This window comes from Pseudomonas sp. FW305-7 (assembly GCF_058786735.1).
In genome coordinates this window covers 115343-173013 of sequence record NZ_JBYSZA010000001.1, presented here as the reverse complement: position 1 = coordinate 173013, position 57671 = coordinate 115343, and the positions used below count along the sequence as shown (strand labels likewise).

Annotated in this window: 49 protein-coding genes and 1 pseudogene (2 of these 50 running past the window's edge); 14 read left to right on the top strand and 36 right to left on the bottom strand. The window is 60.3% G+C overall.

Annotated elements, in window-relative coordinates:
* The 4 genes in view from efeO (AC3WMT_RS00785) to efeU are tightly spaced (at most 27 nt apart) and all read right to left on the bottom strand, a layout consistent with a single transcriptional unit that may run on beyond the window.
* On the bottom strand, positions 1-406 hold the start of the coding sequence (gene efeO / locus AC3WMT_RS00785; RefSeq protein ID WP_103302043.1) for an iron uptake system protein EfeO. The gene continues 419 nt to the left of window position 1, outside the view; the window shows 406 of its 825 coding nt (coding positions 1-406); it begins with the start codon at positions 404-406; its stop codon lies beyond the left edge, outside the window.
* 27 nt (positions 407-433) lie between these two features.
* Positions 434-1732 (bottom strand): iron uptake transporter deferrochelatase/peroxidase subunit, encoded by a 1299-nt coding sequence (efeB, locus tag AC3WMT_RS00780; protein WP_103302042.1) that lies wholly within the window; start codon positions 1730-1732, stop codon positions 434-436.
* 17 nt (positions 1733-1749) lie between these two features.
* Entirely contained in the window at positions 1750-2949 is a 1200-nt protein-coding gene (gene efeO, locus AC3WMT_RS00775; protein WP_103302041.1) for an iron uptake system protein EfeO, read from the bottom strand.
* A gap of 8 nt (positions 2950-2957) precedes the next feature.
* Complete coding sequence (efeU, locus tag AC3WMT_RS00770; protein WP_103302040.1) at positions 2958-3797, bottom strand: iron uptake transporter permease EfeU; 840 nt, start codon at positions 3795-3797, stop codon at positions 2958-2960.
* 292 nt (positions 3798-4089) lie between these two features.
* On the opposite strand from efeU, the gene AC3WMT_RS00765 reads away from it, so the two are divergent.
* From AC3WMT_RS00765 to AC3WMT_RS00740, 6 genes are all read left to right on the top strand, one after another.
* A complete protein-coding gene (locus AC3WMT_RS00765; protein WP_103302039.1) occupies positions 4090-5106 on the top strand; it encodes an AraC family transcriptional regulator in 1017 nt (338 codons plus the stop codon).
* A 246-nt stretch (positions 5107-5352) separates the two neighbouring features.
* Positions 5353-7017 (top strand): AMP-binding protein, encoded by a 1665-nt coding sequence (locus AC3WMT_RS00760; protein WP_103302038.1) that lies wholly within the window; start codon positions 5353-5355, stop codon positions 7015-7017.
* A 16-nt stretch (positions 7018-7033) separates the two neighbouring features.
* Positions 7034-7795, top strand: coding sequence for an SDR family NAD(P)-dependent oxidoreductase (locus AC3WMT_RS00755; protein WP_103302037.1), 762 nt, complete (start codon positions 7034-7036; stop codon positions 7793-7795).
* Between the two features lie 12 nt (positions 7796-7807).
* Positions 7808-9001, top strand: a complete 1194-nt coding sequence (locus AC3WMT_RS00750; protein ID WP_103302036.1) for an acetyl-CoA C-acyltransferase — start codon at positions 7808-7810, stop codon at positions 8999-9001.
* Between the two features lie 140 nt (positions 9002-9141).
* Positions 9142-10269 carry an acyl-CoA dehydrogenase gene (locus tag AC3WMT_RS00745; RefSeq protein WP_103302035.1) on the top strand — a complete coding sequence of 376 codons (1128 nt, stop codon included), beginning with the start codon at positions 9142-9144 and terminating at the stop codon, positions 10267-10269.
* A gap of 16 nt (positions 10270-10285) precedes the next feature.
* Positions 10286-11059 carry an enoyl-CoA hydratase gene (locus AC3WMT_RS00740; protein ID WP_103302034.1) on the top strand — a complete coding sequence of 258 codons (774 nt, stop codon included), beginning with the start codon at positions 10286-10288 and terminating at the stop codon, positions 11057-11059.
* Positions 11060-11180: 121 nt separating this feature from the next.
* Here the strand turns inward: AC3WMT_RS00740 and AC3WMT_RS00735 are convergent, their stop codons facing one another.
* From AC3WMT_RS00735 to arnB, 14 genes are all read right to left on the bottom strand, one after another.
* A complete protein-coding gene (locus AC3WMT_RS00735) occupies positions 11181-12332 on the bottom strand; it encodes an acyl-CoA dehydrogenase family protein (protein ID WP_103302033.1) in 1152 nt (383 codons plus the stop codon).
* Between the two features lie 3 nt (positions 12333-12335).
* Positions 12336-13442 carry an enoyl-CoA hydratase/isomerase family protein gene (locus AC3WMT_RS00730; RefSeq protein ID WP_103302032.1) on the bottom strand — a complete coding sequence of 369 codons (1107 nt, stop codon included), beginning with the start codon at positions 13440-13442 and terminating at the stop codon, positions 12336-12338.
* Between the two features lie 163 nt (positions 13443-13605).
* Positions 13606-14295: an HPP family protein gene (locus tag AC3WMT_RS00725; RefSeq protein WP_103302031.1), complete on the bottom strand. Its 690-nt coding sequence runs from the start codon at positions 14293-14295 to the stop codon at positions 13606-13608.
* A 153-nt stretch (positions 14296-14448) separates the two neighbouring features.
* Entirely contained in the window at positions 14449-15627 is a 1179-nt protein-coding gene (locus AC3WMT_RS00720; protein WP_103302030.1) for an MFS transporter, read from the bottom strand.
* Positions 15628-15745: 118 nt separating this feature from the next.
* Complete coding sequence (locus tag AC3WMT_RS00715) at positions 15746-16264, bottom strand: GNAT family N-acetyltransferase (RefSeq protein ID WP_103302029.1); 519 nt, start codon at positions 16262-16264, stop codon at positions 15746-15748.
* A 35-nt stretch (positions 16265-16299) separates the two neighbouring features.
* Positions 16300-17919, bottom strand: coding sequence for an ArnT family glycosyltransferase (locus AC3WMT_RS00710; protein ID WP_256583438.1), 1620 nt, complete (start codon positions 17917-17919; stop codon positions 16300-16302).
* Complete coding sequence (locus AC3WMT_RS00705; RefSeq protein WP_103302028.1) at positions 17892-19271, bottom strand: UDP-glucose dehydrogenase family protein; 1380 nt, start codon at positions 19269-19271, stop codon at positions 17892-17894. The genes AC3WMT_RS00710 and AC3WMT_RS00705 overlap by 28 nt, the downstream gene beginning before the upstream one ends.
* A complete protein-coding gene (gene arnF / locus AC3WMT_RS00700; protein ID WP_103302027.1) occupies positions 19268-19672 on the bottom strand; it encodes a 4-amino-4-deoxy-L-arabinose-phosphoundecaprenol flippase subunit ArnF in 405 nt (134 codons plus the stop codon). Before arnF ends, AC3WMT_RS00705 begins: the two co-directional genes overlap by 4 nt.
* Complete coding sequence (arnE, locus tag AC3WMT_RS00695; protein WP_103302026.1) at positions 19669-20013, bottom strand: 4-amino-4-deoxy-L-arabinose-phosphoundecaprenol flippase subunit ArnE; 345 nt, start codon at positions 20011-20013, stop codon at positions 19669-19671. The genes arnF and arnE overlap by 4 nt, the downstream gene beginning before the upstream one ends.
* Positions 20010-21662 (bottom strand): lipid IV(A) 4-amino-4-deoxy-L-arabinosyltransferase, encoded by a 1653-nt coding sequence (arnT, locus tag AC3WMT_RS00690; RefSeq protein WP_103302025.1) that lies wholly within the window; start codon positions 21660-21662, stop codon positions 20010-20012. The genes arnE and arnT (AC3WMT_RS00690) overlap by 4 nt, the downstream gene beginning before the upstream one ends.
* On the bottom strand, positions 21659-22543 hold the full coding sequence (gene arnD, locus AC3WMT_RS00685) for a 4-deoxy-4-formamido-L-arabinose-phosphoundecaprenol deformylase (protein WP_103302024.1): 885 nt from the start codon (positions 22541-22543) through the stop codon (positions 21659-21661). The genes arnT (AC3WMT_RS00690) and arnD overlap by 4 nt, the downstream gene beginning before the upstream one ends.
* On the bottom strand, positions 22543-24534 hold the full coding sequence (gene arnA / locus AC3WMT_RS00680) for a bifunctional UDP-4-amino-4-deoxy-L-arabinose formyltransferase/UDP-glucuronic acid oxidase ArnA (RefSeq protein ID WP_103302023.1): 1992 nt from the start codon (positions 24532-24534) through the stop codon (positions 22543-22545). Before arnA ends, arnD begins: the two co-directional genes overlap by 1 nt.
* On the bottom strand, positions 24531-25565 hold the full coding sequence (gene arnC, locus AC3WMT_RS00675) for an undecaprenyl-phosphate 4-deoxy-4-formamido-L-arabinose transferase (RefSeq protein ID WP_103302022.1): 1035 nt from the start codon (positions 25563-25565) through the stop codon (positions 24531-24533). Before arnC ends, arnA begins: the two co-directional genes overlap by 4 nt.
* A complete protein-coding gene (gene arnB / locus AC3WMT_RS00670; protein ID WP_103302021.1) occupies positions 25562-26710 on the bottom strand; it encodes a UDP-4-amino-4-deoxy-L-arabinose aminotransferase in 1149 nt (382 codons plus the stop codon). Before arnB ends, arnC begins: the two co-directional genes overlap by 4 nt.
* Positions 26711-27143: 433 nt before the next feature.
* On the opposite strand from arnB, the gene AC3WMT_RS00665 reads away from it, so the two are divergent.
* Entirely contained in the window at positions 27144-28034 is an 891-nt protein-coding gene (locus tag AC3WMT_RS00665) for a site-specific integrase (RefSeq protein WP_103302450.1), read from the top strand.
* Here the strand turns inward: AC3WMT_RS00665 and AC3WMT_RS00660 are convergent, their stop codons facing one another.
* The 10 genes from AC3WMT_RS00660 to AC3WMT_RS00615 all read right to left on the bottom strand — a co-directional run bounded on the left by AC3WMT_RS00660 (position 28035) and on the right by AC3WMT_RS00615 (position 40983).
* Positions 28035-29093, bottom strand: coding sequence for an ABC transporter ATP-binding protein (locus AC3WMT_RS00660; protein WP_103302020.1), 1059 nt, complete (start codon positions 29091-29093; stop codon positions 28035-28037).
* Positions 29090-30685, bottom strand: a complete 1596-nt coding sequence (locus tag AC3WMT_RS00655) for an ABC transporter permease (RefSeq protein WP_103302449.1) — start codon at positions 30683-30685, stop codon at positions 29090-29092. Before AC3WMT_RS00655 ends, AC3WMT_RS00660 begins: the two co-directional genes overlap by 4 nt.
* A gap of 3 nt (positions 30686-30688) precedes the next feature.
* The gene (locus tag AC3WMT_RS00650; RefSeq protein ID WP_103302019.1) at positions 30689-31702 is read right to left on the bottom strand and encodes an iron ABC transporter substrate-binding protein; all 1014 of its coding nucleotides are present in this window, start codon (positions 31700-31702) and stop codon (positions 30689-30691) included.
* A gap of 260 nt (positions 31703-31962) precedes the next feature.
* Entirely contained in the window at positions 31963-33684 is a 1722-nt protein-coding gene (gene arnT, locus AC3WMT_RS00645; RefSeq protein WP_103302018.1) for a lipid IV(A) 4-amino-4-deoxy-L-arabinosyltransferase, read from the bottom strand.
* A 57-nt stretch (positions 33685-33741) separates the two neighbouring features.
* Positions 33742-34419, bottom strand: a complete 678-nt coding sequence (pmrG, locus tag AC3WMT_RS00640) for a lipopolysaccharide core heptose(II)-phosphate phosphatase PmrG (RefSeq protein WP_371919299.1) — start codon at positions 34417-34419, stop codon at positions 33742-33744.
* A 260-nt stretch (positions 34420-34679) separates the two neighbouring features.
* The gene (locus tag AC3WMT_RS00635) at positions 34680-35231 is read right to left on the bottom strand and encodes a PqiC family protein (RefSeq protein WP_103302017.1); all 552 of its coding nucleotides are present in this window, start codon (positions 35229-35231) and stop codon (positions 34680-34682) included.
* Between the two features lie 17 nt (positions 35232-35248).
* Positions 35249-36904, bottom strand: coding sequence for a PqiB family protein (locus AC3WMT_RS00630; RefSeq protein ID WP_103302016.1), 1656 nt, complete (start codon positions 36902-36904; stop codon positions 35249-35251).
* Between the two features lie 176 nt (positions 36905-37080).
* Positions 37081-38382, bottom strand: a complete 1302-nt coding sequence (locus AC3WMT_RS00625) for an NAD(P)/FAD-dependent oxidoreductase (RefSeq protein ID WP_103302015.1) — start codon at positions 38380-38382, stop codon at positions 37081-37083.
* A complete protein-coding gene (locus AC3WMT_RS00620) occupies positions 38379-39467 on the bottom strand; it encodes a polyamine ABC transporter substrate-binding protein (protein WP_103302014.1) in 1089 nt (362 codons plus the stop codon). The genes AC3WMT_RS00625 and AC3WMT_RS00620 overlap by 4 nt, the downstream gene beginning before the upstream one ends.
* 157 nt (positions 39468-39624) lie before the next feature.
* A complete protein-coding gene (locus AC3WMT_RS00615) occupies positions 39625-40983 on the bottom strand; it encodes a glutamine synthetase family protein (protein ID WP_103302013.1) in 1359 nt (452 codons plus the stop codon).
* Between the two features lie 162 nt (positions 40984-41145).
* Here AC3WMT_RS00615 and AC3WMT_RS00610 point away from each other — a divergent pair, with 162 nt between their 5' ends.
* The 4 genes from AC3WMT_RS00610 (at position 41146) to AC3WMT_RS00595 (ending at position 46138) form a co-directional block, all read left to right on the top strand.
* Positions 41146-42051 (top strand): helix-turn-helix domain-containing protein, encoded by a 906-nt coding sequence (locus AC3WMT_RS00610; RefSeq protein WP_103302012.1) that lies wholly within the window; start codon positions 41146-41148, stop codon positions 42049-42051.
* A 145-nt stretch (positions 42052-42196) separates the two neighbouring features.
* The gene (locus AC3WMT_RS00605) at positions 42197-42706 is read left to right on the top strand and encodes a sigma-70 family RNA polymerase sigma factor (RefSeq protein WP_103302011.1); all 510 of its coding nucleotides are present in this window, start codon (positions 42197-42199) and stop codon (positions 42704-42706) included.
* Complete coding sequence (locus AC3WMT_RS00600; protein WP_103302010.1) at positions 42706-43668, top strand: FecR domain-containing protein; 963 nt, start codon at positions 42706-42708, stop codon at positions 43666-43668. The genes AC3WMT_RS00605 and AC3WMT_RS00600 overlap by 1 nt, the downstream gene beginning before the upstream one ends.
* Positions 43669-43735: 67 nt before the next feature.
* Positions 43736-46138 (top strand): TonB-dependent receptor, encoded by a 2403-nt coding sequence (locus AC3WMT_RS00595; RefSeq protein ID WP_103302009.1) that lies wholly within the window; start codon positions 43736-43738, stop codon positions 46136-46138.
* Between the two features lie 73 nt (positions 46139-46211).
* On the opposite strand, the gene AC3WMT_RS00590 is transcribed toward AC3WMT_RS00595, so the two are convergent.
* The 6 genes from AC3WMT_RS00590 to AC3WMT_RS00565 all read right to left on the bottom strand — a co-directional run bounded on the left by AC3WMT_RS00590 (position 46212) and on the right by AC3WMT_RS00565 (position 53049).
* Positions 46212-47204, bottom strand: coding sequence for a LacI family DNA-binding transcriptional regulator (locus AC3WMT_RS00590; RefSeq protein WP_103302008.1), 993 nt, complete (start codon positions 47202-47204; stop codon positions 46212-46214).
* Between the two features lie 75 nt (positions 47205-47279).
* Complete coding sequence (locus AC3WMT_RS00585) at positions 47280-48782, bottom strand: glycoside hydrolase family 32 protein (protein ID WP_103302007.1); 1503 nt, start codon at positions 48780-48782, stop codon at positions 47280-47282.
* Positions 48779-49924 carry an ABC transporter ATP-binding protein gene (locus tag AC3WMT_RS00580; protein WP_103302006.1) on the bottom strand — a complete coding sequence of 382 codons (1146 nt, stop codon included), beginning with the start codon at positions 49922-49924 and terminating at the stop codon, positions 48779-48781. The genes AC3WMT_RS00585 and AC3WMT_RS00580 overlap by 4 nt, the downstream gene beginning before the upstream one ends.
* Positions 49925-49951: 27 nt before the next feature.
* Complete coding sequence (locus tag AC3WMT_RS00575; protein ID WP_103302005.1) at positions 49952-50794, bottom strand: carbohydrate ABC transporter permease; 843 nt, start codon at positions 50792-50794, stop codon at positions 49952-49954.
* Positions 50791-51753, bottom strand: coding sequence for a carbohydrate ABC transporter permease (locus AC3WMT_RS00570; protein ID WP_103302004.1), 963 nt, complete (start codon positions 51751-51753; stop codon positions 50791-50793). The genes AC3WMT_RS00575 and AC3WMT_RS00570 overlap by 4 nt, the downstream gene beginning before the upstream one ends.
* Before the next feature lie 21 nt (positions 51754-51774).
* A complete protein-coding gene (locus AC3WMT_RS00565; RefSeq protein ID WP_103302003.1) occupies positions 51775-53049 on the bottom strand; it encodes an ABC transporter substrate-binding protein in 1275 nt (424 codons plus the stop codon).
* A gap of 168 nt (positions 53050-53217) precedes the next feature.
* On the opposite strand from AC3WMT_RS00565, the gene AC3WMT_RS00560 reads away from it, so the two are divergent.
* From AC3WMT_RS00560 to AC3WMT_RS00550, 3 genes and pseudogenes are all read left to right on the top strand, one after another.
* Positions 53218-54783: a carbohydrate porin gene (locus AC3WMT_RS00560; protein ID WP_103302002.1), complete on the top strand. Its 1566-nt coding sequence runs from the start codon at positions 53218-53220 to the stop codon at positions 54781-54783.
* A gap of 93 nt (positions 54784-54876) precedes the next feature.
* Positions 54877-55626: a hydroxypyruvate isomerase family protein gene (locus AC3WMT_RS00555; protein ID WP_103302447.1), complete on the top strand. Its 750-nt coding sequence runs from the start codon at positions 54877-54879 to the stop codon at positions 55624-55626.
* Between the two features lie 11 nt (positions 55627-55637).
* Positions 55638-55772 (top strand): annotated as a pseudogene (locus AC3WMT_RS00550) (TetR/AcrR family transcriptional regulator); the annotation flags it as partial.
* Between the two features lie 41 nt (positions 55773-55813).
* On the opposite strand, the gene AC3WMT_RS00545 reads toward AC3WMT_RS00550, so the two are convergent.
* A complete protein-coding gene (locus tag AC3WMT_RS00545) occupies positions 55814-56752 on the bottom strand; it encodes a fumarylacetoacetate hydrolase (RefSeq protein WP_256583437.1) in 939 nt (312 codons plus the stop codon).
* Between the two features lie 5 nt (positions 56753-56757).
* Positions 56758-57671, bottom strand: partial view of an MFS transporter gene (locus AC3WMT_RS00540; protein WP_256583436.1) — the 3' portion only. It continues 307 nt past the right edge of the window; the window shows 914 of its 1221 coding nt (coding positions 308-1221); its start codon lies off the right edge, out of view — the gene reads right to left on this strand; its stop codon occupies positions 56758-56760.

The window sequence follows — 57671 nt, the reverse complement described above, 5'->3', positions numbered from 1 at the left end:
CGTCCGCCAGTGTGTCCAGACCCTGGGTGCTTTTCTCCGAGAACAGCGAATATTCGATGCGGTGGAAGCCAGTGAAGTCGTCTGCTTTCACGCCTTTCTCGTGGTCGTCGACACGGGAGTCGATGGACGCATCGAGGTCACTGAACAGTTCGGCAATCGGCTCGATCGACTCGTAATACACGCGGGTCGGTGCGTAGAGTTTTTGTGCGGTGGCCAGATCACCTTTCTTCACCGCGTCGGTGAATTGCTGGGTGTGGCTGGCCAGTTCATCGAGCTGTTCGGTGACGTAAATCTTGTAGTCCGAAACCGGCCCGACCAGATCCAGCGGTGCTGTCGCGGCGAACGCTGACAGCGGGGTGTTGAGCAAACCAAGGGTCAGCAATAACGCGAGTGGCGTTTTTTTCATGGGGGTGGCTCCAGTGTCGGGATTGTTTTATGCAGCTGTTTTCGGTTGTGTGGCATTGAGCAGCGAGCGACCGATGAAGTCCTTGTCGCCCGTGACACCCGGAAGGGTGAAGAAGTAACCGCCACCGACCGGTTTGAGGTATTCCTCAAGCGGTTCGCCGTTGAGGCGGGTCTGCACGGTGATAAAGCCTTTTTCCAGGTCAGCCTGGTAGCAGATGAACAGCAGGCCCATGTCGAGCTGGCCGTTCTTGTTGACGCCGTTGGAGTAGTTGAACGGCCGACGCAGGATCAGATTGGCCTGAGTCGCGGCGGTGCGCGGGTTGGCCAAGCGGATGTGCGCGTCGAGCTTGGTCAGCTTGCCGGCCGGGTCTTTGCTGTAGTCCGGGACTTCACTTTCATGGCTTCCACCGATTGGCGCTCCAGTGGTCTTGACCCGGCCGAGGATGCTTTCCTGTTCCTGCAACGGCGTGCGGTCCCAGCGTTCGACGAAATTGCGGATGATCCGCACCGCTTGATAACTGCCGTGCGCCGCCCAGGCCGGTTCGTCGCTGCCGGGTTGTACCCAGACGAGGCGATCCATGGCTTTGGCGTCGTTGGAGTCGGGGTTGGCCGAGCCATCACGGAAACCGAGAAAATTGCGCGCAGACTGCGCCGGCACGCCGGGTTTGGCCGGGGCTTGCGGCGGCACGCTGCCTTCCTGTTTCCAGCGCACCAGCAGCAGGTCCGGCAGGTTCTTGACGATGTCGCGCAGGGCATGAATGTTGGTGTCGGCGGTGTTGGAGCAGAACTGCAAACTCAGGTCGCCATGGCAGCAATCGGCTTCCAGCGCATCGTTGGGAAAACCGACCATTCGTTGCAGGCGTTTCGGTTTGGCCTCGGCCAGACCGAAGCGCTCGTCGAACAGCGATTCGCCCACCGACACGGTGATCGTCAGGTTGTCCGGGGTGACCACCGGGCCGAGGATGCCGGAATCCGGCGGTGGCAGTTTCGGATCGATCTGCGCCACCGGGCCGCCCTTCATCAGGAAGGCGATGCGTTCGTTCAGCGTGCGGAACAGCCGCTCAAGGTCTTCGCGATCACTGGCCAGCACGTCGAACGACACCAACATCCCGGAGGCCGGGCGCGGGGTGACGATGCCGGTTTGATGCAAACCGTGGTAATCGTGGCGGTCTTCGGTCTTGTCACTGCTCGGCGCTTCAGTGACTTGCGCAGGTGCAGCCGCCATGGCCGGGCAGCTCAGGGCGGAACCGGCGAGGGCGACCCCGGCAGCGCCCATGCCCAGCAGGACGCGGCGACGTTGCAGGTTGAGTTGTTCGGAATCTTTCATCGGTACTCGTCTTCTGCTTAAAGGCCGGAGAGGCCGAGGGCTGGGTCGATGCCATCAAGTGCGTCGGCCAGGGCCTGAGCCTTGTCGGCGATCTGCTTGCGTTGTTCGCCGCTCACAGTGTCGTAAGTGGCGTAGCCGTCCTTGACCTTGAAGCTGTTCAGTTGGGTGTCGAAGTCGGCCAATGCCTGATCGATTTTCGGCAACAGGTCGGCGGCGGATTTGCTCAGCATCGGCCGCAGCAAATCGACGACTTTGTGTGCGGTTTCCAGGTTGGCGGCGAAACCATTGAGGTCGCCGTGGCTGTAGCGTTCTTCTTCACCGCTGGCGGCACGGACGTCGGCCAGGGTGTTGAGGTTGCGCACGATAATGTTGACCAGTTGCTCCGGTGGCAGCGTCTGCGCGAGCAGTTGCTGTTTGAGCGTGGTGACGTCGCTCAGCAAGCGCTGGGAAACGGGGGCGAGTTCGTCGAGTTTGCGTTGCTGGAACAGCGCGTACTCGATGCGGTGGAAGCCGACAAAGGCTGGATCCTGCTCGCGCTTCTCGAAGTAATCGGCACGGGCGTTGATGCTGTTGTCCAGTTCCGCCAGACGTTGCGCGGCCGGGGCCAGACGTTGATAGGCAGCACGCGCAGGCAGGTACAACGCCTGCGCCTGACTGAGGTCGCCGCTGGCAATTGCCTGATCCAGTGCGGTCACGGCTTTGATCAGCGCGCTGCCTTGGCTGGCCAGATACACGCGGAATTCCGACAACGGCCCAACGAAGGCGACCATCGACGGCTTGGCCTTGGCGGCCGCATCGGACGCAGCGGTCGGCGTCACGTGCAAGGTGCCACGCGGGTTGCTCAGCAGGCCGCAGGTGATCGCGTAGTCGCCGGGTTGCAGGTTGGCGTTGATCACCTGGCTGAGGCCCGGCGCAATGTTTTCGCGTTCTTCGACCACCAGCACGCCGTCGAGGATTTCCCATTCCACGGCGCGGTCGGAGCGGTTGACGATGCGGAAACTGGCGCGGCCGGCCGGCACCGTCAGCGCGTTTGGCTCGCAACTGCCCGGATGAATGTTGACCACTACTTCGTCATGGTTGAGCTGACGCTTGGCCGCGGCCATTTTCGAGGCGTAGTAGAACAGGCCACCGGCGGCGATCATCACGACCACCGAACCGGCCACCGCCCAGCGCAAGGCACGGGGAGGGGAGGCCTGAGGGGGATTAGGCTTTGACATGGAGGCCCTTATTGGCTGGAAACGGAAGACGATTGCGTGGCTGGTTTGGGCGCCGGGTAGAAAAACATCCCCAGCGCCACCAGCAGATAAATCAGATACGCCCCGAGGGTGCTGACGGTCGGCGCGTCCTGATAACCGAACATGCCGGCCAGCACCGAACCGAGCGGGCCATCCATCGGCAGCGTTGCGCTGAAGTCGAACAGCACGGTTTGCAGGTGATTCCACAGGCCGGCTTCATGCAGGGCCTGCACCGAGTTGGCGAGAATCCCGGCAGCAACGACGAGAATGAACAGCCCGGTCCATTTGAAAAACGCCGAAAGATTGAGGCGCATGCTGCCGGTGTAGATCAGGAAACCCACGATGATCGCCAGAATCAGGCCGAGCAGGGCACCGATCGGCGCCCCCGGGCCTTCGCTTTGCTGGAACACCGCGAGCAGGAAGAACACCGTTTCCAGTCCTTCGCGAGCGACGGCGAAGAAGACCATGGCGATCAAGGCAATCACTTGGTGTTTCGAAGAGGTCAGCGCCTGATCCAGCGAAGCTTGCAGCGAATGCTTGATCGAGCGCGCCACCTTGCGCATCCAGAACACCATCGAGCTGAGAATGCCCACGGCCACCAGCCCGACAATGCCTTCAAACAGCTCTTGCTGTTTTTGCGGGAATTCGGCGCTGACCAGTTCCAGGCCACCGCCGACCAGCAGGGCCAGCGCAGCGGCGAGAAACACGCCGATCCACACGGCGGGCATCCATTGGCCACGGCCGGTCTGTTGCAGGTAGCTGGCGATGATGCCAACGATCAGCGCGGCTTCAATGCCTTCGCGCAGCATGATCAGAAAGGGGACGAGCATTCGGCATCCAATAAGTCATTCGAAGAGGTTACAAGTTGTAACATAATGACACTCATTCTCACATGACAATCATTGACATAAACCTGAACGCAAGCTGAACAACCTCAATTTTTGCCTCACATTGATCCCTGTAGGAGTGAGCCTGCTCGCGATGGCGTCGTGTGAGTCAGCGCATATTTTTTATGCCCCATCGCCATCGCGAGCAGGCTCACTCCTACAGGGGGTTCGTGTTGAATTCGTGTCCTGCGGTAAGATGCCTGCCACTCAAAAACAACAGGAATCACCGAGTTCCATGTCGGAAAAAGACACCATCGCCGTGCAACTGGTGCGTGAAGCGCTGCTGCAAAGTTGTGCCCCGGGCGTGGCCACGGAAGAAGCCTTGAACAAGGTCGGCATCGATCCGGCGCTGTTGCAACGTGAGGATGGCCGGGTGCCGGCCTCACAGTACGCGAAACTCTGGCGTTTGCTCGCCCGGCGTGGCGATGACGAGTTCTTCGGCATGGACCCGCGCAGGCTCAAGTCGGGGAGTCTGGCGTTCCTCTGTCGTAGCGCGATGGCGCAATCGACGCTGGCCGACGGCCTGAACACGGGGCTGACGTTCCTCTCGCTGATGCTGGAAAAAATGCCCGCACAACTGGTGCATCAGCAGAGCCTGGCGGAAATCGTCCTGCTTGAAGACGATCCGCAGCCACGTCGCGCTTTCACCTATTTCACCTACTGGATGATTGTCCACGGCGTGGCCTGCTGGCTGGCGGGGCGGCGGATTCCGATTCTCGCCATCGAGCTGCGTTGCCCGGCGCCGGACTTCACCGATGACTATCGGGTGATGTTCTCGGAAAACCTGCGCTTTGATCGCCCGCGTACGCGGATGATTTTCTCCGCCGATTGTCTCGATCTGCCGATCAAGCGCAGCGCCGAAGAGCTCAAGCGCTTTCTGGCCCACGCGCCGGCGAACATTCTGGTGAAGTACCGCGATCCGGAGAGCCTCGCCAGCCGGATCAAACAGGACTTGCGCCAATTGCCCGCCGAGCGGTGGCCGGAAACCGAAACCCTGGCGCAGCAACTGTGCATGTCCGCCTCGACGCTGCGCCGACGTCTGGCGGAGGAAGGGCAGACGTATCAAGGCCTCAAGGACAGTGTGCGCAAGGAGTTGGCGATTGTCTGGCTGGCGGAGCCTTCGATCAGTTTTGTCGAGATTGCGGCGCGGCTGGGGTTTGCCGATGCCAGTTCGTTCTACAAGGCGTTTCGCAAATGGTCGGGATCGAATCCGGGGCATTACCGCACATTGATCCTGAATGAAGCGGTCTGATCGAGAAATGTATTGGCTGTTCCGGCCTAATCGCTGGCAAGCCAGCTCCCACAGGGTCAGCGCAAATCCTGTGGGAGCTGGCTTGCCAGCGATGGCGGCCTGACAGGCGCTACATAACCTGAACCCTGGCCAAACCAGTCAGCCACTTTGATGGCTTTGACCATTGCCCCAAGTCCGCCGCAGCGCGACTATCCCTCTGTTGTTTACGGTTCCCCAACCTAATAAAAACACAGAGGGATTCTGGCAATGCGCGATTACTTGTCTGCCACCGCACAGTTCAACTATCAGCACACCGTTGATGCCGCACTCAGCGGTTCGCTTGAGGCGCTCAACGCCTGCGTCGAATGCTGCGACCGCCATGCCTTGCCGGGGCGTATTGCGCTGTTCTGGGAGGGGCGCGACGGCGCCAGTGCGACGTACACCTTCAGCGACTTGCAGGACAAAGCCGCGCGTTTTGCCAATTTCCTCCTCGCCCAAGGCGTGCAGAAGGGTGACAAGGTCGCCGGCCTGCTGCCGCGCAATATCGAATTGCTGATCACCGTGTTCGCCACCTGGCGCATTGGCGCGGTGTATCAACCGCTGTTCACCGCGTTCGGCCCCAAAGCCCTTGAACATCGCCTCAACAGTTCCGGCGCCAAAGTGGTGGTGACCGATGCGGTCAACCGGCCGAAACTCTCGGAAGTTGCCGACTGCCCGACCCTGGTCACCGTCGGCGGCGCCAAGGGCCAGGGCATTGTCCGTGGCGATTTCAGTTTCTGGGCCGAGCTGCCCAACCATTCCAATGTCTGCGAACCGGCGATGCTCACGGGCGAAGACCCGTTCCTGCTGATGTTCACCTCGGGCACCACCGGTCCGTCGAAAGCACTGTCGGTCCCGCTCAAAGCCATCGTCGCGTTCCAGAGCTACACCCGCGACGCGGTTGATCTGCGGCCGGAAGATGCGTTCTGGAACGTCGCCGACCCGGGTTGGGCTTACGGCATTTATTTCGGCGTGACCGGGCCGTTGTCGATGGGCCATCCGATTACCTTTTACGATGGTCCGTTCACCCTCGAAAGCACCTGTCGGGTGATCAACAAGTACGGCATCACCAACCTCACCGGTTCGCCGACGGCCTATCGCCTGTTGATTGCCGGCGGCGACGAGTTCGCCAAGTCGATCAAGGGCAAGCTGCGCATTGTCAGCAGCGCCGGCGAGCCGCTGAACCCGGAAGTGATCCGCTGGTTCGCCGACAACCTCGACGTGGTCATTCACGACCATTACGGCCAGACCGAACTGGGCATGGTCCTGTGCAACCACCACGGCCTCGACCATCCGGTGCATGTCGGCGCCGCCGGTTTCGCCTCGCCGGGCCATCGCATCGTGGTGCTCGACGATCAGTACAACGAACTGGGCGTCGGCCAGCCCGGCATTCTCGCCATCGACCGTCCGCAGTCGCCGATGTGCTGGTTCGGCGGCTACCAGGGCGCACCGACCAAGGCTTTCGTCGGTAACTACTACCTGAGTGGTGACACTGTGGAGTGGAACCCGGACGGCAGCATCAGCTTCGTCGGCCGCAGCGATGACGTGATCACCACCTCCGGCTACCGCGTCGGCCCGTTCGACGTCGAGAGCGCGCTGATCGAACACCCGGCGGTGGTCGAAGCGGCCGTGGTCGGCAAACCCGATCCGGAGCGCACCGAACTGGTCAAAGCCTTTGTCGTGCTCAGCGCGCAATACCGCGCGGCGCCGGAGTTGGCCGAGGAATTGCGCCAACACGTGCGCAAGCGCCTGGCCGCGCATTCTTACCCGCGTGAAATCGAATTTGTCAGCGAATTGCCCAAGACCCCGAGTGGCAAATTGCAGCGCTTTATCTTGCGCAACCAGGAAATCGCCAAGGCTCAAGAGGCCGCGGCGAAGAACGTTTCAGCTTGAATCAGGAAGTACAGTCATGCAGATCGAGAACAAGGTTTTTATCGTCACCGGCGGCGCATCGGGCCTCGGTGCCGCCACCGCTGAACTGCTGGTCAGTGCCGGCGCCAAAGTGATGCTGGTGGACATGAATGCCGAAGCCGTGGCGGCTCAGGCCCAGCGTCTGGGCGCGCAAAGCGTGGTTGCCGACATCAGCAACGAAGCCGCGGCCGAAGCCGCGGTGCAGGCGACCGTCAATGCCTTTGGCAGCCTCAATGGCCTGGTCAACTGCGCCGGCATCGTGCGTGGCGAGAAAATCCTCGGCAAGAACGGCCCGCATGCGCTGAGCAGTTTTGCGCAAGTGATCAACGTCAATCTGATCGGCAGCTTCAATATGCTGCGTCTGGCCGCTGCCGCCATCGCCGAAAGCGAGGCCAATGCCGACGGCGAACGCGGTGTGATCATCAACACCGCTTCGGTGGCGGCGTTCGACGGCCAGATCGGTCAGGCGGCGTACTCGGCATCCAAAGGCGCCATCGCCAGCCTGACCCTGCCGGCCGCCCGTGAACTGGCGCGTTTCGGCATCCGCGTGATGACCATTGCCCCGGGCATTTTCGAAACACCGATGATGGCCGGCATGACCCCGGAAGTACGCGACTCGCTGGCCGCCGGCGTGCCGTTCCCGCCGCGTTTGGGCAAGCCTGCCGAGTACGCCGCACTGGTTCGGCATATCATCGAAAACAGCATGCTCAACGGCGAGGTGATCCGTCTCGACGGTGCCTTGCGCATGGCCGCCAAGTAAGGAGGATTTGTCATGACCCTTTCCAACGATCCGATTGTCATCGTCAGCGCCGTCCGCACCCCGATGGGCGGCTTTCAAGGCGAACTGAAAAGCCTCACCGCGCCACAACTCGGCGCCGCTGCGATCAAGGCTGCGGTTGAACGTGCCGGAGTCGCCAGCGATGCGGTCGACGAAGTGTTGTTCGGTTGCGTACTGCCCGCCGGCCTCGGCCAGGCACCTGCGCGGCAAGCGGCATTGGGCGCCGGGCTGGATAAATCGACCCGTTGCACCACCGTCAACAAGATGTGCGGCTCGGGCATGGAAACCACCATTCTGGCCCACGACATGCTGGTCGCCGGCAGTGCCGACGTGGTGATTGCCGGCGGCATGGAAAGCATGTCCAACTCGCCGTATCTGCTGGATCGTGCCCGCGCCGGTTATCGCATGGGCCATGGCCGCGTGCTCGACTCGATGTTCCTCGACGGCCTCGAAGACGCCTACGACAAGGGCCGTCTGATGGGCACCTTCGCTGAAGACTGCGCTGAAACCAATGACTTCAGCCGCGAAGCGCAGGACGCTTTTGCCATCGCCTCGACCACCCGTGCGCAGCAGGCGATCAAGGACGGTAGCTTCAAGGACGAAATCGTCCCGCTGACCGTGACCGTCGGCAAAGAACAGGTGCTGATCAGCAACGATGAGCAGCCACCGAAAGCCAAACTGGACAAGATCGCTTCGCTGAAACCGGCCTTCCGCGAAGGCGGCACGGTGACAGCGGCCAATTCCAGCTCAATTTCCGATGGCGCGGCGGCGTTGGTGTTGATGCGGCAGTCGCAGGCGCAGAAACTCGGTCTGAAACCGCTGGCCGTCATCCATGGCCATGCCGCGTTTGCCGATACTCCAGGGCTGTTCCCGGTGGCGCCGATCGGCGCGATCAAGAAACTGATCAAGAAAACCGGTTGGTCGCTGGGCGACGTAGATCTGTTCGAGGTCAACGAAGCGTTTGCGGTGGTGGGGATGGCGGCGATGACTCACCTGGAAATTCCCCACGACAAGCTCAACGTGCATGGCGGCGCTTGTGCGTTGGGCCATCCGATCGGCGCGTCCGGCGCGCGGATTCTGGTGACCTTGCTCTCGGCGCTGCGCCAGCGAAACCTCAAGCGCGGGATCGCGGCCATCTGCATCGGCGGCGGCGAAGCGACGGCGATGGCCGTGGAATGCGTTTACTGATTCACGCAGTCCCCTTGTAGGAGTGAGCCTGCTCGCGATGGCGTCGTGTCAGCCAACACTGATTTATATGACCCACCGCTTTCGCGAGCAGGCTCACTCCTACAGGGGTTAGCGGTGCGACTGACATTTAAGGATTCACCATGATTCCCAACGAAGACCAAACCCAGATCCGCGACATGGCCCGGCAGTTTGCCGAGGAACGGCTCAAGCCGTTCGCCGCCGAGTGGGATCGCGAGCACCGCTTCCCCAAGGAGGCCATCGGCGAGATGGCCGAACTGGGCTTCTTCGGCATGCTCGTGCCGGAGCAGTGGGGCGGCTGTGACACCGGTTACCTGGCCTACGCCATGGCTCTGGAAGAAATCGCTGCCGGCGATGGCGCCTGCTCGACGATCATGAGCGTGCACAACTCGGTCGGTTGCGTGCCGATCCTCAAGTTCGGCAACGACGACCAGCGCGAACGCTTCCTCAAGCCATTGGCCAGTGGCGCGATGCTCGGCGCGTTCGCCCTGACCGAACCGCAGGCCGGTTCCGACGCCAGCAGCCTGAAAACCCGTGCGCGTCTTGAAGGCGATCACTACGTGCTCAACGGCTGCAAACAGTTCATCACTTCCGGGCAGAACGCCGGGATCGTCATCGTGTTTGCGGTGACCGATCCGAGTGCCGGCAAGCGCGGCATCACTGCGTTTATCGTGCCGACCGATTCGCCGGGCTACAAAGTCGCCCGCGTCGAAGACAAGCTCGGCCAGCACGCCTCGGACACCTGCCAGATCCTCTTTGAAGACGTCAAAGTCCCGGTCGCCAACCGGCTGGGTGAGGAGGGCGAAGGCTACAAAATTGCCTTGGCCAACCTTGAAGGCGGCCGCGTCGGCATCGCCTCGCAATCGGTGGGCATGGCCCGTGCCGCGTTTGAAGCGGCGCGTGATTACGCCCGAGAGCGCGACACCTTCGGCAAGCCGATCATCGAGCATCAAGCCGTGGCGTTCCGCCTCGCCGACATGGCCACGCAAATCGCCGTCGCCCGGCAAATGGTGCATTACGCCGCCGCCCTGCGCGACAGTGGCCAACCGGCGCTGGTCGAAGCCTCCATGGCCAAGTTGTTCGCTTCGGAAATGGCCGAGAGGGTCTGCTCGATGGCGTTGCAAACCCTCGGCGGTTACGGTTACCTCAACGACTTCCCGCTGGAGCGTATCTACCGCGACGTGCGCGTCTGCCAGATCTACGAAGGCACCAGTGACATTCAGCGCATGGTCATTTCGCGCAATCTTTGAGAAGGAATCTGCATTCATGACTTACGAAACCATTCTGCTGGAAACCCACGGCCGCGTTGGCCTGATCACCTTGAACCGGCCGCAGGCGCTGAATGCCCTGAACGCGCAACTGGTCAGCGAAGTGAACCATGCCCTCGATGGCCTGGAAGCCGATGCGAACATCGGTTGCATCGTCCTCACCGGATCGAAAAAAGCCTTCGCCGCCGGTGCCGACATCAAGGAAATGGCCGAGCTGACCTACCCACAGATCTACATGGACGATCTGTTCAGCGACAGCGACCGCGTGGCCAACCGGCGCAAGCCGATCATCGCGGCGGTCAACGGCTTTGCCCTCGGTGGCGGCTGTGAGCTTGCGTTGATGTGTGACTTTATTCTGGCCGGCGACAACGCCAGATTCGGTCAGCCGGAAATCAACCTCGGCGTGCTGCCGGGCATGGGCGGCACCCAGCGCCTGACCCGCGCCGTGGGCAAGGCCAAGGCCATGGAAATGTGCCTGAGCGGGCGCATGATCGATGCGGTGGAAGCCGAGCGTTGCGGCATCGTTGCGCGGATCGTGCCGAGCGATGAGTTGCTGGAAGAAGCGCTGAAGGTGGCGGCGGTGATCGCCAGCAAGTCGCTGCCGATTGCGATGATGGTCAAGGAAAGCGTCAACCGTGCTTTCGAGGTCAATCTGACTGAAGGCGTGCGTTTCGAGCGCCGGGTGTTCCATGCAGCGTTTGCCACGCAGGATCAAAAGGAAGGGATGGCGGCGTTTGTGGCCAAGCGGACGCCGGATTTTCAGGGCAAATAATGCTGCAGTCTTACTGACGTCATCGCTGGCAAGCCAGCTCCCACACAATCTTCGGTGTACACAACATCTGTGATCGACCGAGAACCCTGTGGGAGCTGGCTTGCCAGCGATGCTTTTGCTTTTAGATCTGGTAGTTCTTCAGCTCCCGAGCAATCACCATCCGCTGAATCTCGCTCGACCCTTCATAGATCTGGGTAATCCGCGCATCGCGGTAGTACTTCTCGACCGGATAATCTTCCAGATACCCATACCCGCCATGAATCTGAATCGCCGACGAGCAGACCTTCTCGGCCATTTCCGACGCAAACAGTTTTGCCTGCGAAGCCTCTGACAAACATGGTTTGCCCGCCGTGCGCAGCCGCGCCGCGTGCAGAATCATCAGGCGTGCCGCGTTCAGTTGCATGTGCATGTCGGCCAGCAGATTGGCGATGCTTTGGTGCTCATTGATCGGCTTGCCGAACTGGATACGATCACGCGAATAAACCAGCGCCGCTTCAAACGCCGCACGGGCGATGCCCAGCGCTTGCGCGGCGATGCCGATGCGGCCGCCTTCAAGGTTGGACAGGGCAATCGCCAAACCCTTGCCACGCTCGCCGAGCAGATTGGCCTCGGGAATGCTGCAGTTGTTCAGCGTTACCGCACAGGTGTCGGAGGCGCGGATGCCCATTTTGTGTTCGGTACGGTCGACGATGAAACCCGCCGTGTCGGTCGGCACCAGAAACGCCGAAATGCCTTTTTTGCCCAGCTCCGGATCGGTCACCGCAAACACAATCGCCAGTTTCGCCCGTTTGCCGTTGCTGACAAATTGCTTGGCGCCGTTGATCACCCATTGGCCGTCACGCAATTCGGCACGGGTGCGCAGGTTGTGCGCTTCGGAACCGGCCTGCGGTTCGGTCAGGCAGAAGCAACCGATGGTTTGCCCGCTGGCGAGATCCGCCAGCCAGGTCTGTTTCTGTGCTTCGCTGCCGAAGTTAAGCACCGGGCCACAACCGACCGAGTTGTGGATGCTCATGAACGCGCCAGTCGCGCCGTCGCCGGCAGAAATCTCTTCGACCGCCAGTGCGTACGCGACGTAGTCGACGTAAGTGCCGCCCCATTCTTCCGGCACAACCATGCCGAGCAGGCCCAGTTCGCCCATCTTCGCTACCAGCGCGTCGTCGATCCAGCCAGCCTTTTCCCAGGCTTGTGCGTGGGGCGCGATTTCGCCACGGGCAAAGTCCCGGGCCATGTCGCGGATCATCACTTGTTCTTCTGTCAGTTCGAGATCGTGCATGGCTCAGCTCCCGCTCTCATCAAAACCGTGGAAGAAACTCGCAACATGCGCCGCGTCCAGCGCGGCGAGGGTCGGCGGGTTCCAGCGAGGTGTCTTGTCTTTGTCGATCAGCAGGGCGCGCACGCCTTCGATCAGATCGCCGCGTTCGAACCACTGACGATCCAGATGCAGTTCCAGGGCGAAGCAACGTTCCAGGCTCAGATGACGGCCGCGACGGAGCATTTCCAAAGTCACGGCCATGGCCAGCGGTGAACGGGTTTCCAGCAGGTTGGCGGTGGTAGTCGCCCATTCATGGCTGTCGGCCACGGTCACTGCGCGCAGTTGTTCGACCATGCTCGGTACATCGGGCAGAGCAAAGAAATGGTCGATGGCCGGGCGCAAGGCTTCCAGTGGCGCATCGGGCAGGGTTTGCACGGCGTGTTTGGCCAGCAGGTTTTGCAGGGCCTTTAGCGGCGTGTCCTGCCACTCCATCTGATCAAGTTTTTCGTCAAGCAGCGCCAGTTGGCTGCTGTCCAGATACCAGTCGGCGAGGCCGCAATACAGCGCGTCGGCAGCGCGGATCTGCACGCCGCTGACACCCAGATAAATGCCCAACTCACCGGGAATGCGCGGCAGGAAGTAACTGCCGCCGACATCCGGGAAATAACCGATGGCCACTTCCGGCATCGCCAGTCGGCTCTTCTCGGTGACCACGCGCAGATCCGCGCCTTGCACCAGGCCCATACCACCGCCGAGGACAAAACCGTCCATCAACGCCAGCACCGGTTTGCGGTAATGATGAATGGTCAGGTCGAGGGCGTATTCCTCGACGAAGAAATCTTCGTGCAGCGTGTCGCCGCTTTTGAAACTGTCATACAGGGAACGAATATCGCCACCGGCGCAGAAGGCTTTTTCACCGGCACCGCGCAGCACGACTGCGTGAACATTGGCATCGCTCGCCCAGGCGTCGAGCTGCTCTTGCAGCAGGCGCACCATGTCGAGGGTAATGGCGTTGAGGCCGGCGGGGCGGTTGAGGGTAAGGTGACCGATGTGGTTGCGAACCTCGGCCAGCACTTCGTTTTGCGTGGCATCCATGGACACAGTCCGCGGGGATGAAGCCTGAGCAGTCATCACTAACTCCCTGCTTTTATTGTCTTTATTCGAGAAGCTCGCGCGCGAGCGTTAGCGGATCGTAACAGTGCAAATTTGCCCTGTACAACGGGGATATGTGCAGGGTCTGTCTGCGTTTTTACCTTAGACACAAGATCGCCTTTGTGGCGAGGGATCTCAGCGGCTAACGTGTGAAGACTTCACCGATGCTGCGCCGTTTGGCGTGCTGTTCGCTGGTGTGGATCAGTTGTTCGAGGTCTTCGGGGGTGATGTCGATGAACGCTTCCATGTCCGCCAGTGCCAGTTTCAAGTCTTCAGCGGTGATCGCCTGACTGTCGACCGGTGCCACCGTTGGTGCGGGATCGGCAGCACGTTTCGGATAACGAATCCGCGTCAGGTTGTTGTAAGCGAGGGCGCTGAGCAGCATGCACGCAGCGCCGAGCATCACCGGCCCCATGGCTGTCCAGTCCATGGCGACGGTCGCCGGATCTGCCAACACGAGCGTCAACGCCAAGGCCCCAGCCGGCGGGTGCAGGCAACGCAGCCAGCACATCAGAATCAACGCCATGCCCGCCGCCAGACACGCGCTGCCAAGGGTTCGCCCGAGCACGTGGGCCACCAACAATGCGACGACACCGGCACACAAGTAACCACCGAGAATCGACCATGGCTGGGCGAGCGCACCGGACGACACGGCGAACAGCAACACCGCCGACGCGCCCAACGGGCCGATCAGGTGATAGGCCACGTCATGACCGAATACCTGCGCGCACAGCCACACACTGAACAGCGTGCCCAAGGCCATGCCGATGGCGGCGCGGCTCCATTCGGTAGGGCGGGTGTTGATGGCGGCGGGTAACCAGCGAGCGAGCATGTGAATCCGATCCTGTAAAAAATGCGGGCAAAAAAAAGGACTGTCCGGCAATCCGGAAAGCCCTCGAAGTGTTCCAACATTGGGGGAGGAACGTGCACAGTGTGCCGATCATTCACGATGCTGACAAATTCATATTAATGCAGTTTCAGTGCACTATTTTTGAACTGAAGCCACTCTTCGGCCGCTGACGAAACACAGATAACCACCCAACGCCGCCAACGCGCTCAGCGCGTAGAACATGCTCGGCGCCGGCGTGTGCATCAGCAGGAACCCGCACATCACCGGACTCGCCGCACCGCCGAGTGCCGCCAGGTTCTGCGCGCCGTAGTAGCTGCCACGCAACTCCTCCGGGGCCAGCGTATCAACGAAGAGGAAATCCGCCGGGTAAATGATCATTTCGCCCAAGGTGAAGATGAACATCGCCACGCACCAGCCTACGAGGCTGTCGGCCAGGCTGAAACCGATCAGACCGACGATGAACAACGCCGTGCCACCGGCAATCCACTGGCGCAAGTGCTCGCGTTTTAGGAAACGGCCGATCTGGTATTGCAACAGGATCACCGTGATCGCGTTGCAGGCGAGCAGGGCGGCCATGGTGTCCAGCGTCTGTTGCTGGGTGTGGGTCACCAGCAGGTATTGCGACAGGTACAACGTGAAGCGCCCGTGCACCAACGTGCTGAGCAGGCAACCGAGGGTAAACAGGATCATCGTGCGATCGTTCTTGAGGATGATCAGCGTATTCAGAAAGCTTTGTGGCTGGCCGACCGGCGAGATCGGGCTGGCATCTCTGGCGGCGCCGAGCAGCAGGAAAATACTGCCAATGGCAATCGCGCCCGCGACGATGAAGGGCGCGGCGGGCTGGATGCCGGCAATCACCACGCCGATCATCGGCCCAACCGCATAGCCGATATTGGTCAGCGTGTAATTCAGCGAGAACGCCTTGACCCGCTGGCCGACCGGCAGGTTTTCACTGAGGATCGCCTTGGAGCAGATCAGGAACAGCGCCGACGCGGTCTCGCTGATGATCAGCACCAGGGTGACCAGGTACAGGTTCTGCGCGAAGGTCAGCAGCATCAGGCCGATGCCGCTGGAGAGCATTGTCACAATCAGCAACTGACGCTTGTCGAGTTTGTCGATGATGTAGCCGCCGTACAGCGACAACAGCGTCGCGCTGAACACCGCGACGCCCAGCAGCAGGCCGACGTCCTGCGGGTTGAGGCCGAGTTTGTTACTGAGGAACAGGGTCAGCAGCGGACTGATCAGAGCACGGCTGACAACGACCGTCAGCGAGCTGATCATCAGTCGGCGAATGAGGCGCGAGTAGGTGGCCACGAAGAGGTCAACGTCCTTATTTCAAATGCGAGAGGCGCGCCGTCATCCTCCCCGGCTCTCGCCCGGCGGTCAACCTGACACACCGACATGCCCATGTAGGAGCTGGTTTTCAGTGTTGTCAGGGAAGTGGCAGGCGCATCGCGCAACGTCTTTCGCCGGGGAAACCGTGGTCGATTTCGGTTTGCAGGGCGGTCAGCAGATGCGGTGGCGTGTTTTCAGCGCCGAGCAAGATAAACCCGAGGCGCTGATAGAACGGCGCATTCCACGGCAGGTCGCGAAAGGTGGTCAGGGTCAAGGCCTGCAATTGCATCTGACGCGCGTGCTCAATGGCCGCTGATACCAACGCACGCCCCATGCCTTGCCCCTGAAAATCCTGACTCACCGACAGCTCTTCGATGTGCAATTGACTGTCGATTTCCAGTGCCCGAAGAAACCCCGCCAGTGACTGGTCAGCACTTTCAACCACCCAAACGCACATCTGCTCGATGGCCTGCACATGTTGCGCACTATCTGGCACTTCGGCGTCGGCGAGCCAGGCGAGGTTAGGGTCGAGACGAAACAGCCCGGCAGCCGAGCGTTCGATGGCGGGGAGGGCGGCCGCGTCAGCAGGGCTGGCGCGGCGGACGATGAAAGTCATGTCGGGACGAATCCTGTCGAGCAAAGCCCGACAGATTACGGTTTCAGCCACAGCAGGACATAGTCGTTTTTATCGAAACGCCCACTCAACACCGGTTTCAGCGTTTGCAGCGGCGTGCCCGCGAGTGCCTTGAAGTCATTGCGATCCATCATCAGCCACGCCGGGCCTTTGAGTGCTTCCAGATCCTGCACGGTTTCGCTGAACTGCGGTTGCAGATCCTGTTCGAGGTTGACCATGAACTTGATCGCTTTGGCATCTTTGCCCATGCCGTGCAGCACCAGTGGCGCCGGGTTTTGTTGAACCTGGGCGAACACTTCACGACTGAAGGTGCGGGTGTCGTACATCTGCCGCTCAACCGGTTCGAACACCATCGCATACACCGCCCACAACGCCAGCACCGCACTGAACGCCATGACCTCGGCACGCCAGCGCGGCTGCAACAGGCGCGACAATGCAAACACTTGCAGCACGCCAAGCACGATCAACATGCCTGCCAACCCAATTTGCAACTCCGGAACCCGCCGCTGCGCAACCAGCAACACCACCATCAACAACCCCGGCGTCAGCAGCCATAGCCCTTGAATCACGCCGCGCAACCAGACGAACACGCGACCGTGCGCCACCTGAAACGGATACGCCGCGATGATTGCCGCCATCGGCAACATCGGCAGCAGATACCGTGCCTTCTTCGCCTGCGGGATCGACAGCCCTACCATCACGATCAACCCCGCCCCCGCGCAATATTGCACCAGCCGCAAGGCCGGCCCGCGCTGTTGCGGTTTGCTCAGCCATGCGCAGGCCAACGCCAACAAAGCCAAGGGATACGCCAGCGCATAGTTGCCGAACGACGAAGTGAAGTAATACAACGAACCGCTGACACCCTCGCTGCCGTCCATGCGCCCCATGAACTGCATGCGGATGACGTCTTGCATGAACCTCGGACCACCACTGAGCTGCGCCAGCCACAACAACAGCCCGACGCACGCCACCAGCAACAGCGTCGCGAGACCACCAAACAGCAGCAATCGCGACCATTGCCGATTGAGCAGGTAATAACTGCACAGCATCCCGGTCGGCACCACCAGCCCGATCGGCCCGCGAATACCGAAACCGAGCAGTAGCAACACAAAGATCAGCGACCAGCGCCGTCCACCACCGCAATGATCATGGGCATAACCGAGATAGAACGCGGCAAACGCCACCGCAGCGAGCATCAGGTCCTGCGACACCGCACGCACTTCAGTGACGAAGGTGCCGGTGAGCATCAGCAAGGCAATGCTGATCAGCGCCCAACGCCGCGAATACGGCGCGAGCAGGCGATACATCAACGTCACCATCACGGCCCCGGCGACAGCGCTCGGCGCCCAGGCCGTTAACGCATTAACCGTGCCGAACGGCAGCGACAGCAGCCAGACAAACCACGTCGACAGCGCCGAGTAGTCCGCGTACGGCTCACCGTAAGTGGTGGGAAACACCGTCGGCCCGTGGCGCAGCATTTCCTGCGCGAACAACACAAAACGTGAATCAAAACCGATAGGGGCCTGCCCGTAGACCCCGGCGATGAACAATAAAAACGCCAGCAGCCCCGCGATCAGGGACTGCCGGCGAATGGCAGGCGTCAGCGTGATCAAGCGACGTCGGACGCGTGCGGCCACTGTTGCAGCGGGATCGGTAACTTGCGCGATTCGCCACGGCCCATCGGGAAATACTGGAAGCCGTTGCGCGCCAGGCGCTCGGCGTCATACAGGTTGCGACCGTCGAAGATTACCGGTGTGTTGAGACGCTGCTTGATCAGGTCGAAATCCGGAGCTTTGAACTGCTGCCATTCAGTGCAGATGATCAGCGCATCGGCGCCGGGCAGTACCGATTCAGGCGTACCCATCAGCATCAGTTTCGACTCATCCGGGTAGAGACTCTGGGTTTCCTGCATGGCTTCCGGATCGAATGCGCGCACGCTGGCACCGGCCGCCCACAATTCTTCCAGCAACACCCGGCTCGGCGCATCACGCATGTCATCGGTGTTGGGCTTGAAGGCCAAGCCCCACAGGGCGAAGGTCTTGCCCCGCAGGTCACCCTTGTAGAACGCGTTGATGCGCTCGAACAGCTTGTGTTTCTGCCGTTGGTTGATCGCCTCGACCGCTTGCAGCAGATCGCTGGAACAGTGCGCCTCTTCGGCGCTGTGGATCAATGCGCGCATGTCTTTCGGGAAGCATGATCCGCCATAACCGCAGCCTGGATAGATGAAGTGGTAGCCGATGCGTGTGTCGGCACCGATGCCCTGACGTACCGACTCAATGTCGGCTCCGAGATGTTCGGCCAGTTCGGCGATCTGGTTGATGAAGCTGATCTTGGTCGCCAGCATGCAGTTGGCCGCGTACTTGGTCAGCTCGGCGCTGCGCAGGTCCATGAACATGATGCGGTCATGGTTGCGGTTGAACGGCGAATACAGGTCACGCATCACGTCGCGTACCTCATCGCCTTCGCAGCCGATAACAATGCGATCCGGCCGGCGGCAATCCGCGACGGCGGAGCCTTCCTTGAGAAACTCCGGGTTGGAGACGATATCGAATTGCAGCAGGCGACCGACCTTGATCAGGGCCTTTTCGATGTGCGTGCGCAGGGTGTCGCCGGTGCCCACTGGCACCGTGGATTTCTCCACGATGATCAACGGCTGTTCACGATGCCGGGCAATAGCGTCGCCGACTGAAAGCACATAACGCAGATCCGCCGAACCGTCTTCACGGGACGGCGTGCCGACTGCGATAAATGCGACCCGACCGTGCTGCACGGCGAGTTTTTCATCGGTGGTGAACAGCAGGCGTTTCGAATCCAGGCCCTCACGCACCAGACTGGCCAGCCCCGGTTCGAAGATGCTGACGTGGCCCTGGCGCAACAGGTCGACTTTCTTTTGATCGACGTCCATGCACACGACGTCATGGCCGACCTCGGCCAGTACTGCGGCCTGCACCAGGCCGACATATCCGCTACCAAATACTGTGATTTTCATGGAGCACTCCTGAATTCGGGCGCACGAGCCGGACGAGTGTTGATAGTGATGACCCCGAGCATGACCAGCGCCACGCCCAGTGATTTAGTGAAACTGAAGGATTCGTTGAACAGCGGCAGGCTGGCCGCCAATAGGTACACCAGCGCATAGCTGATGCTCAGCAGCGAATAGGCGCGGCCCAGCGGCAGATCGCGCAGGGCGGCGAGCCAGCAGAGCATCGACAGTGCGTAGGCGACGATCGCCGCGACAACAACCGCCAGCGCACGCAGGTCGATACTGTCCAGCGCAAGCCAATGGTCCGGCGCCGGCAGGCGCGTCATGCTCCAGCGCATGCCCAGTTGTGCGGCGCTGACCAGCAACACGCTGCCCATGGCGAAGGTGATTCCACGACGCTGGTTCATGATTGTTGCCCCAACAAGACCACGCCGCCGATCACCAACGCCACGCCAAGCCAATGCTGACGGTCGATGGGCTCACGAAAAACGAAGCGGGCGATCAGGGTGATCAACACGAAGTTGAGGCTGAGCATCGGGTAGGCGATGCCGACCTCCAGACGCTGCAGCACCAGCAGCCAGACCAGCAGGCCCGAGCCCAGCGCGAGCAACGCCAGCCACAACCACGGCGAGCGCAGTTTGTCGGCCCAGGACGACTCGGCACCGCGCCAACTTTCCACGGCGTACTTTTGCGCGACCTGCCCGAGGCAGGTCAGCAGGCAGGCGAGCAACACCAGCAACAGGCTCATGACGCCTCCTTGGGCAGAATCATGATCACCAGGTTGCCCTGCTCATAACGCACGCCGTCCTTTGGCAGTCTGTCGATTTCGTCCAGTTCGTCTTGCCCCTTGACGCGCATCACCACGCCGACCGAACCGCTGCGGCGCGCCTCGCGCATCCACTGTTGAACCTGTTCGGGATCGACCCGCTGTTGAATGCCGTCAGGATAGGCAAGGCCATATTTCAATTCGCCTATCGTGTTGTACAACGCCACTTGCGGGCGTTTCAGCCGCCAGGCCAGGGCCGACGCGGCGCCCAGATCGTTGCTCAACAGATGCTCGGCCTGCGCCAGTTCGCTGACGTGATGCTTGATGAACTGATCGGGGGTCTTGTTGGCGATGACCGATTTGGGCAATGCCGCCGGCAATAGCGCGATCAGCAACAGACTGCCGAAGGCCGGCGCCGCCCAGCACTGCAAGGGCAGGAAGGCTTGCAACAGGTTGGCGATGATCCAGCCGATCAGCGCGATGAACACCAGCACCAGGCTGTGCAGTTCATGGTCATAAATCGGCCGTGTCAGCTGCACATACACCAGCGCAATCAGCACGGCGATTCCGAGCAACAGATTCAGCAAACCATTAATGCCCAACGCCCGGCCTTGCTCCAGTCGCAAGCGATCGGCCAGCGCATGGCCCAGCAGCAACGCCATCGGCAACAGGCACGGCAGGATGTACGTCGGCAATTTGCCGTTGCTCAGGCTGAAGAACGCCAGCGGCATCAGCAACCACAGCAACAGAAACACCACTTTGGGCTGAGTACGGCTCTGCCATGCCTGCTTGAAAGCAGTCGGCAACAACCCCACCCACGGCAGACTGAACGCCACCAGCAGCGGCAGGTAAAACCACCACGGCGCATCATGCTGGGCATCGTCCCCGGCAAAGCGGCGAATGTGTTCATGCCAGAAGAAGAACCGCCAGTAGTCCGGTTCCTGCGCATGCACCGCCAGCGCCCACGGCAAGCTGACAATGATCGCCACAGCAATCGCCACCGGGCCGTACAGCAGCAATTCGCGCCAGCGTTTTTGCCAAAGCATCCACGGCAAGGCGATCAGCACCGGCAACACCCAGGCGAGAAAACCCTTGGTCATGAAGCCCATGCCGCAGGCGAATCCCAACACGGCCCACGCGGCCATGCGTTTGCCGCTGCTTTGACTGTCGACGGCAAACCACAGCGCCACCAGGCTCAGGTTGACCCAAAAGGTAAATTGCGGATCGAGGTTGGCGTAGCCCGATTGCCCGGCAACCACGGTGAAACTCATGTAGAGCAGGGCGCAGACGAAGCTTTTGCGCGGCTCGTTCCACAGGCGCCGGGCGATCAGGTAGCAGAGCAACACGCTCAAACCCGTGCTCAGCGCCGAAGCGAAGCGCACGCCAAACAGGTTCTGACCGAACAATTCCTGCCCCAGCGCGATCATCCAGTAGCCGGCAATCGGCTTCTCGAAATAGCGCAGGCTCATGAAATGCGGCGATACCCAGTTGCCGCTCAGCAGCATGTCCTGACTGATCTGTGCGTAGCGGGTCTCGTCGGGAATCCACAAACCGTGGCTGCCCAGCGGCAGCAGGTAGGCCAGCAGACAGATCGCCAACAGCAGCAGCGGCAGTGTCCAGCGGTTAGTCATGCGCCTTGCACTCCCAGCCAGCCTTCGCGGCCATCGAGGGCGCCGCGCTGCACGCGACCCACGGGCAAGGTGTTGAAGAACTCGGGCAACAAGTCGCCCAGCGGGGTGAAGTCGATGTTGCGCTGGCGCGCATCGGCCAGCAGTTGACGAAAGTCCTCAGCCATCAGAATCCCTTCTACTTCGGCATGAATGGTGTAGACGTTGAGTTGTCGCGGCAGAAAGTGATCGAGGATGAAGCGGTTGAAATCCCGCGCCGCAACGATGGGGCCGACGACTTCGTCGAAGGTCGGCAGATCCACCGGAATCTGCGGCGTGCCCGGTGTGCCGTCAGCCAGCAGCGGACGGAACACTCGCGTGCCTCGGCAATCGCTGTTGTAGCGAAAGCCGAACGCCTGCTTGGCTTCAATCACGCGCTCGTCGGCACGCCAACCGGCAGCGGCCGAACAGGTGACCTTCTCGCCAAGAATGTCGCTCAAGGTGTCGACGCCCTGACGGATCTGCTCGATCAGCTGCTGATCGCTCCAGCGCCCGGCATTGGCCTGCCAGCCGTGGTGATCCCAGGCGTGTAGGCCGACCTCATGCCCGGCGTCTCGGGCCTGACGCATCAGGTGCCCGAGTTCGCGGCCAATCGGTTTGCCCGGCCACGCGGTACCGGCCAGCAGAATGTCCCAGCCATACAGGCCGGCCGCGTTGGAGCGGAGCATCTTCCAGAGGAACTGCGGGCGGATCAGGCGCCACAGATGCCGGCCCATGTTGTCCGGGCCGACACTGAAGAAGAACGTTGCCTTGATCTGCGCTTCGTCGAGCATTTCCAGCAGACGCGGCACACCCTCACGGGTGCCGCGAAAGGTATCGACGTCGATGCGTAGACCGGCCTGCATCAATGCTTGTCCGCGATTTCGAGCATGGCTTCACGCAAGAAGAAGTCCAGCGTATTGCCGATGGTCTCGCGCATTTCCACGGTCGGCGTCCAGTCCAGCAGGCGCTTGGCGTTGGCGATGCTCGGTTTGCGGTGCTCGACGTCCTGGTATCCAGCGCCGTAGAACGCCTTGCTCTCGACGTCGCGGAAACCGGCGAACGGCGGGAAGTTGTGGCGCAGCGGATGCGCTTCGAACTGGCGCAGCAACTCTTCGCCCAACTGGCGGATGCTCGCTTCATTGTCCGGGTTGCCAATGTTGATGATCTGGCCGTTGCAGACGTCGTTGTCGTTATCGATGATCCGCGCCAGCGCTTCGACGCCGTCGGCGATGTCGGTAAAGCAGCGTTTTTGCTCACCGCCGTCGAACAGACGAATCGGCGTGCCTTCCACCAGATTGAGGATCAGTTGGGTGATTGCCCGGGAGCTGCCGATGCGCGCCGAATCCAGACGATCAAGACGCGGGCCCATCCAGTTGAAAGGCCGGAACAGGGTGAAATTCAGGCCCTTGGCGCCGTAGGCCCAGATCACCCGGTCGAGCAGTTGCTTGGACACCGAGTAGATCCAGCGCTGCTTGTTGATCGGCCCGACGATCAGGTTGGAAGTGTCTTCGTCGAAGTTCTTGTCCTGGCACATGCCATAGACTTCCGAGGTCGACGGGAAGATCACGCGCTTGTTGTACTTGACGCAATAACGCACCAGCTTGAGGTTTTCTTCGAAGTCGAGTTCGAACACCCGCAGCGGATTGCGCGTGTATTCGATCGGCGTGGCGATGGCCACCAGCGGCAGGACCACGTCGCATTTCTTGATGTGGTACTCGATCCACTCGGAGTGAATGCTGATGTCGCCTTCGACGAAGTGAAAACGCGGATGGCTGCGCAGACGCTCGATGGCGTCGGAGCCGATATCCAGACCATAGACTTCATAGCGGTCATCACGCAGCAGACGCTCGGACAAGTGATTGCCGATGAAACCGTTGACGCCGAGGATCAGCACGCGAGTGCGACGTGGGCCACGGCCGGACTCGGCGCCGCGCAGCAGCGAGCCGTCGACCAGACTGAGTTCGTTGGCCAGTTGCGGGCCGCTCAGGTACAGACCGTTGTCGTTGCGCTGCCCCGAGAGAATCACCAACGAATCTTCGCCACAAGCAATGCGCAGCGGATCGACGCTGATCACCCGGCCCGGCGCCTGGCCTTCGTTGCCTTTGGCAACTTCGGCGCTCCACACGATCAGTTTGTGCTCGCCCACGGCGCAGAAGGCGCCCGGGTACGGTTGAGTCACGGCGCGGACCAGGTTGAACAACTGCTCGGCGGGCTGCGCCCAGACCAGTTTGCCGTCCGCTGCGGTACGGCGACCGAACACCGTGGCTTGGCTTTCGTCCTGCACGGTTTCGCTGATCTTGCCTTGCAGCATCGCCGGCAGGGTGTCGCGCAGCAGATCGCTGGCGGCGACACGCAGTTTGCCGTGCAGGCTCAACGCTGTGTCGCTGCGCTCGATGGCCACGCGCTGCTGAGCGACGATGGCGCCGGCATCGGCACGTTTGACCATGCGGTGCAGGGTCACGCCGGTTTCGGTTTCGCCGTTGACCAGCACCCAGTTGGCCGGCGCGCGGCCACGGTAGCGTGGCAGCAACGAGCCGTGCAGGTTGAACGCGCCTTTTTTTGCGGTGGCCAGCAGCGGCTCGCTCAGCAGGTTGCGGTAGTAGAAGGAGAAAATGTAATCCGGGTCGAGTTTGGCGATGCGCTCGATCCACAGTGGGTGATTGGCGTCCTCCGGCGCGTGCACCGGAATACCCTTGTTGGCGCACAGTTGCGCGACCGAGGCGTAGAAAGCGTTCTCTTTCGGGTCATCGGCGTGAGTGAACACCGCTGCGATGTCGAAGCCGCTGTCGAGCAGGGCTTGAATGCCGGCGCAGCCAATATCGTGGTAAGCGAAGACAACAGTTTTTGCACTCATGAGAGAACCTGACCGGTAGTAGAAGTTGTAGAAGGAGTAGAAGAAAGACCATCAACGGTGACGGCAGGCGCTGGCGTAGCGGGGTGGCTGCGCAGCACCTTTTCAATGAAGAAACGCGGGCGGGCGCGCACATCGCTGTACATGCGTCCCAGGTATTCGCCGAGCAGGCCCATGCCGATGAACTGGCCACCGGTAAACACGAACAGCACCGCGAACAGCACGAACATGCCGTCACCGGCCCAGCCGGAACCGAAGGCCAGACGCATGACGATCAGCGCGAAAGCAAACAGCAGACCGAGCCCGGCCATGGTGAAACCGACGATGCTCAGCAAGCGCAAAGGCGTGGTGGTCATGCAGGTGATCAAATCGAACATCAGGTTGATCAACCGCATCGGGCTGTACTTCGAATCGCCATGCTCACGCTCGGCGTGGGCGACGACGATTTCGGTGGTGTGGCGGGCGAAGCTGTTGGCCAGAATCGGGATGAATGTGCTGCGCTCACGGCAGGCGAGCATCGCGTCGATGATCGTGCGGCGGTAAGCGCGGAGCATGCAGCCGTAGTCGCTCATCGCAACGCCGGTTGAGCGTTGGACGGCGAGGTTGATCAGTTTCGACGGGTAGCGGCGCAGCGCCGAATCCTGGCGATTGCCGCGCACGGTGCCGACCACGTCGTAGCCTTTTTCGGCCTCGGCGACCAGGCGCGGAATTTCTTCCGGCGGGTTCTGCAAGTCAGCGTCGAGGGTGATCACCACGTCGCCCTTGCATTGCTCGAATCCGGCCATGATCGCCGCGTGCTGGCCGTAGTTGCGGTTGAGGATCACCGCCACAAACGGGCTGTCTTCGCGGCTCGCGGCTTCCTCAAGCAAATTCGCGGACTCGTCACGGCTGCCGTCGTCGACGAGGACGATTTCGTAGTCGTGACGCAGCATCCGGCACGCCGCTTCAGTGCGGCGCAACAGTTCCGGCAGGCTGTCCTGTTCGTTGTAGACCGGGATGACGATCGACACGCAACGGATTGGGTAAGGTTTCACGGGCGTTTGTCCATAAGAGTGGCGATGGCGCCGACCACGCGATCGAGGTCCTGATCGGTCATGTCGGGGAACAACGGAATCGAGCACAGCCGCGCCGAGTTCCATTCGGTGTTGGGCAGATACAGATCGGGGTCACGCTGGCGGTACCAGGTGTGCAGGTGGGTGGCGATGAAATGAATACCGGTGCCGATGCCCTGATCCTGCAAACCCTTCATGAAGGCTTCGCGGTCCATGCCGCAGCGCTCGCTGTCGATGCGCAGGATGAACAGATGCCAGGCGTGGGTTTGCGCGTAGTCGGGCAGGGCCAGCGGTTGCACCGGCAAGCCTTCGAGCTTTTGCCGGTAAGCAGCGGCCAACTCGGTGCGGCGGGCGTTGATCGCGTCCAGACGCTGCAGTTGCACCAGCGCGATCGCCGCGTTGATGTCGGCCAGGTTGTATTTGAAACCCGGTTCCATGACCTGCGCCTGCGGCTTGCGGCCGCCGGTGAGGCGGTCGTAGGCATCAACGCCCAGACCATGGAACTTGAGCATGCGCACGCGACTGGCCAGCGCTTCGTCGTCGGTGACGAACATCGCGCCTTCGGCACAGGTCATGTTCTTGATCGCGTGGAAGGAAAAGATCGCCGTGCCCTGAGCGCCGACGTGACGGCCCTTGTAACGGGTGCCGGCGGCGTGGGCAGCGTCTTCGATCACCGCGATGCCGTGTTTGTCGGCCAGGGCGTACAGCGGATCGAGATCGAATGCCGCGCCGGCGTAATGCACCGGAATAATCGCTTTGGTACGCGGGGTGATGGCGGCTTCGATGCGCGCGGCGTCGGTCATCAGCGTGTCGCGGTCGACGTCGACGAACACCGGGGTGGCGCCGATCAGCGAGATCATGTTGGCGGTCGAGACCCAGGTCTGCGACGGTGTGATCACCTCATCACCGGGGCCGATGCCCAACGCCAAAAGTGTGATGTGCATGCCGCCAGTGGCCGAGGACAAAGCCACGGCATGCCGGCAGCCAACGTACTGTGCAAATTGCTCTTCGAGTGCCTGGTTTTTCGGCCCGGTAGTGATCCAGCCGGAACGCAATACTTGCTCTACGGCTGCAATTTCTTCATCACCGATACTGGGGCGAGAGAAGGGGAGAAACGCCTGACTCATGAACACCTCATCACAAACAATCAGAAGAAAACCAACTCGAAAAATCGGATCCAACTTCAGCGTAGACGCAAAAAATACCTTCGCATCAATAAGTTGCTGAGATGACTTACCGTCGGGGTCAGGTTGACTTTTCGGGCGTTGCGCGGCAGTTTGGGCACCGCCGCCGCGGGTTCTATTGGAATTAAGGTTATGCCCGTTTTTGTGAAAGGAACATGAAAAAGCGGTTGGCGAATCGTTTATATGAAACTCATACAGCCACTGTTCAGACTTCTACCGTTTATCGTCATTTTTAGTAGAAAAGTCCTACAGAAGTGTTCCCCTTATACTGGGAATGTTGCAGTTGTTAGTTGGTGTGTTGAATTGTTTTTACTCAAGGCCTTTACGTTTGACTGACTTGTCCGCTGTCCCGTTGGAAACCCGCCAAACCAATCCGATGACCGTGTATCTGGCGCGTCTGGCGCCCTCCAGCCAACTGACCATGCGTTATGTTTTGCAGGACGCTGCTGACCGCCTCGGTTTTGAAGACATGAATGTCGAGGACATTCCCTGGCACGCCTTGCAGCCTGAAGATGTTGTCGCCTTAGTCGCCGCGTTGCGCGAAGACAACTATGCGCCGAACACTTCTTCGCTCTATGTAAACGCCGTGCGCGGCGTGATGAATGAAGCGTGGCGGATGAGCATGATCACGCAGGATCATTTATTGAAGATGCGTTCGGTCAAAGGCATTGCCGGCACGCGTTTGTCGCAGGGGCGCAACTTGAAGCGCACGCTGATTCACGAATTGATGGAGGTGTGCGCCGCCGATCCACGCCCGCAAGGCCTGCGCGACGCCGCCGTGATTGCCTTGCTGTACGGCACCGGCATGCGCAAGTCGGAATCGGTGGATCTGGACCTGAATCAGGTCGACTTCAGCGAACGCAGCCTGACCGTTACCGGCAAGGGCAATAAACAACTGATCAAGTACGCACCGGCCTGGGCGTTTGCCAAGCTCAATGCCTGGCTGGAATTTCGCCGCTCGCAACTCAAGGAGGGCGAAAGCGACGATGCCTTTCTGTTCAACCGCATCCGTCGCGGCAGCCACATCACCCGCGAGCGCATCACCAAACACGCGATCTACTACATCGCCCGCCAGCGCGGCACCCAGGTCGGCGTGAAAATCATGCCCCACGATTTCCGCCGCTCGTTCATCACCCGGGTGATTGAAGAGCACGATCTGTCGATTGCGCAGAAGCTCGCGCACCACAGCAACATCCAGACCACGGCCAACTACGACGTGCGCGACGACAACGAGCGGCGCCGTGCGGTGGATCGCTTCGACCTCTGATCAGGACGCGGCGAACACATGGGCGGCGCCGAGTATCGACAACTGCACCGCGCTGCCGGCCGGTGGCGCGTGCATGCCGGAGCTGCGCACCAACAGCGAACGGCCCGGATCCTGAGTGGTTTGCGAGCGCAGTTCGACGGTGAGCGTGCAGGTGTTGCCGGCGAAATCGCGCTCGGTGACCACGGCATTGCAGGCCTGCGCGTCGTTTACCCCGTCGATCACCTGCAACTGCTCCGGGCGCAACATGATCTGTGCATTGCCGATGAAGCCGTTGCTGTTGACCGGCACCGGGCCGAGATCGCAGTGCGCCCAACCGGATTCGATCCGCGCCGGCATCACCACCGCTTCGCCGAGGAAATGCGCGGTCTGCTCATCGTCCGGGTAGCGGTAGAGGTCCATCGGGTGCCCCGATTGCACCAGCCGCCCGCCACGCATGACCGCCAACTGATCGGCGAACGACAGCGCCTCACCCTGATCGTGAGTCACCAGAATGGTGGTGACGCCGGCCTCTTCAAGCAGGCGCGCGACCATTTTGCGCATGGCGCTGCGCAGTCCGGTATCAAGGGCGGAAAACGGCTCGTCGAGCAGCATCAAGCGCGGTTGCTGGGCCAACGCCCGGGCGAGGGACACTCGTTGCTGCTGGCCGCCGGATAATTCGTGTGGCCAGCGGCTGGCCATGTGGGCGTCAAGCGCCACGCTGTCCATCAATTGCGCGATGCGCTCTGTTCTGGCCGCACCGCTCAGGGCCAGGCCGAAGCCGATGTTGGCGGCCACGGTCATGTGCGGAAACAGCGCGCCGTCCTGCGGCACATAGCCGATCTGGCGTTGGTAGGCCGGCACGGCGTGGCTGCTGTCGACCAGCGTCTGGCCGTTAAGGGTGAGGCTGCCGGCATCGGGAAATTCAAAACCGGCGATCATCCGCAACAGCGTGGTTTTGCCGGAACCGGAAGGGCCGACAATGACCGTGCGGCTGCCGGTCGCGACGGACAGACAGATGTCATCCAGCGCTTTCTGCGCGCCAAAGGCTTTGCTCAGGGAGATCAGTTCGAGTGCGTTCATCGGCCAGCGGTGCGCCTGGATTGGTGATAGAGAATGGCTGTCAGCGGCAGTGAAAGCAGGACCATCAGCAGCGCGTAAGGCGCAGCGGCGGCGTAATCGATTTCACTGGTCATGGCCCAGAAACCGGTGGCCAGGGTCCGTGTGCCGTTAGGGGCGAGCAGAAGCGTGGCGGTCAGTTCATTGGTGATCGCCAGAAATACCAGCGCCGCACCAGCGGCTGCACCGGGCGCGGCGAGGCGCAGGGTGATCAGCCACAAGGCGCGCAGTGGCGAGCGGCCGAGGCTTTGCGCGATGTTTTCCAGCTCAACCGGTGCCTGAGCGAAACCGGCGCGCAGGCTGACCAGCGCACGCGGCAAAAACATCAGCAGGTAAGCGAGCAGCACGGTAATGGTGGTCTGGTAGATCGGCCGGGCGAAATGGATGGTCACGGTGACCAAGGCCAGCGCCACGACGATCCCCGGCAACGCACTGGTGATGTAGTTGCAGCCTTCGAGCAAGCGCTGCAATTTGCCCGGCGCGCGAATCGACAGCCAGGCAATCGGAATCGCCGCCAGACTGGTCAGCAAGGCCCCGGCCACACCGAACGACAGAGTTTGCAGCAGGGCGGGCAGCAGCTCGCCACTTTCCCAGACCTCGGCACCGCCAGCGATCAACCAGCGACCCAATGTCAGCAACGGCACGCCGAGCGCGAGCAGGCAGGTCAGACTTTGCAGGGCAAGTCCTGCGACCACTGCGCTGCGTTTCAAGCGAATGGTGCGCTGCTCGCGGGCACTACCAGCGCCGACTCGCGCATAGCGCGCCTGGCCACGGGCGGCGGATTCGACGGTGAGCATCGCCAGACAACACAGGGCCAGCACCCCGGCGAGCATGTTCGCCGCCGGGCCGTTAAAGGTCGATTTGAACTGATCGAAAATCGCCGTGGTGAAGGTATCGAAACGGATCATCGCGTAGAGACCGTATTCGGCCAGCAGATGCAGGCCGACCAGCAGCGCACCGCCACAGATCGCCAGCCGCAACTGCGGCAACACCACCCGAAAAAACACCGCCCAGGGCTTGAGGCCGAGGGATTCGGCAACGTCCTCAATGGCCGGATCGAGGCGGCGCAAGGTCGCTGCAATCGGCAAATACAGAAACGGGAAATAAGCGACCACCGACACCAGCACGCCGGCGGGCAAGCCATGAATCGATGGAGTCAGGCTGACCCACGCGTAGCTGTGCACGAACGCCGGCACCGCCAGCGGTGCCACCGCGAGCAACGACCAAAGACGCCGACCCGGCAGGTTGGTGCGTTCGGTCAGCCAGGCCAGCGTGGTACCCAGCACGATGCACAGCGGCAGGGTGATCAACACCAGCAGCACGGTGTTGACCAGCAGCTCACCCACACGGGGGCGGAACACCAAGGCTTGAATGGTCGCCCAACCGGTGGTCCACGACACGCCGATCACAAAAGCGATTGGCAGCAGCGACAACAACGACACGCCGATCGCCAACGCCACCACCCACGATCCCCCGCGACCGGAAAGGGCGCGGGCTTTCAGTGGACGATGGGCGGAGGAGGCTGCCGCCACCTCTGCCGGTAAGGTTTCGGGCATCACTTACAGCAGTCCGGCCTGGGTCATCAGCTCGACGGCTTTCTGGCTGTCGAGTTTCGACGCATCGACTTTTGGCGCATCGAGATCCTTCAGCGGCGTCAGTTTCGGGTTGGACGGCGCGTCTTTGCCGACCGCGTATTCAAAGGAATTACCGCTGTGAAGAATCTCCTGGCCCTGTTTGCCAGTGATGTACTTGAGGAACTGCTGAGCTTCATCCTGGTGTTTGCTGGAGGCCAGCACACCAGCGCCGGAGATGCTCACGAAAGCACCCGGGTCCTGATGTTTGAAGTAGTGGAGTTGGGTGTTCTTGCTGTTTTCGCCGGTCTTGGACTGATCGACAAAACTGTAATAGTGGTAGATCACGCCGCTGTCGATCTGCCCGGCATTCACCGCTTTGAGCACAGCGCTGTTACCACGGTAGACAGTGGCGTTGGTCTTCATGCCTTTGAGCCAGTCGAGTGTGGCCGCTTCACCTTTCTGTTCCAGCACGGCGGCGACGATCGCCTGGAAGTCCGCGCCGGCCGGGGATGCAGCCCAGCGACCCTTCCAGTCAGGTTTGGCCAGATCGAGCAGGGATTTTGGCAGGTCTTTTTCCACCAGTTTGCTCGGGTTGTAGACAAATACGGTGGAGCGCGCGGCGATACCGATCCACTGACCGTGGGCCGGACGATAGGCCGAATCCACTTGTTCCAGCGTCGCCGGCGCTACCGGGGCAAACAGTTTGGCGTTGTCCACCAGCACCATCGCCGGGGAGTTCTCGGTCAAAAACACATCCGCCGGAGAAGCCGAACCTTCCTGCACCAGCTGATTGCCCATCTCGGTGTCATCGCCATTGCGAATCGTCACCGGAATCCCGGTTTCTTCGGTAAACCCGGCCACCCAGGCCTTGGTCAGGCTTTCGTGCTGTGCGTTGTAGACCACCAGGCCAATGCTGTCGGCAGCAAACGCCTGACCTGCGCCGAGCAGGGCGGTGGCCAGCAAAGCGCGTTTCAGATAGGCCGGAAACTGTGAATTCATGACGAGAACGCTCCTGATTTTTTAGACGTTATGGGCAGGCATTCGCGGGCAGGTTTCAATGCGAATGATTTGCATATATTGGGCCGCCGGCAATGTAGAGAAGCAAATGAGAAAAAAACGTCAAAGAAACCGTTAATACATGTCATTGCCATTCAGATTAGCAGCGACTTGCAGACGCACGATTGCCGTGCGTCATTCAGCGTCATTCAAGGCAGGAGGCAATAGAGGCTGCCAGGCGCCGGGGCGCCTGGTCTTTGAGGTCATGGCCGGGTTTTGCCGAAGAGGTAGATGTGCAGGTTGCCGCGCTGGAAGTGCTGGCCATCGATTGGCAACAACTCGATTTCCTGAGCCTCCTGAACACTGTTGACGCGCATCACCACGCCCACCGGGCCTCTTTTGCGCGCCTCGGTCATCCACTGACTGACATCATCCAGACCGACCTTGCGCGAAGCCATGGCCGGATCGTCGAGTCCGTATTTCAACTCGCCGACGGTGTTGAACAGGTCAACCTCCGGGCGCCTCAAACGCCACGATAGCGCCGACGCGGCCCCCAGGTCGTTGCTCAGCAGTGAAGTGGTTTCGCTCAATGCCTGTTGATGCTCGGCAATAAACTGATCCGGCATCTTGCTGTCGACAATCTGCGCCGGCATCGCCGCTGGCAGCAGCGCAATCAGCAGACCGATGCCCAACGCCGGCATCGCCCACAGCGTAAGCGGCCGCATGATTTGCAGGGCGTTGGCGATGATCCAGCCGATAAGCACGATAAACACCAGCGACAGGCTGAACATCTCGGTGTTTTCATAAATCTCTCTGGTGGCCTGCAAGTAGATCAGGGCAATCAGCGCGACACTGGCCAGCACGGTGTTGACCACGCCGTTCAGACGCAGCACTCGCGCGTCGCCGTGGTCCAGCCAGTTCACCACGGTGTGGCCCATCAACAAGGCCAATGGCATCAGGCACGGCATGATGTAAGTCGGCAACTTGCCGCTGCTCAGGCTGAAGAACGCGAGCGGCAGCAAGAACCATAGGGCGAGGAAGGCGATTTTCGGCTCGGCCTTTTCGCGCCAGGTGCGGATCAGCGTCGACGGCAACAACAGCGCCCATGGCAACGTGGCAGCAAACAGCAGCGGCAGGTAGAACCACCATGGCCGCGCGTGCTGGGCGTCATCGCCCGCAGCGAAACGGCGGATGTGTTCATGCCAGAAGAAGAATCGCCAGAAGTCCGGTTCCCGGTAATGCACAGCCAACGCCCACGGCACGCTGACAACGGCGGCCACCAGCACCGCCACCGGGCCGAAGCGCAGCAGTTCGCCAAAACGGCGTTGCCAGATCATGTAGGGCAGGGCGACCAACACCGGCAGAAGCAGCGCAAGGAACCCTTTAGTCATCAGGCCCATGCCGCACGCTGCGCCCAACAGTGCCCAACTGCTGATCCGCGCCGTCGTGGTGCGACTGTCGATGGCAAACCAGACCGCCACCAGACTCAGGTTGACCCACAAGGTGAACTGCGGATCGAGGTTGGCATAACCCGCCTGACCGGCGATCAGACCAAAACTCATGAACAGCAGCGCGCACGCCGCGCTAAGACGCGGACTGTTCCACAGTCGCTGAGCCAGCAGATAGGTCAGCCAGACACTCGCACCTGTGCTCAGCGCCGAGGCGATCCTGACGCCAAACAGGTTGTCACCAAAAATCGCCTGACCGATGGCGATCATCCAGTAACCGGCGATGGGTTTTTCGAAGTAGCGAATGCCCATGAAATGCGGCGCGACCCAGTTACCGCTCAGGAGCATTTCCTGGCTGATCTGGCCGTAACGGGTTTCGTCGGGGATCCATAAGCCGTGGGTCATCAGCGGCAACAGGTAAAACAACACAAAAGCGAGGATCAGACCGGGAATCGCCCAGCGCTCAAATGTTCGTGCTGTTGGCGTCTGCGGTAAATGCCGGACGGCGTGGCGCAACGGTTTGTTATCAGACGTCATCACTGGACCTTGGCGCGGATATAAGTATCGGGTGCGAAACGTTGAATTGAATGGGCGTTAGTTCTGTGCATCAGCAATGTTCAGGGTTTTCCAGAACGGCACATTAATAATGCCCAGTACGTTTAGTTGTTTATGGCTGTCAATACGAACCAGCAATACACTGCCGTATTCAGCGGCAATCGCGTGGGGGAAGCCGGTTTGCTTTTCAAAGTCGCTGATGCAACCGCTGTGGGTCACCAACACCAGATTCTGCCCGGCTGTTTTGTGGGCGATCACTTCATCGCGCAGCACAGGGCCGCAGGTGGCCAGCCAGTCTTGCGTGCTGGCGTCCTGACCGAACATGTACTGCGCGGTTTGTGCGGTTCGGGTCAACGGACTGCTCAGCACTTGAGCCTGCTGCATGCCCAATTGCTGAAAGCCCTGACCAACGGCGACCGCCGCCACGCTACCGACCTGGGTGATCCCGTCGGCCGGCCCCAGGCAAGTGTTGCCGGAGCGATCACAACGTTCGGTATGGCGCACCAGTGCGACCACTTCGCCGGCTTGCCAGGCCTGCATCCATTCGGCAGTGACGCGGCGGCTTGCATGATCCAGATCGTTCGGTGAGCGTGGCCAGAACACGAAACCGCTGACCAGAATGGCCACGAACACTACGCAAACCAGTGCGAGCAACAGGCGCAAACGCAGGGTTTGCGGCGACCTGAATAACGTTTTCAGTTGAAATAACGGCGCCACAATCCTGCCCCTTTGAATGTTCGGTATTTCATTCAGCGCAACGTAAGGCTCAGGCTGCGAGCGACTTTACGACGACTGAGTTGAATGCAGGCTGAACACTACGTTCGGGGGCGTGGCGGGGCAGTGAAGAACATGTGAAAAAATTGCCGGAAGTTACCGGGCACAACTAAAGCAGACATTTGATAAATAAACTCAAATGCAGTTTTGTTTGCGCCCGGGTTTAACCAACATCGAGTATCGAGGTAAAGCGGCGTGACTGATCAAGGACCTGGCGGACATCCTCGCGAGTTGCCAGCCGCCTGACTGATCAACGCAGCGAGACGTTTGACGTTGTTCTGCTGAGCCGTCACCAAGTCATCGATGCTCGGTCCGGACGGGGTCTGTAACGTCGAGCGGCATGTCACCAGACTGCTGTCAGTCTCACCGAGTGGACGCAGGCGCCATTTTGCTTCGATCAAACCATACTGGCCGGGAATCGAGTCGAAACGCTGCACCTCGATACGCACCGAGACGTTGCCGCGCCCGCTGCTGTTGCTCAGTTGATCGCTCAACGCACCGCGCAACTCATCGGCAAGTGTCGCGCCCCACCAATCTGTTTCCAGAATCGCCAGGCCGCTGTTGCCTTGACGGATGACGATTTGTGCACGGTCGACCTGCGGCGGCACACTGAGGCTTTCGATCGGGATCTGTGTGCCGCTGCCCTTATTGCTCAGTTGCACCGGCGTCAGCGTATGAAAGCTGATCGGGTCGCTGCGGCAGGCGCCCAGTAGCATGAACGCAGCGAGCAGGGTGATCTTCAGCGGTACAGCCATCGGTTTGACTCCTGTGCTCAATTGCGTGGCGGTCCTTTCAGATCCAGTGGCGCCGCGTTGTCCGGACGCCCGCGAATCAGCGATTCCGGATGACGACCGAGGTAATCCGACAACTCACGCAACGAGCGCGACATGCGCCCGAGTTCGTCGAGGGTCTCGGTGAGTTTTTCGCGTTGCGGCGAATCTTCGGCAAGGGTCGAGCTGGCGGACTGCAGGGTCTTGCTGACATCGGCGAGCGTGCTCTGCACCCCCGGCAAGGTCTTGGCGTTGAACTGGGTCAGGCCTTTGCGCAGTTCGACCAGATTGCTGTCGAGGTTGTTGGCGATGCGATCGACCGGCACTTTGTTGAGCTTGTCGACCACGGCTTCGAGTTTTTCCTGCAACTGTTCGAGGCTGCCCGGCACGGTCGGAATCACCACCGGGCGCAAGGTCGGATCGAAGGCAACTTTTTCGGCTTTCGGGAAGAAATCCAGCGCTATGTACAACTGGCCGGTCAGCAAATTACCGCTGCGGGCCTGGGCGCGCAGGCCGTTGTCGATAAAGGTGCCGATCAGGCGAATGCCGGCGGCTTCGTCGTTGGGGTCGTGCTTGAACGCCGTGAGCATTTTGCCGTAGGCCATACCGAGGCGTTGCGGGTAGATAACGATGCCGACGTTCAGCGGGAAGCTGCGTTTTTTCGCGTCGAAATCCAGATTGATCGCCACCACCCGACCGATTTCCATGCCGAGGAATTCCACCGGTGCATCGACCTTGAGTCCGCGCAGGGACTGGTCGAAACGCAGGCTCAGGTATTGCGCCTTGCCGTTGGGCGGGGCGAGGGCGGTTTGCTGATCGGCGAACAGTTCGAAGTCTTTGTCATCGGCCGCCACCACGTCGTTGGGGCTGTAGTCCGGGGCGCGGAAAGCGATGCCGCCGACCAGCATGGACGACAGCGATTCGGTTTTGACCTGGAAGCCGTTGGCACCGACGCTGACGTCAATACCGCTGGCGTTCCAGAAACGGGTGTTTTCGGTGACAAAGGCGTCGTTGGGCGAATGGATGAACACTTCGATGTTCACGCCTTTGCCGCCTTCATCGAGGGCATAGGTGACAACCTGACCGACCGGAATCTTGCGGTAGTAAACCGGCGAACCGATGTCCAGCGAGCCGAGGTCCTGGGTGTGCAGCATGAAACGCTTGCCCGGCTCGCCGTAGGTGATCGGCGGCGGATTCTCCAGGCCCTTGAATTGTTTGGCGCGGTTGTTGGCCTGGCCAATGTCGGCGCCGATATAGTCGCCGGAGAGCAGGGTATCGATGCCCGATACACCACCGGCGCCAATGCGTGGGCGCACGACCCAGTACTGGGAGTCTTCGCGGGTGAAGCTTTCGGCCTGTTTGGCCAGTTTGATGGTGGCGTTGACGCTCTTCTGGTCATCGCTCAATTCGACATCGGTGACTTGCCCGACCACCACGTTGCGGTATTTGACTTCGGTCTTGTTGGCCACCAGACCGCTGCCGGTCTTGAAGTTGACGATGATGGTCGGCCCTTCCTGCATCAGGTTGTGCACCACCAGCGAAAGGCCCACCAGCACCGCCACGATCGGCACGATCCACACCAGCGATATGCCGAAGCGACGGGTCTTGATGGGGGCCTGGCCTGGTGCTAGCGGCTCGTCGGTGGCTGACGACTTCATCCGTGTCCTCCTTCAATGATTGGGCACTGAGCGTCAGGAACGCAAAAGCACTTCATCAATATAGAAGTGCTTGGCGATAGAGCAAATGTGTATAGCTCGCCAGGTAAGAAAACAGAATTGATCGTTGCCACGCAGAGCGGGGGAACGATCAGATCGCGACAGCGCTGTTTGTTCTGCTAGCCGAGCATTTCGCGCAGGCGATACCAGAACATGCCCAGTGCCAGCAGGGGCGAACGCAGCGCCGGGCCGCCGGGGAAGGTCATGTGCGGCACGCCGCTGAACACGTCCATGCCCTGACTGTGGCCGGCATGGATCGCCTCGCCAAGTAACTTGGCACACCAGTGGGTGACGTTCAGGCCATGGCCGGAATAGCCTTGGGCGTAGAACACGTTCGGGTGCTGCTTGAGACGCCCGACCTGCGGGAAACGGTTGGCGGTAATGCCGATCTTGCCGCCCCACTGGTAATCGATGCGCACGTCTGCCAGTTGCGGGAAGACCTTGAGCATCTTCGGCCGCATATAGGCAGCGATGTCTGCCGGATCATGCCCGGAATAATGGCAGGCACCGCCGAACAGCAAGCGCCGGTCGGCCGAGAGCCGGTAATAATCGAGGCCGACTTTCTGATCGCAAACCGCGAGATTCTGCGGAACCAGCTGCGCGGCGCGTTCTTCGGACAACGGCTCGGTGGCGATGATGTAACTGCCGGCCGGCAGCACCTTGCCAGTGAGTTGTTGTTCGAGTTCGTCCAGATGCGCGTTGCAACCGAGGACCAGGCTGCCGGCACGTACGGTGGCGGTGGCGCAGCGCACCTGTACGGTCGTGCCGTGAATGATTTCCAGCACCGGACTCTGCTCGAAGATGCGCACACCCAGTGAGGCCGCCAGCCGCGCTTCGCCTTGCACCAGATCCAGCGGGTGCAGATGCCCCGAGCCCATGTCCAGCAGGCCGCCGGCATAAATCCCGGAGTCCACCACCTGCTGGCGGACTTGCTCGGGGCCGATCATGCGGGTTTCGTGGGCATAACCGAGTTCGGCGAGATCGACCAGTTCATCCTTGAAAGCGTCGAACTGCGCAGTGGTGTTGGCCAGGTCACAGAAGCCCCAGCGCAGGTCGCATTCAATGGCGTTGGCCTCGATGCGCTGGCGCACCAGTTCTACCGAGTCGATCCCGGCGCGCTGCAAATAGCGCACGCCTTCTTGCCCGACATACTTGGCGAAGCCTTCGACTTCATGGCCGATGCCGCGAATCAACTGTCCGCCATTGCGACCGCTGGCGCCCCAACCTATCCGGCGCGCCTCGATCAAAATCACCGACAGCCCGCGCTGCGCCAGTTCAATGGCCGTGTTGACCCCGGTGAACCCGCCGCCGATCACACACACATCTGCGCTCAGATCACCGTCGATGACCGGGTAAGGCGTGGACGCCCGAGCCGAGGCTGCGTAGTAGGAGCGGGCGTGTTCTGTTGTGTACTGATTCATTTGTTGGACTTCACTTTGCTCCAGGACCGAGTCATCAGACGCATGATCGCCTGGGGCGGGGTAGAGGAGATGTAGAGTTTGTCGAGCACGGCCTGGGAGGGATAAACCTCAGGGTTATTGACCAGGCCCTGATCCATGTACTGCTTGGCGGCCGGGTTCGGGTTGGCGTAACCGACCGACGCGCTGACCTTGGCGATCACTTGTGGATCGAGCAGGTAATTGATGAAGGTGTGCGCTTCCTTTTCGTTGCTGGCGTCGGCGGGAATGGCCAGCAGGTCGAACCACAGGTTGGCGCCTTCTTTGGGAATGGCGTAAGCGATGTTCACGCCGTTCTTGGCTTCCTTGGCGCGGTTGGCGGCCTGGAACACGTCGCCGGAATAGCCGAAGGCCAGGCAAATATCGCCGTTGGCCAGGTCCGACACGTATTTCGAGGAGTGGAAATACGTGATGTACGGACGAATGCTCAGCAGTTTGGCTTCGGCCTTTTTAAAGTCTTCCGGGTTCTCACTGCGCGGGTCCATGCCCATGTAGTTGAGGATGGCCGGGAACACTTCGTCCGCCGAGTCCATCATCGACACGCCGCACTGCGACAGTTTCTTGATGTTTTCCGGCTCGAACAGCACGGCCCAGGAATCGATGTGATCGATGCCCAGCACTTGCTTGACCTTGTCGACGTTATAGCCGATGCCGTTGGTGCCCCACAGGTACGGCACCGAATGCTGGTTGCCCGGATCGTTTTTCTCCAGCAGCTCAAGCAGTTTCGGGTCGAGGTTTTTCCAGTTCGGCAGCTGCGCACGATCCAGTTTGAGGAACGCGCCGGCCTTTACCTGACGGGCGAGGAAGTGGTTGGACGGCACGACCACGTCATAACCGGTACGCCCGGCGAGCAGCTTGCCTTCGAGGGTCTCGTTGGAGTCGAAAACGTCGTAGATCACCTTGATCCCGGTTTTGCTCTGGAAGTCGGCGAGGGTGGTTTCGCCGATGTAGTCGGTCCAGTTGTAGACGCTGACCTGAGGCTGGGCGTGGGCTACGGCGCTGAATAGAACACTTAGCGCGACCGGGAGTACGGATTTCAACAGACGCATTTCGACACCTCTTTGAATTATTGGATTTCTCAGGCGTTTCACTATTCCTGTGGGAGCGGGCTTGCCCGCGATGAGGCCGGCAGCCTCCACATCATTTTTGAATGTGCCGCCGCCATCGCGGGCAAGACCGCTCCCACAAGGATTGTGCAGATTTTATTTAGACGCTCAGCATCAGGAACTCGCGCTCCCACGAGCTGATCACGCGTTTGAAGTTTTCGTGCTCGGCACGCTTCACCGCGACGTAGCCGCGAACAAACTTGTCGCCGAGGTACTGCGCGACGGTCTCGCACTCTTCCATCTGCGTCAGCGCTTCTTCGATGGTGATCGGCAGGCGCAGGTTGCGGCGCTCGTAAGCGCGGCCTTGTACCGCAGCGCTCGGTTCGATGCCTTCGACCATGCCGATGTAACCGCAGAGCAGACTCGCGGCAATCGCCAGGTACGGGTTGGCATCGGCGCCCGGCAAACGGTTTTCCACGCGCATGGCTTCGGGGCTTGAGGTCGGCACACGCAAACCGACGGTGCGGTTTTCTTCGCCCCATTCGACGTTGACCGGCGCCGAAGTGTCCGGCAGGAAGCGGCGGAACGAGTTGACGTTCGGCGCGAACATCGGCAGCACCTTCGGGATGTACTTCTGCAAACCGCCGATGTAGTGCAGGAACAGTTCGCTCATTTGCCCGTCGGCGTTGGCGAAGATCGGCTTGCCCGTGGCGATGTCCACCACGCTCTGGTGGATGTGCATGGCGCTGCCCGGCTCGTCGCCAATCGGCTTGGCCATGAACGTCGCCGCGACGTTGTGCTTGAGCGCAGCCTCGCGCATGGTGCGTTTGAACACGGTGATCTGGTCGGCCAGATCCAGCGCGTCGCCGTGACGGAAGTTGATTTCCATCTGCGCCGGGCCGTCTTCGTGGATCAGCGTGTCGAGGTCCAGGCCTTGCAGCTCGCACCAGTCGTAGACGTCTTCGAACAGCGGATCAAATTCGTTGGCGGCGTCGATGGAGAACGACTGCCGACCACTTTCGGCACGGCCCGAACGGCCCAGCGGTGCCTTGAGCGGCAAGTCCGGGTCTTCGCAGCGTTGGGTCAGGTAGAACTCCATTTCCGGCGCGACAATCGGCTTCCAGCCTTTGTCGGTGTACAGCTGCAAGACTTTCTTCAGCACGTTGCGCGGCGACAGTTCGATCGGGTTGCCGAACTTGTCGAAGGTGTCGTGGATGACGATGGCGGTTGGCTCGATCGCCCATGGAATCACGTACACGGCGTCGGCCACTGGCTTGCAGACCATGTCGATGTCGGCAGGATCGAGCAGGTCGTAGTAGATGTCGTCGTCGACAAAATCCCCGGTTACCGTTTGCAGCAGCACACTTTCCGGCAGGCGCATGCCTCGCTCATGCAGGAACTTGTTGGTCGGTGCGATCTTGCCGCGGGCGATGCCGGTCAGGTCGCTGACCACACATTCAACTTCGGTAATCTTGTGATCTTTCAGCCAAGTGAGCAGCTGATCGAAAGGGGCATTCATAAAGACCTCGTTATTGGTTTTATAGACGCCGGGGAGGGCGGGTTTCATCTTCCGCCCCTTCCCCTGTGGCGCGTTGACGACTATCTTGGGCGCGCCTTGCAGTTCCATCTATCCACTTTAAGCAGCACCAAAGCGCACCAAAAGAGTGCGCAAGGTCACCCCATGACAACGTGCAATCCGTTACAGGTTCAAGCATTCAGCACCGCTGATGTCTCCGAGCAAATCCGCGCCACACCGGGTTGGGTCCAGCATTACCAGCAGATGTCGCCGGGGCATTTCGCCGGGCAAATCAGGTATCTGGACCTGCAAGGTGTCGAGGTTTATGAAGAGCAGATGAACACCCGGGTCGAGCAGAATTTCAGCGCGCCATCGGGTGCCCTCGCGTTCTGTTTCGATCGCAGCGACAACGCGCTGTATCTGCTCAATGAAGACAGCCGCAACATCTGGATCACCCCGGAGAACTACCAGGAAATTGCCGTGGTATTCGGCCCCGAATTTGTCCGTCAGCACGGTCTGGATGTGGCGAAACTCGAAGGCTTGTTCATGACGCCGCTCGATGGCGGGCAGAACGCCCTGTTCAGTCGCTGGTTAAGCTCGACTCTCACGAAGTTGACGCAATCTATTGATATGCCTAGCAAAGATGCATTGACGAAACAGCTACTGGACGACTGTCTGTTCATCCTCGATAACGCCCGGGTCAACCTCGACCGAGGCGGCTTGCAGCGCCGCACCGAAGAGCGAACGATCATGAAGCGCGTCGGCGATTGGGCCGCCGACTCGCCCGAAGAAACCCTCAATCTGCTTGAGCTTTCAAACGTGGCGGGCGTCTCGCTGCGTCAATTGCAGCAAGCCTTCAAGGATTACACCGGGATGACGCCAAGCCACTGGTTGCGCTTGCGCCGGTTGAACAGTGCCCATCGCGAACTGCTCAGCCGCCGGCCAACGGAAACCACGGTGGCCGAAGTGGCAATGAATTGGTCGTTCTGGCACCTGGGGCGGTTTTCCAGCAGTTATCGGGCGCTGTTCAACGAGTTGCCGAGCGAGACGCTTAAACGCCTGCACAGATAGTCCGCTTGGAGCATCAAGGGGAGGGCGCGGTCAATTGGATTGACCGCGGCAGTCTCGCCTGCGCGTGAGAAAGACCTTTGTATCGCGAATGAACTTAATTAGAATCAGTCTCATTTGAATTCTTCTTCGCGCAGGGTCTCTTGACATGATTGAAGCCGCCGCACCCTCGGAGCAGAGCCTGCAGCAACTGTATCGCGACCATCGAGGCTGGCTGGAAACCTGGTTGCGCCGCCGGATGGGCAACGCCTGGGATGCGGCGGATCTGAGTCAGGACACCTTCTTGCGCGTGCTGTGCAGCGCTCAGCCGATTGCCGACATGCGCGAACCCCGGGCGTATTTGCTGACGGTGGGCAAGCGTCTGCTGAGCAATTTCTACACCCGCCGCAGCCTGGAAAAAGCCTACCTCGAAGCCCTCGCGCAGTTGCCGGAGGACAGCGTGCCTTCGCCGGAGCACCGCTGGTTGCTGCTGGAAACCCTGCAGGCGCTGGATGAATTGCTCGATGGCTTGCCACGCCCGGTGCGCCGGGCGTTTTTGTGGAGCCAGCTCGAAGGCCTCGGTTATCGCGAGATCGCCGAGCGTTTGCAGGTGTCTGAACGCACGGTCAAGCGTTACATGGCGCAAGCCTATGAGCATTGCTTGCTGGTGGATTTCTGATGCGTGTCGCACCCAGCGCCGAAGCGCGGGAAGTGGCCCGCGCCGCCGCGCAATGGTTGGCCTTGCTGGAATCCGGCGAGGCCACGGAGGACGATCAGGCGCGCCTGCAACACTGGCGCAGCAGCGATGGCCGGCATGAACACGCCTGGCAGAAGATTCAACTGTTGCGCCAACGCTTTTCCGATTTGCCCTCGGCATTGGCCATGGCGACGCTGGACCGTCCGGATCCCGCACGTCGGGCGGCGCTGAAACGCGCGCTCGGCCTGGCGGCGCTGGTGCCCACAGCGTGGCTGATCAGTCGGCAATTGCCGCTGGACGTCTGGCGCGCCGATTTACACACCAGCACCGGCGAACACAAAAGGCTGGCGCTGGCCGATGGCAGTTCGTTGCAGCTGAACACGGCAAGTGCGGTGAATGTGGATCTTGCTGCGCGTCAGTTGACGCTGGTACGCGGCGAAATGGCGCTCAACGTTCCCGGCAGCTCACCACTGATGATCAATGCGCCGTACGGCCGGATCAGCGTCAGTCGCAGCGAAGTCTGCGTGCGTCTCAATGAGCGCGACTGCAACGTTTCGGTGGTCCGCGGCGTGGTGCAATTGCAACCGCTGCACGGGCCGGCGCTGACCTTGCAGCAAGGACAGCAAGTCACTCTGCAAGCCTCCGGCGCCGGGCCTGTTACGCCATTCGACGCGTTGATGCCGGGCTGGCGCGAAGGCGTGTTGATGGCGCAGAACCAGCCGCTGGGGGATTTCCTGCGCGAGTTGAGTCGCTACCGTTCCGGTTTGTTGCGCTGGGATCCGGCGCTGGAAAACCTGCGCATCACCGGCAGTTTCCGTCTCGACAACACCGATCAAGTGTTGTCGTTGCTGGCCGCGAGTTTGCCGGTCGAGATTCATACACGTACGCGATTCTGGGTGTCGCTCGTTCCTCGAAACATTCCCCCCGCAGAAAAAACTGGCTGAAGCCTGTCCCTTTTTTTCGTCTCGCTGGTCATTCCAGGCAAGTGAACAAAATCGAGAGCTTCTTCCAATGCCCGCCGTATTCCCCAGTCGCATGCGTCCGTTGTTGCAGTTGAGTTTGCTGTTGAGCCTGAGTGCCAGTCCGCTGCTGATCCAGTCCAGTTGGGCCGACGAGTCGGCACGGCGCAGTTATCAGGTGCCGGCCGGCAGCCTGAGTTCCGCGCTGACCCGATTTGCCGGTCTGGCCGGCGTCAATCTGTCGGTGGACCCGGCATTGGTCAGCGGGCGCAACAGCAATGGTTTGTCTGGTGAATTCGGTGTGGAGGAGGGCTTCGCCCGGTTGTTGCTGGGCTCCGGCCTGCAACTGCAACCGGTGGGCGAGCAGGCTTACACGCTGATTCCGGCGGCGCAGGGCAGTAGCCTGCAGTTGGCGCCGACCTCGATCCTCGGCGCCACCGACTCGTCGGACGCGGACGTGTTTGCGGGCGGCCAGGTCGCACGCCGAGGCTCGCAAGGGTTGCTGGGGTCGAAAGACTTCATGGAAACCCCGTTCAGCATGACCACCTACACCAGCGAGACGGTCAAGAATCAGCAGGCCCGAACCCTGGGCGATCTGATCGCCAATGACCCGTCGGTGCGCGCGACCAACCCGGCGGGCGGGCGCTATGAACAGTTCACCATCCGTGGCTTCAGCCTGTTCAACAGTGATGTGGCGTACAACGGCCTCTACGGCGTATTGCCGACGTACACGATCGATATGGAAATGGCCGATCGCGTCGACATCCTCAAAGGCCCGAGCCAGCTCATCAACGGTATTTCACCGCGAGGCAGCGTCGGCGGCGGGATCAACGTCGTGCCGAAACGTGCGAGCGACAAACCCATCACCTCGCTGACCGCCAATTACGCTTCCAACAATCAAATCGGCGGTGCCGTCGATGTCGGCCGGCGTTTTGGTGAGGACAACCAGTTCGGTTTGCGATTCAACGGCGTCAAACAGTCCGGCGACACGGAGTGGGATCACCAGAGTGTCGACCGCGACATGGCCGTGCTGGGCCTGGATTTTCGCGGTGAGCGGCTGCGGATTTCCACCGATGTGGGTCACACCGAGCGCGATACCGACGCACCGCAAGAACGCGTGCAAGTCGCCGCCAATGCCAAGGTGCCCAACGCCAACGATGTGCGCGATAACTACGCGCAACCGTGGAGCCAGGCGCGGACCAAAGACACCTTCGGCACGCTCAACGCTGAGTTTGATGTCAGTGATTCGGTGATGGTCTACGGCGGTGTTGGTGCTCGCAAAAGCAATCACGACTTCCTTCGACATGCGGTTTCCGTGACCAACGATGCCGGCGACTTCAGCGTACAACCACGGGATTTCACCCGTGACGAGAATGTTCGCACTGCCACGGCGGGCGTGCGCAACTGGTTCCACACAGGTCCAGTCAGCCATGAGGTCAACCTCGCCGCCAGCTACTTCTATATGGATTTTGAAAACGGCGGCGCCCGTTATGCGGCGGGCCGCAGCAATCTGTACGACCCGGTAGAAACCGCAAAACCCGCTCGGCCAACGCGCTATGACGCCAAGGTCTACACCGAGAACCGCTTCAGTGGCGTAGCGTTGTCCGACACCCTCGGCTTCTTTGATGATCGCCTGCTGCTGACCCTTGGCGCCCGTTGGCAGCGGGTCAAGGTCGACGACTGGAGCGATGATGTAAAAGGCGATACCGCCTACGATGAGGAAAAGGTTTCGCCCTCGGGCGGCATTCTGTTCAAGGCAACGGACAAGTTGTCGCTGTACGCCAACTACATGGAAGGCTTGAGCCAAGGCAAAATCGCGCCTTCGACATCGGTAAACGAGGACGAGATCTTCCCGCCGTTCATCAGCCGCCAGGTCGAAGTCGGCGCCAAGTACGATGCCGGTTCATATGCCCTCACTGCCGCGGTGTTCCGCATCAAACAGCCGGCGTACGAAACCAACGCCACGACGCGGGTCTTCGGCCCGAACGGCAAACGGCAGAACGACGGGGTGGAGTTGAGCGTGTTCGGTGAGCCGCTGAAAGGCTTTCGCTTGCTCGGCGGCGTGATGTACATCGACAGTGAGTTGACCCGGACCACCAACGGCACATTCGATGGCAACCGCGCGCCGGCGACGCCGAAGTACAACGTCAACCTGGGCGCGGAATGGGATGTGCCGAACGTACAGGGCCTGACGTTGACCGGACGCGGCCTCTATTCCAGCTCGCAGTATCTGGATCAGTCGAACGACAAGGAAATCGATTCCTGGGAGCGCTTTGACGTGGGTACGCGATACGCCTTCAAGGTCGATGAGAAAACCATCACCCTGCGCGCCAATGTCGAGAACGTGCTGGACAAGCGCTATTGGAGTTCTGCCGGCGCTTCGGACGACAGTGAGCCGGGGCTGACGTTGTCGACACCGAGAACCTATCTGCTTTCAGCGACGGTGGATTTCTGATTCCACCTCTGGCGTGAACGGCCCTCGCCAAATCGAAAGCCATCGGGAGCGCTATCAGCGAACTGACTCACTCTCATAGTGATGTCCTGACCACCAGTGGACAGTCAACTCGCTGAGTTCCCGACAGCTCAAGGGTCTCGATCAGATGGCGTGCAGCCTTGCGACCAATCTCGTAGTACGGCAGTTGCACGGTGGTCAGCGGCGGGATGAACAACTCGGCAATGCCGATCATGTTGTCGTAGCCGAGGACGGCGACATCGTCGGGAATTTTCAGGCCACGCCCCAACAACAGCTGATAGGCACAAAAGGCAATGCGGTCGTTGCCACAGATCAAAATATCGAATTGGGGACGACCATCGATGACATGCCGGTCGAGGATAGCGGCTGTTTCACTGTAGGCATCATGATCGGAAAGGTCGTACTGCAGGAGCGTTTCAGGCGCCAGGCCGAATGCCTGACAGGCACGCTGCAGACCTTTTTGTCGCAGCCCCCATGCCAGACTCTGTTTCGGCAGATTGATACACAGAGGACGCTTATAGCCGAGGCTCAACGCGTGGTGTACGGCGCGGTACTGGCCCATTTCGTCGTCGGGCACATAGCTGACGAGGCGGCTGTCATCTGCCAGACAATTGGCGAGCACCAGAGGCTTGCTCTTCAATCGCTCGGGAATACATACCTGGCGAAACCCCATGGCGCTGAAGATCAAGCCGTCCGGACGGTGCGACAGCATCAGGTCGATGTTCTGGTCGGTGGGCGGATTGCTCAGCAGGTTGAGGATAAAGACATTCCAGCCGGCTTGCTGCGCGGTCTGCTCAATGGACAGCAGCAGTTCGACCGCGAAGGGTGTGGTCGCGGTGTCCAGCGCGAACACACCGATGGTTCGCGACTGGAGGTTGTCACCGCGCATCTTGCGCGCTGACAGGCTGGGTACGAATTGCAGTTCATCAATGGCGCGACGCACCCGTAGAAGGGTTTCGGGGCTCAGCTTTTCCGGAGTATTGAGCGCTCGAGAAACCGTCATCAGGGACACGCCGGCCAGCTGTGCAACGTCTTTCACTGAAGTCATGCGAAGTGCGGCCGGTCAGGTTGACGCAGGATCATGACACAGGGCCCGGGCTTCTCGCGACCCGAATGACGACCCTCATGACCATCCTGAACCGAGCGGCCATGCCCTGGGAATCGAAACACGCCCGCCACTTCCGCTTGCCACAAGTTTCACGCCGAGACTGTCGGAGCGCGGATAGAGGCGACTGCTGAGGCTGAAGCGACCGTTTTCCTCGAACACTTCGATGGATGACCGGTCGAGAAACACGCGCAGTTCCAGTCGCTCTTGTGTCGGGTCTATCGAGACGCTGCGCTGGCCTGTGACTTGCGTACCCGAGCGGCTGCGGTCAAGCACCAGGCGCTGCAGTGACGCATCATAGTAGAGCAGGGTTTCTTCAAAGCCATCATCGCTGCACCGCAAGGCGACTCCCAAGTGGCCTTCAGTGCAGCCGAGCAGATCCAGATGCACATGGATTTCGAGCATATCGCCATTCACTTCCGGTACCCAGCGGGCTCCCGACTCTCCCCACCACGGCGTACTCGGCAGTAGCGACATTCGCAGTGCGCTGAGCTCCCGTGCCGGATACACGCAAAGGTGATCGGCGCACAGTTCAAGTTCGCGTGGTAATCCGAGCATGCCGCACCAGTGATGGGCCTGGCTCGGCATCGGGCTTTCCCACATGTCCAGCCATGCCCATACGAGGCGCCGACCATCGGCGGCCAACAGCGTCTGCGCGGCATAGAAATCGTGGCCGTTATCCAGCTCGATAAAAGGCCCGCCAGTGAAATTCCATTGGTTGTCCAGTCGACCCACACGGTAACCCGTCTGGTACTTGTTGAGCCGTTCGTAACCTTGGGATGGCATGCCTTGAGGAGAGTACAGCAGCACATCGCGTCCGTTCAGTCGGAACAGATCCGGGCACTCCCACATATAGCCATCGCCCTCCCTGCCGCCAGACACATAGTTCAGGAACTCCCAGGCGTGCAGATCCGTGGAACGGTACAGCGGGAGCAGCGGCAGATCGCCCAGGCGTGCGCCGGCAATCAGGTACCAATAGTCATCCGCCTGCCAGACCTTGGGGTCACGGAAGTGCATGATGGTGTCTTGCGGCGCGCTGTCGATCACCGCGCCGTGTTTGACGAAGCGGATGCCATCGGTACTGGTCGCCAGGCACTGCACTTGACGGATGAAACGCTCGTCACCCACTTCCCCCAGCCAGGTGTGCCCGGTGTAGATCAGGGCCAGGGTATCGCCACACACCACCGCGCTACCGGAAAAACAGCCGTCACGGTCGCAGTCATCGCCGGGTGCCAGCGCAATGGGCAGGTGCTGCCAATGAACCAGGTCGGCACTCTTGGCGTGGCCCCAATACATCGGCCCCCATTTCGCGTCGAAGGGGTGATGCTGATAGAACACGTGGTACTCGCCACGAAAGTACACGACCCCGTTCGGGTCGTTCATCCAGCCTGCCGGCGGAGAAATATGATAACCGGGTCGATAGTCCTCGATGACGCGAGCTTGGCTGGCAGCCAGTGCGCGCTGCGCAAGGTCAAGGGTCGAAGACATGGGATCGCTCGGGGTATTCAAAGACAAGGTCATAGGGCGTTTGCTCGGATTGAGCGTAGAGAAAGGTCATCGGGCACGGATTCAATGGCTTGCGGGTGGCGCTGCAATGCCGTGCCGTCGCTGTCGAACAGGTGGATCTTGTCGATGTCCAGTTGCAGTTCGACCCGATCACCTGTCTGCCATCCGGCGTTGACTTCACAGCGACAGATCAGTGGCTCGTCCTGCCCGCTATCCAGGTGCACATAGGTTTCACTGCCCAGGTATTCGACCCCGGTCACGACGACGCCAGCCGTTCCCTGCGCCGCTTTGAGCGACAGGTGTTCCGGGCGAACGCCGAGACTCAGCAGAGCGTCCGCCGCCAGGTTCGAGCTGTCGAAGGGCAGGGTGGTCATCCGCAAAACGGGAGCATCAACCAGGCTGGTTTCGCCCGGCGCATGCAGGCGGGCCTGGAGGAAATTCATTCTCGGCGAACCGAGAAAACCGGCGACAAAACGGCTGGCCGGGCGCTCATAGAGTTCGCGCGGTGAGCCGACTTGCTCTACACAGCCGCCGTTGAGCACAACAATTTTGTCGGCCAGGGTCATCGCTTCCACCTGATCGTGGGTGACGTAGATCATGGTTGAGCGCAGTCGGGCATGCAGCCGGGCGATTTCGTTGCGCATCTGTACCCGCAAGGAGGCATCCAGATTGGAGAGCGGCTCATCGAACAACAGAATGTCCGGTTCCCGCGCCATGGCTCTGCCCATGGCCACGCGCTGACGTTGCCCCCCAGACAGTTCCTTTGGCTTGCGTTGCAGCAGTTTGTCCAATTGCAGGATTTGCGCAGTTTTCAGCACCCGCTCGCGCAGGCTGCTCTTTTCAGTCCTGGCCAGTTTGAGACCAAAACTGATGTTGTCGTAGACGCTCATGTGCGGGTACAGCGCATAAGACTGAAACACCATGCCGACGCCACGCTCGCGCGGTTCCAGGTCGTTGACCCGCCGCCCGTCGATCAGCAGATCGCCAGCACAGATCGAATCCAGTCCGGCGATCAGTCGCAGCAGGGTCGACTTTCCGCAGCCCGAAGGCCCCACGAACACGACGAATTCACCCGCCGCGATCTCCAGGTTGATGTCGCGAAGAATCCGCGCGCCGCCCAATTGTTTGTTCACATTGTTCAGTTTCAATTTGATCACGATGCTGTTCCTTGTCTTTATTGGGCATCAACCCTTTAACGCGCCGGCAGTGAGACCGGAAACGATTCGGCGCTGGAAGATCAGCACCAGAATCACCAGTGGGACGGTGACCAGCACCGAGGCAGCCATCAACAAGCCCCAAGGCAACTCATGGGGGCTGCCGCCGGAAATCAAGGCGATGGCAACGGGCACCGTGCGTTGGCTGTCGGTGAGGGTGAAAGTCAGGGCAAACAGGAACTCGTTCCACGCCGCGATGAAGGCCAACAACCCGGTGGTGACCAGTGCAGGCCAGAGCAGCGGCAACAGCACGCGGGTGAGCGTCACCCAAGGTGACGCACCATCCATGATTGCCGCTTCCTCCAGTTCATGGGGCAGTTGCCCCATGAACGTGGTCAGCACCCAAACGGTGAAGGGCAGGGTGAAAATCGTGTAGCTGAGGATCAACGCCCAGGACGTGTTGTACAGACCCAAGGCACGGATCACTTCGAACAGCCCTGACAGCACCGCAACCTGGGGAAACATCGACACGCCAAGGACCATCATCAATACCGTGCCACGTCCACGGAATTTCACCCGGCCCAGGGCGTAGGCGGCGGTCAGGCTGAGGAACAGCGCCAGCGTCACCACGCACAGCGCAACCACCAGCGAATTGCCAATCGCCCGCAGGAATGAGGCCTGGTGGAGTACCGCCGAGTAATTGGAGAAGTCGGGATTTTCGATCCAGTAGCTCACCTCGAACAGGGCGCTGGAGGGCTTCAGTGAGGTCACGATGGCGTAGTAGAACGGGAAAACCGCATACAGCAGCAGAACCCCGATCAGGCACCAGAACCCGAGGCGCAACAGTGTTTTTTTCAGCAGGCGCGGGCTCATGCGCGGACCTCCAGTTGACGGCGTCCGAGGTAGAGATAAAGCATGGCGATCACCGCAACCAGCAGAAACAACAGCGTTGACGCCGCGCTGCCGTACCCGACGTCCTGGAACTCCACCAGGTGCTGGCGGGCATACACCGACATGCTCATGGTGCTCGACGAGTTCGAGGTCAGCACGTAGATCACGTCGAATACCCGCAGGGAATCGAGGATACGGAAGATCGCCGCCACCAGCAGTGCAGGCATCAACAGTGGCAGCGTGACGCGCCAGAACACCTTCAGCGGATGAATGCCATCGACCCTGGCCGCTTCGTAGCAATCGCTCGGCAACATCTGCAGGGCCGCCAGCATCAGCAGCGTGACGAAGGGGACGGTCTTCCAGACGTCAACGATGATCACCGCCCACATCGACAGGTCTGCATCTGCCGTCCAGGCCAGGGGGGCGTCAATCAGGCCGAGGCTGAGCATCAGGTGATTGATGATGCCGAACTGGTCGTTGAGCATCCATGACCAGATCTTCGCCGAGACAATCGTCGGAATCGCCCACGGAATCAGAATCAACGCACGCACCAGAGAACGGCCGGTGAACTTGATGTTCAGCAGCAACGCCACCAACAGCCCCAGTACGACCTCCAGTCCCACCGACAGCACCGTGAAATACAACGTGTTGCGCACCGCGTTCCACCATTGCGGGTCGACGAGGATGCCTGACCAGCCGGAACCGCTGAACAAAAGATAGTTGCTCAAGCCTATGAAGGTTGCGCCACCGGTGTCCGCCAGGCTGGCGTCGGTCAGGCTGAACCAGAACGTGCGCAGCAACGGCCAGGCGGCCACCAGGGCCAGACAGACCAGCATTGGCGTCAGAAACAGCCAGGCAGCGCGCACCCGGCGACGTTGTACGGGTGTTTCCCTCGTGAGCAGGAGCTCGTCGAAGGGGGCATGGGCAGTAGAGACAGACATGGTGATTTCCTTCCTTGTGGCTTACCAGTTCTGGCGTTTGATACGCGTGAGTTCGCTTTCCAGTTCGGCCAGTGCCTGATCGACGGGCAACTCGCCCGCCAGCACGCCATGCACCCGATCGAAGAACGCATTGGAGACCCGTGGATAACGGTCGGCGGTGATTGCGGCGGGGCGCATGACCCCATCGTTGAGAATGCTCTGTAGCTGAGCGTAATAAGGCATGGCCGCGAGCAACTCGGGATCTTGATACAGCGACTCGATCACCGGGTTATAGGCGCCTGTCAGGGCACGATGTTTTTGCTCTTGGGCACTGGTCAGGTAGCTCACCAGCTCGGCGGCAAGTTTGGGATGAGCGCTGTAGCGCGATACCGCCAGGCCCCAGCCACCGAGGGTGGAAGCATGCTCGCCGTTCTCGCCGCCGCGGGGCAGGGGAGCGACGCCGACCTTGTCTTTTACGGCACTGTCCTGGCTTTGCACCAGGCCCCAGACATAAGGCCAGTTACGCATGAACAGCGCATTACCCGACTGGAATACGCCGCGTCCTTCTTCCTCGGTGTAATTGAGCACGCCACGCGGAGAGATGTCTCCTACCCAGCTTTTCGCCAGCGTCAACGCGGCTCTTGAGGCCGGACTGTTAACCACGATGTCTCCGCGTTGATTGATCAGTCCGCCTTGTGGTTGGCTGCTGATCCACTCCAGCGCATTACACGTCAGGCCCTCGTAGGCACGTCCCTGAAAGATGTAACCCCAGAGATTGGCGTTCCCGGCGTTGCGCTCCGCCTGTTGCACATCCCTGGCGGTAGCGGTCATTTCCTCCCACGTCTGAGGAACCTGCTTTGCGTATTTATCGAGCAAGTCTTTGCGGTAATACAGCAGCCCCGAGTCGGTGAACCACGGCATCGTCACCAGCCGTCGGTTGACCGTGGCGTTATCGACTTGTGCCTGGAAGTAGCCTTGGGTCGCGTTGGCGGGAAGTACCTCACGCAAATCCATCAGGTGTTTGGCCAGCATCCCCGGCCACACCATGTCGATTTGAATGATGTCGATGTCGGTGGACTGCGCACTGAGGATCTGCTGGTAGAACGACAACCTCTCGGTCGCCGAGTTAGGCGTGGAGACCACCTCGACGTTGTTGCCAGTCTGTTTCGACCATGTCTCGACGGCCTCTTTGCACAGTTGCAATTCCGCCCCCACCGCACCGCACGAGATCGTCAGATCGGTTGCGCTCGAGACGGATGGAAGTGCGGCAGACAGGGTGATCAATGCAACGGGCAGGAGCGATTTCAGGTGTTTCATCGAGCGTCCTTTATTTTTGTTTTTAGAAAAGTTAACGTTAACATCGCCAAATGTAGCAGCGTATTTGCGATGAGGCACCCTTTTTTTCGTTGATTGCGACAACTCGCAGCGCAAGAAAAAAACGGCCGTTTGCGTCAACCAACAATAAAAACAAAACAGGGATTTCATATGCACAAAGCAACAGGCTGGCTACTGGCAGGTGTGCTCGGCACATCCGCGGCGACCGCACAGGCAGCGACACTGGAAGAGCGCATGGCCGCACTTGAAGCTCGCGCCAGCGCAGCGGAAAAGCGCGCAGCCACGGCCGAACAGCAGACCCAAGTACTTGCCCGGGAATTGCAGCAAATCAAACTCGCGGCGCCGCCCTTGCAGCCCGTCGCGTCTAACGCAACAGCCATTTCCGCGCCTGCTCTGGATACCCGACTGGCAAAACTCGAAGCCCGTCAGCAAAGCCTGGATAAAGACAGCAATACCGGACACCTCTCCGATGGGTTCAGCTTCAACGGCTATGCGCGCTCCGGATTGTTGGTCGACGAGGGGCTGGGTGGCGGCCGTGGCGGCCCTTACACAACGCCGGCCGGCTCGGTGGGCGGTGCAGTCGGGCGACTCGGTAACGAAGACGACACCTACATGCGCATCGACCTGTCGAAAGAGGTCTATGCGCAAAACGGCACCCGTTCCAAATTCACGGTTTCCATCGCCGACGGTGTGGAAAGCTCCAATGACTGGACGGCGGACGAAAGCAAACTCAACGTACGCCAGGTATTCGCCACGCTCGACCATGTCGCTGCGTTCAAAGGCAATTCAGTGTTCGAGAACGCGACGCTGTGGGCAGGCAAGCGGTTCGATAGAGATAACTTCGATATCCACTGGCTGGACTCCGACGTCGTTTACCTGGCCGGCACCGGCGGCGGAATTTACGATGTGCAGATGAACAAGCACTGGCGTTCGAATTACTCCTTGATTGGGCGTAGCTACGGGGATTTCAGTCAGGGCGGTATTGATGCCGATGTGGAAAGTTACATTCTGACCTCGAACCAGTTCTTCGAGGATGGCCAGTGGCAGTGGATGTACAACGCCATCGGCGCAAAGAAAAACGATTTCGGCACCCGCACCAATAAAGCCGGTTTGACGCCTGCGGATAGCGGTTTGCACAGCATGCTGGCCAATCACCAGAAAACCTTTTTCGGCAGGGAAGGGTTCTTCAAAACGGCGCTGCTCTATGGGCAAGGCCTGGGGGCCGAGGTCAAGAACGTTGGTTCGGATGGTGAACTGATCGACGAGGCCCGCGCGCTGCGTCTGGCACTTTACGGTGAAACCCCTCTGAGCTCTGACTGGCGCATCGGCCCCAGCCTGCTGGCCGAACAGAGCAAGGATAGATACGTCAAAGGTGACGACTACCGCTGGCTGACCTTGAACGTGCGATTGGCCAACACAATCAACAGCAACTTCGAAATGGCCTACGAAATGAGCTGGCAAACCATGAACCTCGACCCTAAAGGCTATCTACAACGTAATGCGGTCGATGGTAACTTCTGGAAGTTCACTGTCGCCCCGACGTTCAAACTTGACGTTGGCGATCTTCTCACGCGTCCGGAGTTGCGAGTGTTCGCAAGCTACATGAACTGGTCTTCGGATCTGGACAAATTCAGTACTGCGGACTCCTTTGGCATGTCCGACTTCCAGGCGGGAGGGGTATGGCAATACGGTATACAGATGGAAACATGGTTTTAATGGTTGAACGCAATTGCGATAGTGCGGTGCTGGAGCGGCGAAGGATGCTCCAGGCTAATGATGTCGTTTCTTCCCAGGATGGATGATTACCCAATGCTCAAGTTCAATGCTCATCTCGGTTTCCAATTCAATGAATTGCCTTTTCTGCAGCGCATCGAAGCCGCCGCAGCCGCCGGTTTCCGGGCGGTGGAGTTTCCGTCGCCGTATGAATTCGACGCAAGTCTGCTGGCCGACCATCTAGCCCAATACAGTTTGCCGTTGATTCAGTTCGCCCCCCCGGCTGGCGTGACCAAAGGCATCGCCGCGTTACCGGGCATGGCAGTGGAGTTTCGCGATGGGTTGCGCCAGGCCGCCCGCTACGCAAAGACGTTGGCGTGTTCGGATGTCCACATCATGTCGGGTGTTACAACGCAGAATGACGCTGAGCGTATCTACGCGGGCAACGTGGAATATGCGGTCAAGTACTTCGAAGACCAGGGGCTGCGGCCGCTTATCGAAGTGATCAGCGCGGAGGCGATGCCGGGCTACTACATGTCTGACTTCAGCAAGGCGCAACAGATTCTGGAAACCTTCCCGAGTGTCGGGCTGATTCTTGATCTTTACCATGCCCAGCTTTTGACTGGAGACGCAGCCACTGTGCTGGCGCGGTTTTATGACAGAACCGTCCATGTGCAGATTGCCGATTGCCCGGGTCGTCACGAGCCGGGAACGGGGAATATCGACTTTGCTGCGTTGTTCGCGGCGCTGGAGCAACGCGGCTACGCGGGATGGATCGGGTGTGAGTACCGTCCTTCTGGATCTACTGTTGCGAGTCTTGACTGGATCAAGCAGCTAAGTGCTTAGGTTTTGGATTCAACTTGGAGGCGCGCCTGCAAACCGCGATCGAGGCCGGTGAACTGGCGCCCGATAGCGATCTGTCAGCGTTGGCTGTGCTTGTGTCATCGCGGCTGCACAGCCTCTCGATTCGCGCGCGTGCAGGGAAATCCTGAGAAGAACTGACGGGGCTGGTGCGCAAATAACGCTGTCAGCGTTATCTGCGCTTGAGCACATTCGGGTCGTTGCAGCGCTGCTGCAGTCGCGTCGCCCGCGGGGGCAGACCCGCTCCAAGCGTGCGTTTATCAAGCGGGCACAGATGCAACAACTCTTCTTCGACGATGCGATTGCTCAGGCCCAACTCCAGTTCCGGGCAATCGAGATCGAGCCAGTCACCGTGTTGCAGCGGGGGTTCGCTGTCAGGGTGGCCCAGGCCATGAAACACGTAGTGGACCATGCCTGGCTGCAGGAACTGTTCGTGCTGTTCGAGGAATGCCTGGGTGTATTTGCGCAGTGAGCGCCATTCCTTCAGATCGATATCGTATTCGCGATAGGAGATTTGCCTGTCCTGACGCTCGATACGAGCGTTGATCGACAATCGACACTGCAACTCTCCAAGAATCATTGCCGGAGCCAGTGCGCATTCGCGAAGACACGCCTGGTTGGCGTCCGGCGAGTCGAGGTTGCCGAGCAGTGGATCGTGCACTTCGTTACCGATGGTGAATCCGACAAAGTGCAGTTTGCCGAAGGAGTCGACCATATAAATGCAGACGATTCCCGGTTCACTGGCAATGCTCAGCGCCTGATAAGGGATGTTTAGCGCCTCGCCTTGCGTCTTGAGCAGACTGCCGTTGCCTTTGTAACTCCACGCCTGCTTTTTCGACAGCGTCAGGTTGACCGTGCTGATCTGGGCGAGCAAATTATTGCCGGGTTTGAGTGGTGGCTGCAGGTCGATGTCCTGGGTGCTGTCACTGGCGGGCAGATGCTTGAGATGCTCGGCCCAGCCGCGATGCCAGCGACTGCAATACTGCAATGTTTCATACAGCCCGCCCTGTTCGGGAAACATGCGCAGGCTCTGGCCTGTCTGGAAGTCGAACACACCGATGCCTCGGTGTTCATGCTGGCAAAGGTCGAGCAGCATCAAATAATATCCCATGATCTCTAATCCTTGAGGGGTAGGCTGATCGGCAACGCGTTCGCGGCTGACAGGGCAGGGAGGGGTTGCAGATTGTCGCGCAGACCCAGCGACAACAGCAGGCCGCCGATGCTCCCGGCCAGTGCGACATACAAAATCGATGGCAGGCCGAAATGCATCGCGGCGTAACCGGCGACGGCGGGTGACACGCCACCGCCAAGGATCTCGCCGAACCCGACGACAATGCCGGTGGCAGTGGGAAGCAGCGCAGGCGGCACCGACTCGCTGGTCAACGGCCCGACAGTCATGCAGATCAGGCTGAAGTTGAAGAAAGACAAAAGGAACAGCAGGAGAAATAACAACCCGGTAATGGCCGGGCTGATGATTAACAGCCCCACCAACGTTGCGCTGGTCATGAAGGAAACAATGACCACCGGTTTGCGTCCCAGTCGGTCCGACATCGCCGGAATTATCAACTGACCGATAAAACCACCAACACCAAGGGCGGATATCACGACGGCCATCGACAGCGTTTCAAGGTGCATGTAGTCCGTGAGGTAACTGGGCAACATGGCACACAGGACGAACTGGCAAGTAAGAATGCAAAACATGATCAGGATGTTCAGGCTGACATTGCCGCTTTTGAAGGCACTCAACCAGTTCGCCCAACCCCTGCCTGATGCGGGTTGCTGATGTGCCGGCAAGGGCGCGGGTCTATAGATTTTCCACAAATAGCCGGCCAGCAGTAGACCGGGCAACGAGATAATCGCGAAAACCATACGCCACGAGTCGAATAGCTCCAACAGACTGGCAGCCAGCAATGGCCCCAGGCACAGTCCGAGAATCGGGAATAATGCCTGTTGGAAACCCAGATTCTGTCCGCGGCGCTGCGGATGCGAAACCTCATCGGTGACGATGATACTGGCCGGTGTGAACGCGC

Bases quoted from the DNA above. Each gene is read 5' to 3' on its own strand.
- efeB (WP_103302042.1), bottom strand. From the start codon at position 1,732: ATGAAAGATTCCGAACAACTCAACCTGCAACGTCGCCGCGTCCTGCTG.
- efeO (WP_103302041.1), bottom strand. From the start codon at position 2,949: ATGTCAAAGCCTAATCCCCCTCAGGCCTCCCCTCCCCGTGCCTTGCGC.
- efeU (WP_103302040.1), bottom strand. From the start codon at position 3,797: ATGCTCGTCCCCTTTCTGATCATGCTGCGCGAAGGCATTGAAGCCGCG.
- AC3WMT_RS00765 (WP_103302039.1), top strand. From the start codon at position 4,090: ATGTCGGAAAAAGACACCATCGCCGTGCAACTGGTGCGTGAAGCGCTG.
- AC3WMT_RS00760 (WP_103302038.1), top strand. From the start codon at position 5,353: ATGCGCGATTACTTGTCTGCCACCGCACAGTTCAACTATCAGCACACC.
- AC3WMT_RS00755 (WP_103302037.1), top strand. From the start codon at position 7,034: ATGCAGATCGAGAACAAGGTTTTTATCGTCACCGGCGGCGCATCGGGC.
- AC3WMT_RS00750 (WP_103302036.1), top strand. From the start codon at position 7,808: ATGACCCTTTCCAACGATCCGATTGTCATCGTCAGCGCCGTCCGCACC.
- AC3WMT_RS00745 (WP_103302035.1), top strand. From the start codon at position 9,142: ATGATTCCCAACGAAGACCAAACCCAGATCCGCGACATGGCCCGGCAG.
- AC3WMT_RS00740 (WP_103302034.1), top strand. From the start codon at position 10,286: ATGACTTACGAAACCATTCTGCTGGAAACCCACGGCCGCGTTGGCCTG.
- AC3WMT_RS00735 (WP_103302033.1), bottom strand. From the start codon at position 12,332: ATGCACGATCTCGAACTGACAGAAGAACAAGTGATGATCCGCGACATG.
- AC3WMT_RS00730 (WP_103302032.1), bottom strand. From the start codon at position 13,442: ATGACTGCTCAGGCTTCATCCCCGCGGACTGTGTCCATGGATGCCACG.
- AC3WMT_RS00725 (WP_103302031.1), bottom strand. From the start codon at position 14,295: ATGCTCGCTCGCTGGTTACCCGCCGCCATCAACACCCGCCCTACCGAA.
- AC3WMT_RS00715 (WP_103302029.1), bottom strand. From the start codon at position 16,264: ATGACTTTCATCGTCCGCCGCGCCAGCCCTGCTGACGCGGCCGCCCTC.
- AC3WMT_RS00705 (WP_103302028.1), bottom strand. From the start codon at position 19,271: ATGAAAATCACAGTATTTGGTAGCGGATATGTCGGCCTGGTGCAGGCC.
- arnF (WP_103302027.1), bottom strand. From the start codon at position 19,672: ATGAACCAGCGTCGTGGAATCACCTTCGCCATGGGCAGCGTGTTGCTG.
- arnE (WP_103302026.1), bottom strand. From the start codon at position 20,013: ATGAGCCTGTTGCTGGTGTTGCTCGCCTGCCTGCTGACCTGCCTCGGG.
- arnT (WP_103302025.1), bottom strand. From the start codon at position 21,662: ATGACTAACCGCTGGACACTGCCGCTGCTGCTGTTGGCGATCTGTCTG.
- arnD (WP_103302024.1), bottom strand. From the start codon at position 22,543: ATGCAGGCCGGTCTACGCATCGACGTCGATACCTTTCGCGGCACCCGT.
- arnA (WP_103302023.1), bottom strand. From the start codon at position 24,534: ATGAGTGCAAAAACTGTTGTCTTCGCTTACCACGATATTGGCTGCGCC.
- arnB (WP_103302021.1), bottom strand. From the start codon at position 26,710: ATGAGTCAGGCGTTTCTCCCCTTCTCTCGCCCCAGTATCGGTGATGAA.
- AC3WMT_RS00665 (WP_103302450.1), top strand. From the start codon at position 27,144: ATGACCGTGTATCTGGCGCGTCTGGCGCCCTCCAGCCAACTGACCATG.
- AC3WMT_RS00660 (WP_103302020.1), bottom strand. From the start codon at position 29,093: ATGAACGCACTCGAACTGATCTCCCTGAGCAAAGCCTTTGGCGCGCAG.
- AC3WMT_RS00655 (WP_103302449.1), bottom strand. From the start codon at position 30,685: ATGCCCGAAACCTTACCGGCAGAGGTGGCGGCAGCCTCCTCCGCCCAT.
- AC3WMT_RS00650 (WP_103302019.1), bottom strand. From the start codon at position 31,702: ATGAATTCACAGTTTCCGGCCTATCTGAAACGCGCTTTGCTGGCCACC.
- arnT (WP_103302018.1), bottom strand. From the start codon at position 33,684: ATGACGTCTGATAACAAACCGTTGCGCCACGCCGTCCGGCATTTACCG.
- AC3WMT_RS00635 (WP_103302017.1), bottom strand. From the start codon at position 35,231: ATGGCTGTACCGCTGAAGATCACCCTGCTCGCTGCGTTCATGCTACTG.
- AC3WMT_RS00630 (WP_103302016.1), bottom strand. From the start codon at position 36,904: ATGAAGTCGTCAGCCACCGACGAGCCGCTAGCACCAGGCCAGGCCCCC.
- AC3WMT_RS00625 (WP_103302015.1), bottom strand. From the start codon at position 38,382: ATGAATCAGTACACAACAGAACACGCCCGCTCCTACTACGCAGCCTCG.
- AC3WMT_RS00620 (WP_103302014.1), bottom strand. From the start codon at position 39,467: ATGCGTCTGTTGAAATCCGTACTCCCGGTCGCGCTAAGTGTTCTATTC.
- AC3WMT_RS00615 (WP_103302013.1), bottom strand. From the start codon at position 40,983: ATGAATGCCCCTTTCGATCAGCTGCTCACTTGGCTGAAAGATCACAAG.
- AC3WMT_RS00610 (WP_103302012.1), top strand. From the start codon at position 41,146: ATGACAACGTGCAATCCGTTACAGGTTCAAGCATTCAGCACCGCTGAT.
- AC3WMT_RS00605 (WP_103302011.1), top strand. From the start codon at position 42,197: ATGATTGAAGCCGCCGCACCCTCGGAGCAGAGCCTGCAGCAACTGTAT.
- AC3WMT_RS00600 (WP_103302010.1), top strand. From the start codon at position 42,706: ATGCGTGTCGCACCCAGCGCCGAAGCGCGGGAAGTGGCCCGCGCCGCC.
- AC3WMT_RS00595 (WP_103302009.1), top strand. From the start codon at position 43,736: ATGCCCGCCGTATTCCCCAGTCGCATGCGTCCGTTGTTGCAGTTGAGT.
- AC3WMT_RS00590 (WP_103302008.1), bottom strand. From the start codon at position 47,204: ATGACTTCAGTGAAAGACGTTGCACAGCTGGCCGGCGTGTCCCTGATG.
- AC3WMT_RS00585 (WP_103302007.1), bottom strand. From the start codon at position 48,782: ATGACCTTGTCTTTGAATACCCCGAGCGATCCCATGTCTTCGACCCTT.
- AC3WMT_RS00575 (WP_103302005.1), bottom strand. From the start codon at position 50,794: ATGAGCCCGCGCCTGCTGAAAAAAACACTGTTGCGCCTCGGGTTCTGG.
- AC3WMT_RS00570 (WP_103302004.1), bottom strand. From the start codon at position 51,753: ATGTCTGTCTCTACTGCCCATGCCCCCTTCGACGAGCTCCTGCTCACG.
- AC3WMT_RS00565 (WP_103302003.1), bottom strand. From the start codon at position 53,049: ATGAAACACCTGAAATCGCTCCTGCCCGTTGCATTGATCACCCTGTCT.
- AC3WMT_RS00560 (WP_103302002.1), top strand. From the start codon at position 53,218: ATGCACAAAGCAACAGGCTGGCTACTGGCAGGTGTGCTCGGCACATCC.
- AC3WMT_RS00555 (WP_103302447.1), top strand. From the start codon at position 54,877: ATGCTCAAGTTCAATGCTCATCTCGGTTTCCAATTCAATGAATTGCCT.
- AC3WMT_RS00545 (WP_256583437.1), bottom strand. From the start codon at position 56,752: ATGGGATATTATTTGATGCTGCTCGACCTTTGCCAGCATGAACACCGA.